This window comes from Rhizobium sp. BK212, from assembly GCF_014197475.1.
Classification (GTDB): Bacteria; Pseudomonadota; Alphaproteobacteria; order Rhizobiales; family Rhizobiaceae; genus Rhizobium; species Rhizobium anhuiense.
The window spans coordinates 1-57443 of the sequence record NZ_JACIFS010000010.1 but is presented as its reverse complement, the minus strand read 5'-3'; the positions used below and the strand labels follow the sequence as shown (position 1 = coordinate 57443).

Annotated in this window: 48 protein-coding genes, 1 pseudogene and 1 riboswitch (1 of these 50 running past the window's edge); of the genes and pseudogenes, 29 read left to right on the top strand and 20 right to left on the bottom strand. The window is 61.6% G+C overall.

Annotation, left to right across the window (positions count from 1 at the left end; genetic code table 11):
* Together FHT79_RS26145 and FHT79_RS26140 are read right to left on the bottom strand one after the other, a co-directional pair.
* Positions 1–1067, bottom strand: the 5' portion of a protein-coding gene (locus tag FHT79_RS26145; protein WP_183904469.1) for a TraB/GumN family protein. The gene continues 10 nt to the left of window position 1, outside the view; the window shows 1067 of its 1077 coding nt (coding positions 1–1067); the start codon lies at positions 1065–1067; the stop codon falls past the left edge of the window.
* A gap of 87 nt (positions 1068–1154) precedes the next feature.
* Entirely contained in the window at positions 1155–2090 is a 936-nt protein-coding gene (locus FHT79_RS26140) for a tyrosine recombinase XerC (RefSeq protein ID WP_047615569.1), read from the bottom strand.
* A 139-nt stretch (positions 2091–2229) separates the two neighbouring features.
* Between FHT79_RS26140 and FHT79_RS26135 the strand changes: the two genes are divergently transcribed.
* Both FHT79_RS26135 and FHT79_RS26130 read left to right on the top strand, forming a co-directional pair.
* Entirely contained in the window at positions 2230–3180 is a 951-nt protein-coding gene (locus FHT79_RS26135; protein ID WP_097543610.1) for a 1-acyl-sn-glycerol-3-phosphate acyltransferase, read from the top strand.
* Between the two features lie 14 nt (positions 3181–3194).
* A complete protein-coding gene (locus FHT79_RS26130) occupies positions 3195–3659 on the top strand; it encodes a GNAT family N-acetyltransferase (protein ID WP_183904468.1) in 465 nt (154 codons plus the stop codon).
* On the opposite strand, the gene FHT79_RS26125 is transcribed toward FHT79_RS26130, so the two are convergent.
* Genes FHT79_RS26125 through FHT79_RS26115 form a run of 3 tightly spaced genes read right to left on the bottom strand, consistent with a single transcriptional unit; the run spans position 3640 to position 7168 of the window.
* Complete coding sequence (locus tag FHT79_RS26125) at positions 3640–4572, bottom strand: dihydrodipicolinate synthase family protein (RefSeq protein WP_183904467.1); 933 nt, start codon at positions 4570–4572, stop codon at positions 3640–3642. The two genes, FHT79_RS26130 and FHT79_RS26125, sit on opposite strands and share 20 nt — an antisense overlap.
* Before the next feature lie 14 nt (positions 4573–4586).
* Positions 4587–5459 carry an amidohydrolase family protein gene (locus tag FHT79_RS26120; RefSeq protein WP_183904495.1) on the bottom strand — a complete coding sequence of 291 codons (873 nt, stop codon included), beginning with the start codon at positions 5457–5459 and terminating at the stop codon, positions 4587–4589.
* On the bottom strand, positions 5459–7168 hold the full coding sequence (locus FHT79_RS26115) for an IlvD/Edd family dehydratase (protein WP_183904466.1): 1710 nt from the start codon (positions 7166–7168) through the stop codon (positions 5459–5461). The genes FHT79_RS26120 and FHT79_RS26115 overlap by 1 nt, the downstream gene beginning before the upstream one ends.
* A gap of 243 nt (positions 7169–7411) precedes the next feature.
* Between FHT79_RS26115 and FHT79_RS26110 the strand changes: the two genes are divergently transcribed.
* A complete protein-coding gene (locus tag FHT79_RS26110) occupies positions 7412–8437 on the top strand; it encodes a Gfo/Idh/MocA family oxidoreductase (RefSeq protein WP_183904465.1) in 1026 nt (341 codons plus the stop codon).
* 30 nt (positions 8438–8467) lie between these two features.
* Positions 8468–9139 carry a GntR family transcriptional regulator gene (locus tag FHT79_RS26105; RefSeq protein WP_028755853.1) on the top strand — a complete coding sequence of 224 codons (672 nt, stop codon included), beginning with the start codon at positions 8468–8470 and terminating at the stop codon, positions 9137–9139.
* Positions 9140–9198: 59 nt separating this feature from the next.
* Here the strand turns inward: FHT79_RS26105 and FHT79_RS26100 are convergent, their stop codons facing one another.
* Positions 9199–10824: a beta-xylosidase gene (locus FHT79_RS26100; protein ID WP_183904464.1), complete on the bottom strand. Its 1626-nt coding sequence runs from the start codon at positions 10822–10824 to the stop codon at positions 9199–9201.
* A 349-nt stretch (positions 10825–11173) separates the two neighbouring features.
* Between FHT79_RS26100 and FHT79_RS26095 the strand changes: the two genes are divergently transcribed.
* The 13 genes from FHT79_RS26095 (at position 11174) to FHT79_RS26035 (ending at position 25098) form a co-directional block, all read left to right on the top strand.
* On the top strand, positions 11174–13075 hold the full coding sequence (locus tag FHT79_RS26095) for an ABC transporter substrate-binding protein (protein WP_183904463.1): 1902 nt from the start codon (positions 11174–11176) through the stop codon (positions 13073–13075).
* A 67-nt stretch (positions 13076–13142) separates the two neighbouring features.
* Positions 13143–14147, top strand: coding sequence for an ABC transporter permease (locus FHT79_RS26090; RefSeq protein ID WP_028755850.1), 1005 nt, complete (start codon positions 13143–13145; stop codon positions 14145–14147).
* Between the two features lie 6 nt (positions 14148–14153).
* Positions 14154–15011 (top strand): ABC transporter permease, encoded by an 858-nt coding sequence (locus FHT79_RS26085; protein WP_028755849.1) that lies wholly within the window; start codon positions 14154–14156, stop codon positions 15009–15011.
* 4 nt (positions 15012–15015) lie between these two features.
* Positions 15016–16050 carry an ABC transporter ATP-binding protein gene (locus tag FHT79_RS26080; protein WP_028755848.1) on the top strand — a complete coding sequence of 345 codons (1035 nt, stop codon included), beginning with the start codon at positions 15016–15018 and terminating at the stop codon, positions 16048–16050.
* Positions 16047–16937 (top strand): ATP-binding cassette domain-containing protein, encoded by an 891-nt coding sequence (locus FHT79_RS26075; RefSeq protein WP_183904462.1) that lies wholly within the window; start codon positions 16047–16049, stop codon positions 16935–16937. The genes FHT79_RS26080 and FHT79_RS26075 overlap by 4 nt, the downstream gene beginning before the upstream one ends.
* A 106-nt stretch (positions 16938–17043) precedes the next feature.
* Positions 17044–19260: a primosomal protein N' gene (locus FHT79_RS26070; RefSeq protein ID WP_132574272.1), complete on the top strand. Its 2217-nt coding sequence runs from the start codon at positions 17044–17046 to the stop codon at positions 19258–19260.
* Between the two features lie 78 nt (positions 19261–19338).
* Positions 19339–19728 (top strand): DUF4345 domain-containing protein, encoded by a 390-nt coding sequence (locus tag FHT79_RS26065; protein WP_132574270.1) that lies wholly within the window; start codon positions 19339–19341, stop codon positions 19726–19728.
* A 255-nt stretch (positions 19729–19983) separates the two neighbouring features.
* Positions 19984–20550 carry a F0F1 ATP synthase subunit delta gene (locus FHT79_RS26060; protein WP_132574538.1) on the top strand — a complete coding sequence of 189 codons (567 nt, stop codon included), beginning with the start codon at positions 19984–19986 and terminating at the stop codon, positions 20548–20550.
* On the top strand, positions 20550–22079 hold the full coding sequence (gene atpA / locus FHT79_RS26055) for a F0F1 ATP synthase subunit alpha (RefSeq protein WP_028755843.1): 1530 nt from the start codon (positions 20550–20552) through the stop codon (positions 22077–22079). The genes FHT79_RS26060 and atpA overlap by 1 nt, the downstream gene beginning before the upstream one ends.
* 28 nt (positions 22080–22107) lie before the next feature.
* Positions 22108–22992: a F0F1 ATP synthase subunit gamma gene (locus tag FHT79_RS26050; protein ID WP_028755842.1), complete on the top strand. Its 885-nt coding sequence runs from the start codon at positions 22108–22110 to the stop codon at positions 22990–22992.
* 23 nt (positions 22993–23015) lie between these two features.
* Entirely contained in the window at positions 23016–24452 is a 1437-nt protein-coding gene (gene atpD, locus FHT79_RS26045) for a F0F1 ATP synthase subunit beta (RefSeq protein WP_028755841.1), read from the top strand.
* Positions 24452–24691 (top strand): hypothetical protein, encoded by a 240-nt coding sequence (locus FHT79_RS26040; protein WP_183904461.1) that lies wholly within the window; start codon positions 24452–24454, stop codon positions 24689–24691. Before atpD ends, FHT79_RS26040 begins: the two co-directional genes overlap by 1 nt.
* Positions 24691–25098 (top strand): F0F1 ATP synthase subunit epsilon, encoded by a 408-nt coding sequence (locus FHT79_RS26035; RefSeq protein WP_132574266.1) that lies wholly within the window; start codon positions 24691–24693, stop codon positions 25096–25098. Before FHT79_RS26040 ends, FHT79_RS26035 begins: the two co-directional genes overlap by 1 nt.
* Before the next feature lie 145 nt (positions 25099–25243).
* On the opposite strand, the gene FHT79_RS26030 is transcribed toward FHT79_RS26035, so the two are convergent.
* The 7 genes from FHT79_RS26030 to FHT79_RS26000 all read right to left on the bottom strand — a co-directional run bounded on the left by FHT79_RS26030 (position 25244) and on the right by FHT79_RS26000 (position 31879).
* On the bottom strand, positions 25244–25981 hold the full coding sequence (locus FHT79_RS26030; protein ID WP_047615544.1) for a sugar transferase: 738 nt from the start codon (positions 25979–25981) through the stop codon (positions 25244–25246).
* A gap of 167 nt (positions 25982–26148) precedes the next feature.
* Positions 26149–27369 carry an acyltransferase gene (locus FHT79_RS26025; protein ID WP_183904460.1) on the bottom strand — a complete coding sequence of 407 codons (1221 nt, stop codon included), beginning with the start codon at positions 27367–27369 and terminating at the stop codon, positions 26149–26151.
* Positions 27370–27593: 224 nt separating this feature from the next.
* Positions 27594–28604 (bottom strand): ABC transporter substrate-binding protein, encoded by a 1011-nt coding sequence (locus tag FHT79_RS26020; protein ID WP_183904459.1) that lies wholly within the window; start codon positions 28602–28604, stop codon positions 27594–27596.
* A gap of 80 nt (positions 28605–28684) precedes the next feature.
* A complete protein-coding gene (locus tag FHT79_RS26015) occupies positions 28685–29485 on the bottom strand; it encodes an ABC transporter ATP-binding protein (RefSeq protein WP_028755835.1) in 801 nt (266 codons plus the stop codon).
* Positions 29482–30288: an ABC transporter permease gene (locus FHT79_RS26010; RefSeq protein ID WP_047615999.1), complete on the bottom strand. Its 807-nt coding sequence runs from the start codon at positions 30286–30288 to the stop codon at positions 29482–29484. The genes FHT79_RS26015 and FHT79_RS26010 overlap by 4 nt, the downstream gene beginning before the upstream one ends.
* 90 nt (positions 30289–30378) lie before the next feature.
* Entirely contained in the window at positions 30379–31011 is a 633-nt protein-coding gene (locus FHT79_RS26005; RefSeq protein ID WP_028755833.1) for a YkoF family thiamine/hydroxymethylpyrimidine-binding protein, read from the bottom strand.
* Positions 31002–31115, bottom strand: a riboswitch (TPP riboswitch). It overlaps the preceding gene by 10 nt.
* A 188-nt stretch (positions 31116–31303) precedes the next feature.
* The gene (locus FHT79_RS26000) at positions 31304–31879 is read right to left on the bottom strand and encodes an NAD(P)H-dependent oxidoreductase (RefSeq protein WP_028755832.1); all 576 of its coding nucleotides are present in this window, start codon (positions 31877–31879) and stop codon (positions 31304–31306) included.
* Between the two features lie 83 nt (positions 31880–31962).
* Between FHT79_RS26000 and soxR the strand changes: the two genes are divergently transcribed.
* From soxR to FHT79_RS25950, 10 genes are all read left to right on the top strand, one after another.
* Positions 31963–32427, top strand: a complete 465-nt coding sequence (gene soxR / locus FHT79_RS25995; protein WP_132574260.1) for a redox-sensitive transcriptional activator SoxR — start codon at positions 31963–31965, stop codon at positions 32425–32427.
* A gap of 79 nt (positions 32428–32506) precedes the next feature.
* Positions 32507–33331 (top strand): SDR family oxidoreductase, encoded by an 825-nt coding sequence (locus FHT79_RS25990; protein WP_183904458.1) that lies wholly within the window; start codon positions 32507–32509, stop codon positions 33329–33331.
* A gap of 102 nt (positions 33332–33433) precedes the next feature.
* Positions 33434–33775, top strand: a complete 342-nt coding sequence (locus FHT79_RS25985; RefSeq protein WP_028756030.1) for a metalloregulator ArsR/SmtB family transcription factor — start codon at positions 33434–33436, stop codon at positions 33773–33775.
* A 70-nt stretch (positions 33776–33845) separates the two neighbouring features.
* Positions 33846–34739: a LysR family transcriptional regulator gene (locus FHT79_RS25980; RefSeq protein ID WP_028756029.1), complete on the top strand. Its 894-nt coding sequence runs from the start codon at positions 33846–33848 to the stop codon at positions 34737–34739.
* Between the two features lie 134 nt (positions 34740–34873).
* On the top strand, positions 34874–35353 hold the full coding sequence (locus FHT79_RS25975; protein ID WP_097543618.1) for a formate dehydrogenase subunit gamma: 480 nt from the start codon (positions 34874–34876) through the stop codon (positions 35351–35353).
* Positions 35350–36906, top strand: coding sequence for an NADH-quinone oxidoreductase subunit NuoF (locus FHT79_RS25970; protein ID WP_132574256.1), 1557 nt, complete (start codon positions 35350–35352; stop codon positions 36904–36906). Before FHT79_RS25975 ends, FHT79_RS25970 begins: the two co-directional genes overlap by 4 nt.
* 57 nt (positions 36907–36963) lie before the next feature.
* Positions 36964–39843: a formate dehydrogenase subunit alpha gene (fdhF, locus tag FHT79_RS25965; protein ID WP_183904457.1), complete on the top strand. Its 2880-nt coding sequence runs from the start codon at positions 36964–36966 to the stop codon at positions 39841–39843.
* A 37-nt stretch (positions 39844–39880) separates the two neighbouring features.
* Positions 39881–40705, top strand: coding sequence for a formate dehydrogenase accessory sulfurtransferase FdhD (gene fdhD / locus FHT79_RS25960; RefSeq protein WP_183904456.1), 825 nt, complete (start codon positions 39881–39883; stop codon positions 40703–40705).
* Positions 40695–40931 (top strand): formate dehydrogenase subunit delta, encoded by a 237-nt coding sequence (locus FHT79_RS25955; RefSeq protein ID WP_028756024.1) that lies wholly within the window; start codon positions 40695–40697, stop codon positions 40929–40931. Before fdhD ends, FHT79_RS25955 begins: the two co-directional genes overlap by 11 nt.
* A gap of 214 nt (positions 40932–41145) precedes the next feature.
* Positions 41146–42801, top strand: coding sequence for an OFA family MFS transporter (locus tag FHT79_RS25950; RefSeq protein WP_183904455.1), 1656 nt, complete (start codon positions 41146–41148; stop codon positions 42799–42801).
* Between the two features lie 120 nt (positions 42802–42921).
* On the opposite strand, the gene FHT79_RS25945 is transcribed toward FHT79_RS25950, so the two are convergent.
* The 4 genes from FHT79_RS25945 to rocF form a co-directional block, all read right to left on the bottom strand.
* Positions 42922–44691: a PAS domain-containing methyl-accepting chemotaxis protein gene (locus FHT79_RS25945; protein ID WP_183904454.1), complete on the bottom strand. Its 1770-nt coding sequence runs from the start codon at positions 44689–44691 to the stop codon at positions 42922–42924.
* Positions 44692–44981: 290 nt separating this feature from the next.
* Complete coding sequence (locus FHT79_RS25940) at positions 44982–45458, bottom strand: chemotaxis protein CheW (protein ID WP_011427049.1); 477 nt, start codon at positions 45456–45458, stop codon at positions 44982–44984.
* A 197-nt stretch (positions 45459–45655) separates the two neighbouring features.
* Positions 45656–46855 (bottom strand): ornithine--oxo-acid transaminase, encoded by a 1200-nt coding sequence (rocD, locus tag FHT79_RS25935; protein ID WP_132574246.1) that lies wholly within the window; start codon positions 46853–46855, stop codon positions 45656–45658.
* 75 nt (positions 46856–46930) lie between these two features.
* Positions 46931–47866, bottom strand: a complete 936-nt coding sequence (gene rocF, locus FHT79_RS25930; protein WP_183904453.1) for an arginase — start codon at positions 47864–47866, stop codon at positions 46931–46933.
* 123 nt (positions 47867–47989) lie between these two features.
* Here rocF and FHT79_RS25925 point away from each other — a divergent pair, with 123 nt between their 5' ends.
* Entirely contained in the window at positions 47990–48427 is a 438-nt protein-coding gene (locus FHT79_RS25925) for an Lrp/AsnC family transcriptional regulator (protein ID WP_183904452.1), read from the top strand.
* 71 nt (positions 48428–48498) lie between these two features.
* Here the strand turns inward: FHT79_RS25925 and FHT79_RS25920 are convergent, their stop codons facing one another.
* The 3 genes from FHT79_RS25920 to FHT79_RS25910 all read right to left on the bottom strand — a co-directional run bounded on the left by FHT79_RS25920 (position 48499) and on the right by FHT79_RS25910 (position 57022).
* A complete protein-coding gene (locus FHT79_RS25920; protein WP_183904494.1) occupies positions 48499–54600 on the bottom strand; it encodes a translocation/assembly module TamB domain-containing protein in 6102 nt (2033 codons plus the stop codon).
* Positions 54601–54666: 66 nt separating this feature from the next.
* Positions 54667–56595 (bottom strand): autotransporter assembly complex family protein, encoded by a 1929-nt coding sequence (locus tag FHT79_RS25915; protein ID WP_183904451.1) that lies wholly within the window; start codon positions 56593–56595, stop codon positions 54667–54669.
* A gap of 169 nt (positions 56596–56764) precedes the next feature.
* Positions 56765–57022: a YMGG-like glycine zipper-containing protein gene (locus tag FHT79_RS25910; RefSeq protein ID WP_028756469.1), complete on the bottom strand. Its 258-nt coding sequence runs from the start codon at positions 57020–57022 to the stop codon at positions 56765–56767.
* Positions 57023–57294: 272 nt separating this feature from the next.
* On the opposite strand from FHT79_RS25910, the pseudogene FHT79_RS32240 reads away from it, so the two are divergent.
* Positions 57295–57443 (top strand): annotated as a pseudogene (locus tag FHT79_RS32240) (5-aminolevulinate synthase); the annotation flags it as partial.

Genomic DNA, 57443 nt, shown 5'->3' with positions numbered 1-57443 from the left:
GCGGTGACGGTAAAGCCTTGCTGGCGCAGCAGTTCGATGACGCCGTCCTTGCCGGGCAGGTGCAGGGCGCCGACGGCCATGAAGACGTTGCCGCCGTCGAGGATGGGAGCGGCGCGCTCGGCCATCACCTTGTTGCGGTCGAGGATAACGCGCTGCTCGAAGGCCGCATAATCGTTGGTTTCGCCTGTGTCTTCCGGTGTTACTGTTTTCAACATCGGCATCGTCAGGCCGATGTCGCCGGAGAGGTAGAGGTCGGTCATCGTCTCGACGACATCGCTCATCTTGTCGCCGAGTTCCAACGTCTCGATCAGCGACTTCAGATGGAATTCGATCGGCAGATCGGCCATGGCCTGGATCTGCTCGGCAAGGGTTTCCAGCCCCTTGACCTGTTTGCCTTGAGCAACGGCGTCGGTGGCGATCTTCTGGTCGAGGAACTGCACGCCTTTCGCCTTGCGGGCGATTTCGCAGGCCGGCAGGGCGACGGCGCTCGAAATCATCCAGGGCCGCATGCGGGAAACGGCACCGAGCGGAATGCCGCGCTGCTTCAGCCCGGCTTCAAGGCGCTTGTAATCTTCGGGAGAAAGCAGCTTGTCGATCGTCGTGCCATCGGTGAACATCGTCAATTCAGGCTTTGCGAGCAGGGCTGCGGTCGCCTTCCGCTCGTCGAGGATCTCGTCGGATTCGATGATGATCGTGCCGGCGGCGTCATGGGCGGCCTGGGCGCGGGGCGGCAGGGCCAGCACGCGCGGATCGGTGACATGCATGCTGCCGAGCAGCCACGAGGGGGCCAGTCCGGGCTTTTCGATCTTCCAGAAAATGCCCTTGCCATTCGGCGTGGCGTCGGCTTCCTTCAGCGCCTCGGCGTAGCGGGCGGGATCGTTCTGCTGCAGCTCGACCATCAGGTTGCGGCCGGTGCAGGCCGCCTCTTCGGCCGCCGCCGGCCTTGCAGCCAGGAAAGCGACAAACAGCGCGGCAAGAAGCAGCATGTGAAAGGCTGCAATCAGCCAGAGCAACAGATGGACCGGCACTGCGAGGTAAGACGTCCGGCGGCCGATTGATGTCGTCATGATGGGTGTTCCGTCACATGCTCTGGTGGCTTCATGCTCTACGCCCGGCTTGCGCATATTCCTTTAAGAGAATGCGTTAACGAAAAGTTACGCGCGCGGATGCGCCCGATCATACACCTCGAGCAGCCGCGACGCATCGACGCCGGTATAGACCTGCGTTGTGGAAAGACTGGCATGGCCGAGCAGTTCCTGAATGGTGCGCAGGTCGCCGCCGCCGGCAAGCAGGTGGGTGGCAAAGGAATGGCGCAATGCATGCGGTGTCGCCGTCTCCGGCAGGCCGAAGGCGCTGCGCATCTTCTGCATGGTCCGCTGAATGATCGCCGGCTGCAGCCTGCCGCCGCGGGCGCCACGAAACAGCGGTTCGCTACTTTCGAGGTGATATGGGCAGAGCGCGCGATATTTCTCGACCGCGTCGAAGACCACGGGCAGCAGCGGCACCAGCCGCGTCTTGTTGCCCTTGCCGGTGATGCGCAGTGTCGTCGCGCCCTTCTGCAGGTCGGCGGGAACGAGATCCAGCGCTTCGGAGATGCGCAGGCCGCAGCCGTAGAGCAGCGTCATCACAGCCGCATCGCGCGCGGCGATCCAGGGTTCGTCATGGAGCTGGGCTTCGTCGCTGACGACGGTGATCGCCTGGGTATCCGAGAGTGGCTTGGGCAATGATTTCGGCTGTTTCGGCGAGCGTATCGCGGCAGCACCGGCGGCATTGACCAGGCCCTTCTTTTCGAGATGGCGCAGCAGCGAGCGAAGGCCGGCGAGATTGCGGCCGAGCGATCGGGCGCCGGAACCCTGCTTGCGTCGGGCGGCCAGGAAGGCGCGGAAATCGGCGGGGCGCAATTCCCTGATATCGCCAAGCGTCGCCGGTCCGGCGAGGTGGCCGGTCAGAAAGGTCAGAAACTGGCGGGTGTCGCGTTCGTAAGCGTCCAGCGTGTGCTCGGAAAGACGGCGCTCGCGGGCGAGGTTTTCGAGCCATGCGGCCCGCTCCGCCATCAGGCGCGGATCGGCGATAACAAGCAGTTCGTTCACGTCGCGAGCCTTGAATTTGCCTTCAAGTCCGCCAATTTGAAGCAGGAACGGTTATGGAATTGCTAATGCCGGCCAAGCCTTTGTCATCCTTCGATCATATTGTACTGCGATAGCTTATACCCCATAGACAGGATCTTTCATGGCACGGCGCGATTCCATGACGGCTTTCGGACAGCTCGCGGAAGCGATCGCTCTCGTTTCACAGGGAAAGCCCGGTCATATCGTTGACACGCTGATTGCCGAACGCGGCCAGAGGATCGTCAAAAATCCACTCTGGCCGGTGATGCGACCGTTCCTCTACACGCTGCTGCGCTACAACAAGGCGCTCGAATTCGCCAATGCGGTTGCGAAAATGCCGGGCTTCCAGTCGTTCGAATATCTGAGCGACGTGCTGAAACTCGACATCGGCATCAGCCATGGCGAACGCATTCCGGAAACCGGCGGCTTCATCCTCGTCAGCAACCATCCGACCGGCATCGCCGACGGTGTTGCCGTGTTCGATCTCCTGAAAGCACGCCGGCCTGATATGATGTTCTTTGCCAATCGCGATGCCATCCGCGTCAATCCGCGCTTTGCCGAGATGATCATTCCCGTCGAATGGCGGGAGGAGCACAAGAGCAAGCTGAAGGCGCGCGAGACGCTGCAACTGACGAACCATGCGGTGAAGGAGGGCAAGGCGACCGTGCTCTTTCCCTCAGGCCGCATCGCCTATTGGGCGAACGGCCGGCTGAACGAACGCCCATGGAAGACCTCGGCCGTCGGACTGGCGCGCAAATACAATCTGCCGATCCTTCCCGTCCATATGACGGCGCGCAATTCCGGCCTGTTCTACTGGCTGGCGAAATGGTCGACCGAGCTTCGCGACATGACGGTGTTTCACGAGCTGCTGAACAAACGCGGCGATCGCTTCGATTTCGTGATCGGCAATCTCATCCCGGCCGAACATCTGGACGGCGACCTCACCGAGGTGACGAAAGCGCTGGAGAAACATACGGTGCGTGACATGGCGGTCGATGGTGATGCGACCTTCGCTCCGGTCGGCCTGCCGGATGCGGCAGTGCGCCGCGAGATTCCGGTCCCTGCAGCCTAGATTCGCGCACCACCATGACAATCGATATCCGCATGATCCGCGATCGATTGACGCAGCAGATCGCAGATCTCGAAAGCGAGGCCCGGCAGGAAGGTTATCGCCATATCACCCGCCTTATCGACGAATGGTCGGCCGGCGATGTCAGGTTCGAGGGTACCGGCGAAAGGCTGCTCGGCGCTTATGTCGATGCGGTGCTTGCCGGCGTCGGGGGCATGACCGTCGAAGCGGCCATGTCAGGGGCGTTGCGGATGCGGCGTTTCTATATCAGTCCCGCAATGCGCGGGCGCGGCATCGGCCGGATGCTTGCCCTGGCACTGCTCGACCATGCGCGGTCGTGCTGCTGCATCGTCACCGTTCATGCGGGAAACGATGGCGCGGCGAAATTCTGGGAGTCGCTCGGATTTCAGGCCAACGGGCAGTGCGGACACACACATCGTTTCGATCTGCATGGGTCGAGCTTCACGCCCCGATCTCGTTGAGGCGGATGGCCTGGCGCGCCAGCAGCCGCTCGACATCGGCAATATCGAGCGCCGACAGCCCGGCGCCCGGCTTGCGCAGGGCGGCTGACCTGATCACGCCGCGCTTGGCGAGCACGTATTTGCGCGAGGCAAGGCCGATGCCCTGCTGCTGTTCATAGCGGGCGAGCGGCAGATAGGCATCGAAGATCGCATGGGCGCGATCGGGATTTCCGGCCGCATAGGCCTCGACGACGCCGACCATCATCTCCGGATAACAAAAGCCGGTCATGGCGCCATCGGCGCCGCGGCCCATCTCTTCGGGCAGGAAAAGCCCGCCATTGCCGCAAAGGATGGATATGCGCCGCATGGCGCCCCTGTCGCTGGCAGCGCGAAGCGCTGATATTTTCGAAAGACCCGGCCAATCCTCGTGCTTGAGCATGACGCAATTCGGCACCTCGTTGACGATGCGCTCGATGACCTTGGGCGCGATCGTCACATTGGTGGTGAGCGGATAATCCTGCAGCACGAAGGGCGTATCGCCAAGGGTTTCGCCGACCGACTGGTAGAAGGCGAAAGCCTGATCGTCAGTCTTGACGGTCCAGGGCGGCGCGACCATGACGCCGGCAGCACCCGCCCCCATGACGGCTTCGGCGAGTTCGCGCATCGGCGCAAGTCCCGGCGCCGAGACGCCGACAACGACGGGAAGGCGCCCGTCAAGGCGCTTCAGCACCCGTTCGACCACGGCCCTCGATTCCTCGGCGGTCAATTTCGGGGCCTCGCCGAGCTGGCCAAGCGCCGTCAGCCCGGTGACGCCGGCGCCTTCGTAGAAATCGACCATGCTGTCGATGCTGGCGAGATCGAGAGAGCCATCATCGGTGAAGGGGGTTACGGCGATCACATAGACGCCCTTGGCATCTTCGGTCAGTCTGGCCATTCGTGGTCTCCCATTCAGCGGCCGAAGAACAGCACTTCGGCATTTCGAACAAAAATCTTTTCGGCAGCCGTGGGATCGTCGATGGCGGCCTGCATGGCCTCGATCAACTCGGCGTCATCGGGCATGCCATCCCATAATTCGGTGTGCGGCCAATCGCTGCCCCAGAGCAGCCTCTCCCCATGGCTCGCGGCAAGCGTGCGGGTGACCTCGGCGAAGCCTTGGTCGTTCGTCTCCTTCGTCAACCGATAGGGCGCGGTCACTTTGACATAGGCATCAGCCGCGTCCATCAGCGTTTTCAGCGCATCGACATGCCGTGGTCTCGTCTCTGTGGCAAGCGGAATGAAGCCGAGATGATCGACAACGATGGGCAGGCGGATGCCGGATAATGTTGCCGGAAGATCGGGAAGCTGTTCGGGATTGATCTGCAGTTGCAGCGACCAGCCGAAAGGCGCAATCCTTTCCGCCAGTGTCCTGGCGGTAGCCAAGGGAAGGCCGCCCTTGTTGCGTGTGTTGATCCGCACTCCGCGCACGCCGTGCCGGTGGAGCCGCTCGATCTCGGTCTCTCCAGTTTCGGGATCAATGACGACGATGCCGCGCAAACGGCCCGGAAAGGCGGCGAGCGCTTCCAGCAGCACGCTATTGTCGAGGCCATAGACGCTTGGCTGTACCAATACGCCCTTGGCGATGCCAAGGCTTTCTGAGAATTCGATCCAGTCGGCAATCGTCGCGATGTCAGGCGTATAGCTGCGCGGGGTGTTGAGCGGAGCGTCGGCGCGAAAGACGTGGAAATGCGTATCGACCGTGCCTTGCGGCAGTGCCGGCCGCGGCAAGCGCGCCAGTTGCCGGCGGGGCAGGCAAAGCGGGGCGTCTATATCAGCGGTACTCATCATGCGTTGAGCTCGTCGCTTTGCAGGAAATCGAAATCGGCGCCTTCGTCAGCCTGGAGCACGCGTTCCTGATAAAGTTTTGCATAGCCGCGCAACGGGGCAGGGGAGGGTCGGTCGATGATCTCCAGCATGCGGCGATCGAATTCCGCCTGGTCGATATCGATGTCGATGCGCCGGCCCTCGACATCGAGGCGAATGCGATCGCCGGTACGGACGATCGCCAGCGGGCCGCCATCGGCGGCTTCAGGCGCGATGTGGAGGATGATCGTACCGAAAGCCGTGCCGCTCATCCGGGCATCGGAAATCCGCACCATGTCCTTCACGCCCTGCCGGGCGAGTTTGCGGGGAATGGGTAGATAGCCGGCTTCCGGCATGCCGGGCGCGCCTTTCGGCCCGGCATTGCGCAGGACCAGAACATCGTCGGCCTTGACGTCGAGATCGTCGCTGTCGATGCGCAGCGTCATATCCTCGACGGAATCAAAAACGACGGCGCGGCCAATATGTTGGAGAAGATCCTTGGAGGCGGCGGATTGTTTGATGACGGCGCCGCGCGGCGCAAGATTGCCATGCAGGACGGCGATCGTGCCGATCGGCTTTAACGGTTTCTCGACGGTGCGGATGATCGTCTGGCCCGGCTCGTCGACGACGTTGTCGATAATCTCGCCGATCGTCCTGCCGTAGACAGTCGGGGCGCTGCCATCGATTTCATGACGCACCGCCTTCAACAGCGCCGGGACGCCGCCCGCCTCGTGAAACTGCTCCATATAATGCTGGCCGGACGGCTGCAAGTCGACGAGCAGGGGTATGCTCCGGCCCAGCCGGTCGAGTTCGGCCATGTCGAGGCGACGGCCGAGGCGGCCGGTGATTGCGGCAAGATGCACGACGGCATTGGTCGAGCCGCCCATCGCCTGCAACGCCACGAGGCCGTTGCGGATCGCCTGTGGCGTCAGGATCTCGCGCACCGTCGGGGCGGCCTCATCCACGGCGAGCCGTGCGGCGACACGGCCGGTCTCCTCGGCAAGGCGGACACGTTCGGATTCGACGGCGGGTGCCGAACCGGCGCGGGGAAGGCAGAGACCCATGACTTCGGTCAGGTTCGCCATGGTGCTCGCCGTGCCCATCACCGTGCAGGTGCCGATGGAGCTGGCCAGCTTGTTATTGACCTCGGTGATCTCGGCCTCGTCGATCTCTCCGGCGCGGAAGCGCCCCCAGAAACGGCGGCAATCCGTGCAGGCACCAAGCCGTTCGCCCCTGTGGTGGCCGACGGCCATCGGACCGGTCGGCAGGAAGATCGCCGGTATCTCGCTGCTGGCGGCCGCCATGATCTGGGCCGGCAAGGTCTTGTCGCAGCCACCAATCAGCACGACGGAATCCATCGGCTGGGCGCGGATCATCTCTTCCGTTTCCATCGCCATCAGATTGCGCAGATACATCGAGGTCGGCGAGGCAAAGCTCTCGTGGATCGAGATGGTCGGAAACACCATGGGCATCGCGCCTGCCAGCATAACGCCGCGTTTGGTGGCCTCGATGAGTTGCGGCACATTGCCGTGACAGGGATTGAAATCGCTGTAAGTATTGGCGATGCCGACGATGGGACGGTCGAGTGCATCGTCAGAATAGCCCATGGCCTTGATGAATGCCTTGCGCAGGAAAAGGGAGAATCCCTGATCGCCATAACTCGTCAGCTTGCGACGAAGACCGTTCGACAAACCTGTTCCTCCCTCGCCAACTTGACCATGGCCAATGTGCAGTCAGCGTAGTGGGATATGGAGGATTGTCAATAAATAAGATGGCGTCACCATATCGTATTTTTGGATATCTTCAGCGATATCCATAAATTTCCAAGGAAATATCGATCGATCGTCGCCTTATTTTGATGAGTCGATGATTGGCTTTTATGAAGAAGCCGGATAGATTATTGATAAAATGAACTTGAAGCAGAGGGAAGCGCCATGACGGGGACGAGACGGCGGCGTATCGGAATGGTCGGCGCCGGCTGGGTCAGCGCCTACCATCTATCGGCATGGAGGCGGCAATTGCATCGCGCCGAGGTCGTGGCGATCGCTGACCCGTCGCGGAGCGCGATCGAGGCCCGGCTGGCCGCCTTCGAGGTCGCGCGCAACTATGCGGGCGCTGAGGCGATGCTGGAAGCCGAGCAGCTCGATGCCGTCGATATCTGCGCGCCGCGGGAGTTTCACGCCGAACTGGTCCGGCTGGCGGCGGCAAAGGGGCTCGATATTATCTGCCAGAAGCCGCTCGCCTCTTCCTACGACGAGGCTGTTCACCTGCTGGCAGAGCTTTCCGGCAAGGGCAGGCTGATGATCCACGAGAACTGGCGGTTCCGCGCCTATTATCGGCGGCTGAAGGCATGGCTCGACGAAGGACTTGCAGGCGATGTCCGTCAGGCGCAGTTCGAATTCCTGTCCAGCGGCATGCTAGCGGATGCAGAGGGGCGAAGGCCGGCGCTGGTGCGCCAACCCTTCTTCCGGACGCAGGAGCGGCTGCTGGTCATGGAGGTCATGATTCATCATCTCGATACGCTGAGATATCTTCTGGGCGAGATGGAGGTGGTCGGTGCGCGGCTTGAGAGGAGCAATCGCGATATCGTCGCGGAGGATGTGGCATGCGTCGTCCTGCGCCGGCTGGGCGACGGCGTTCTTGTCACCGTCAACGCCAATCTCGCCGCGCATGGCGCTCCGCCGGTGCCGCGTGATCACTTACGCATCTTCGGAACGCGCGCCACGCTCGAACTCCAAGGCAATCTGCTCTTAGCGCAGGGTGCGGAGCAGCGCCGGGAGAGCTTCGATCTCGACGAGACCTACCAAGGCGCTTATGACGCGACCATTGCGCATTTCCTCGACAGTCTCGATGGAAAGGTCGCGATGGAAACATCGCCGGGCGATAACATGAAGACGCTTGCTCTTGTCGAGGATATCTATCGCTTGAGCCGGTTCGACCCGGAGCGCAATCCACGGTAACATGGCGCGCGCCCGTCAGAGGAGATGACATTGCAGACGCTCAACGAAAGCCGCGAAGACGGCATCGAGCATGATGATCTAAGCATTGCCCGCGCGCTGGAGGAGGACATTATTTTCGGCCGGCTTGCGCCCGGGACCCGCCTGACCGAAGACGCGCTTCTAGCCCGCTTTCACGTCACGCGCCATTTTGCCCGCCAGGCGATCGTGCAGCTCGAGACGATGGGTATCGTGGTTCGGGAGCGCAACAAAGGGGCGACCGTCCGCTCGCTGACTGCTCGCCAGGTTCAGGAAATCTACGATGTCCGTGAGTTGCTGCAACGGCAGGCTGCGCTGTGGATAAAGCTGCCGGCACCTGAAGCGTTGATCGAGGAACTGCTGGCGCTGCACGAGGAGCATGGCCGTCACGTCGAATCCGGTTATCTCAGAGGCGTGCACGAGGCCAACGACAAATTCCACCTGACGCTTTTCGGCGCCTGCGGCAATGCGCATCTCGTGCAATCAATCGAGCTTTATATGCGTCTCAGCCTGCCGGTGCGCGCCAATTCGATGTCGAGCAAGGAGTCGCTACGCATCTCGCATGAGCATCACCGGCTGATGATCGAGATGCTGCGCGGCACTGACAACTGGGTTCTCGCCCAGCTCTGTGTCGACCATCTGCAGCCCAGCAAGAAACGTTATCTCGCCTATGTCAGCGATCATTGACGCGGCTAGCCGTTTGAAGGGGAGCGCATCGTTCGATTGCGCTCCCTTCGCCTACCGGCTCACCAATCGAGGCGCAGCAGAGACACGCCTTGACGCGGTAGGGAGACCTTGAGGACGATCTTGCCGCCATCAACCTTAACCGATGCCTCGTCGATCTCGGCGAGCTTTCCCGACGCTTCCAGCCTGGCATAACCTTCGCCGGTCGGATTCTGCGGCTTGCCCATCGCCGTCCAGACGCCGAAGGCGTTGGAATGTTCCTCGTCCATTCTGAAATGCCTGAGTGACGCGGACTTGTCGCCCCAGCCGTCGAGATTGACCGAAATGTCTGCGGACGGCCCGGCTTCATCATCGTCGTGATAATGCCAGAGCAGAATGGAAACGCCCTTATCGTCGCGGGTCGCCACGACATTGACATCGGGCTTGCCGCGCACGCCGTGGTTCATGATATCCTCGATGCCGCGGCGATAATCGCTTTCCGATTCCAGCCACTCGCCGCCGAGTTTGCCGAGCATGCGGAAGCCATTGAGAACGGCCTTGTCGACGCCGTTGGTCGCAAGATCGCGGAAACCGTCGAAATAGGGCTGGTCGTCGAAGAGGAAGGCCCAGGTGACCGCCCCTTCGATATGGATGTTGGCGCGTCTTGCAAGCTCGTAGGTGCGGATCATACTCTCGACGATATAGACGCCGTAGAGCGGACCATTGCGATAGCCGTTCTGGGGATGGACGCGTGCGGAACAGGCCGCGCAGCCTTCCGGATCGGATTCGCCGACTACCACGGGCAGGTGCCGGAGTTCCGGAAATTCATTGATGATGGCAAGGTTTGTCTCGATGTCACGGAGCTGTTTGTGCAGGCCCATCCGAACGTGACCCTCATAGATCACCGGATTGCCCTTGGCGTGGAAAGCGAGGAAATCGATTGGCGACTTGTTCTCGACGACATGCTTGAGGAAGGCACGCAGGAAGGTCTGGGCCTTTTCGTTGGCAAAGGCGCCACAGGTATGCGGTCCGCCGACACGGGCATTCGGCAAGGCACGCTTCAGAGCCTTGGCGCTGACATCATACATTTCGCAGAATTGCGGGATGGTGCCGGTCCAGTAGTGACCGTCCGGCTCGTTCCAGACTTCCCACGGCCAGCTTGAAACGACGGCCTCGCCATATCTTTCGGCGAGATGGCGCGCCCATGCTTCGATCAGGTCGCTCCATTTCTTCAGGTCCTTCGGCGGAGCCGTCCAGCCGGTGGTGATCGTCGCGTATTTGTCGGCCGGCTCCCATTGGTGACGGTAAGGACCGTTGAAATCGGAGAGAGCTTCCGGTGTGAAGCCGATCTGAATCAGCGGAATGTTGCCGGCTTCGACATAGGTGTCGAAGATTTTGTCGATGATCGTCCAGTCGTAGACCGGATTGCCGTCAGCATCCTCGGTATAGGCATTGGTCGAACCCCATTTGAGGGCAGGCAGGCCGTCGCCGCTGGTCAGAAGATTGTGCGCGCGGATGCGGGGCGGCTCGGGGCTGAGTTCTGTGAGTTCCCTGAGCAGCTTCCTGCCGTGTGGGGAGTAAGTGTAATTCGGCTCGTCATAGCCGAACCAGTTCCACAAGGGTTCGTATTTGCCGGTCGGCCGGTTGGCGTGAACGGAGATCGTCACGTCATAAGGGCTGCTCATCGTGGTGTCCTCTTGAACGATCATGCCAAAGCCCCTCCCGAAAGCGGCCGACCTGTCTGGTGATGAAGTACGGCCTCTTGGGAGGGTGCCGCGCTCGCCGCAAAAGCTAAGCCAAATGCTCACTTTGTCAATAATATAAAAATATGCTTTATCATTGAGCGTCAAAAATGCCTGAAAATGCGCTATTTTTTATAGTCATCAAAATTATCGGTTGCCGTTTCTTGAAAAATTGTCGATAACTGTGGCGTGAGCTCGCCCGCCGTCGAGGAGTGCATGTGTCCCTGCGGCACGCGCAGGCAGGGGTTCGCTGGACGCATCGTCAATTGATTACGGGAAGCGCTCGCCGTGGCGAGTTGAGGAGGAGGAACATCCGATGAAGTTCCGTAGATATGCAGCCATCGCGCTAATGTCTCTTATGGCCCTTCCGGCATTTGCGCAGGATTTCATTGCCGGCATACCGCGCAATGAAACGCTGATTATCCAAGGCACGCCGCAGCAGAATGCCGACTGGTTCAACCTCTGGGCTCCTGGGGGCGGGGCGGCGGCAAACCTCAACGGCCTGCAGCAGCTGACCACCGATACGCTATGGTTCATCAATCCCGAAGGCGGCAAGGACGCCTGGCAGAACGCCCTTGCCAGCGAGCCCCCGAGCTACAACGCCGATTTCACCGAGATGACGGTGAAGCTGCGCAAGGGCATCTTCTGGAGCGACGGTGTCGAATTCACCAGCGACGATGTGGTCTATACCGTGCAGACGCAGATCGATCATCCCGGCATGGCCTGGAGCGCGCCCTTCACAGTCAATGTCGCGAGCATGGAAAATCCGGATCCGCAAACGGTCGTCTTCCATCTGAAGAAACCGAACTCGCGCTTCCACACGCTTTTCACCGTGCGCTGGAATGCCGCCTGGATCATGCCGAAGCATGTCTTCGAGAAGGCTGCAGATCCGCTGTCGTTCAACAACAACCCGCCGGTCTCGCTCGGGCCCTATCAGCTGCAAAGCTATGACAAGGGCGGCAACTGGACGATCTGGAGGCTGCGCGACGACTGGCAGCGCACGTCGATCGGCCTGGCTGCGAAACAGCCGCCCGAGGTCAAATATGTCGTCTATCGCGCCGCCGGCAATCCGGAAGCCCGCGTTATCGAACAGCGCAACCACAATCTCGATGTCATCAACGACATGGCGCCCGAGGGCATGTTCTCGATCATGCGTGACAGCAAGAGTACGGCCTCGTGGCTGAAGGGTTTCCCTTTCGCGCATCCGGATCCGACGCTGCCTTCCGTTCTCTTCAATACGAAGAAGGCGCCCTTCGACAATAAGGATGTTCGCTGGGCTCTCGCGCTGCTGATCGATATCCGCGAAGTGGCGCTCGGCTCCTATCGCGGTGCGGCCAATATCGCAGCCCTAGCCACGCCGCCGACGGGTTCTGCCCCTGACGACTATTACGCACCGATGCAAGACTGGCTGACGAATTTCGAGCTCGACACCGGTTCCCGCAAGATCAAGCCTTACGATCCGAACATCTCGGCGCAGATCGCCAATATGGTGCGCAGCCAATGGGCCGATCAGATCCCGACGGATCCGGCCAAACTACAGCGTACATTCGGCTTCGGCTGGTGGAAGAAGGACGTTCAGGCCGCCACCGAGCTGTTGCAGAAGGCAGGCTTCAAGAAGAGCGGTCGCCAGTGGGTAAAGCCTGACGGAACGCCCTTTACGATCCGTCTGCAGGTGGAAGGCGATGCCATTCCGACACTGGCCCGCGCCGGCACGGTGATTGCCCAGCAATGGACGCAGGCGGGCATCGCGACCAAGGTCGATGTCGCCGGTCCAACCAACGGTCAACGTCTCAGCACAGGCGATTTCGAGACGGCGATCTACTGGAGCATCGAGACCTGGGGCGGTCATCCCGATCTCTCCTTCTTCCTCGACAGCTATCATTCGGAGTTCATCAAGCCGCTCGGGCAGATCCAGCCGCCGCGCAATCTGCAGCGTTGGCAGGATCCGCGTCTCGACCTGCTCATCGAGAAGAACCGATCGATCGCGTTCGATTCGCCGGATGTCGCCAAGCTCGGTCAGGACTTCCTGAAGCTCGCCGTCGAGGAAATGCCGATGATCCCGCTGATGGCCTACAACAAGTTCGCGCCGCTCGATACGACCTATTGGACCAATTATCCAAGCGCGGACAATCCCTATTCGGCCTCGGGTCCGAACTGGTCGAACATCCGCTACATGGTGGTCGGGCTGAAGGCCAACCCGGATGCGCCGAAGCCTTGATCGGGGCACCATAAGGGAGACAGCCGGCCGCCGGCTGTTTCCGTTCTGCTATTGAAGGGTCGATGTCATGAATGGCTTTCTGATCTATGCGGCAAAACGTTTTCTGCAATTTCTCTTCGTGGTCTTCACCGGCATCACGCTGGCCTTCCTGATCGCGCATTTTTCGCCGGTCGATCCGATCGAGCAGACCGTGTCGCTGCTGACGAGCTTCGGCTCCACCGATCCGCAGGCCGTCGAGATCCTTCGCGAATCGCTGCGTGAACTCTACGGCACCGGCGGGCCGCTGCTGGACCAGTACGTCACCTTCTGGGGCCGCGTCCTGACCGGCGATTTCGGTCCGTCGCTCTCTTCCTTCCCGACCCCCGTCATGACCGTGATCGGCCGGGCTCTTCCCTGGACGGTCGGGCTTCTGACGCTCGCAACGATCATTTCCTGGATCATCGGCAATTTCCTCGGCGCGCTTGCCGGTTATTTCCACAGCAGTAGGTTGCTGAAGGTCGCCGGTGTCGTCATCATGGCACTACAGCCGATCCCGACCTACATCATCGGCCTCAGCCTGGTGATCCTCTTCGGTTTCATCTGGCCTATCCTGCCGATCAGCGACGGTGCACAGGTCAATCTCCCGCCCGGCTTCAACTGGGCCTTCATCAGCTCGGTGATCGAGCATGGCATCTTGCCGGCCCTGACCCTCGTGCTCGTCGGCATCGGCGGCTGGTTCATCTCGATGCGCTCGCTCGTATCCAACATCGTCACCGACGATCATGTCGTTTACGCTGAACTCGGCGGCGTGCGCTCGCGCAGCATCTTTTCACAATATGTCGCGCGCAACGCCATGCTGCCGCAGGTCACCGGCCTGGCGCTCAGTCTCGGCAACGTCTTCGGCGGCGCCGTCATCGTCGAGTTCGTCTTCAATTATCCCGGGATCGGCAAGCTTTTGATCTCCGGCATTTATTCCGGCGATTATAGCCTCGTGCTCGGCGTCACCACAATCGCCATCATCGCCGTCGCCGCCGCGGTTTTCGTGATCGACATCATCTATCCGCTGATCGATCCGCGCGTGAAACTGGGATAATCCGTGATGTTCAAAGTCCTCAGAGACCTGCTGCGCTACAACAAGGAGTTCCTGCTCGGAACCGTCCTGATCTGCCTCATCCTGGCGTTGATCGTGGCATCGTTCTTCTCGCCCTATGACGAGAACGCCATCTATGTCGTCGCGCCCGACATGCCGCCTTCGGCCGAATTCTGGCTCGGCACCACCTCGCGCGGCCAGGAGGTTTTCTGGCAGATCGCCGCCTCGATGCGCAACACGCTGTTCTTCGGCATCATCGTCGCTTTCGTCAGCCGCATCATCGCCATCGCCGTGGGGCTGATCTCGGGCTATATCGGCGGCCGGACAGACCAGATCATCATGGCGGTCAACGATACGCTCGGCGCCCTGCCGAATATTCCGATCCTGCTGCTTCTGGTTTTCGTGCTTCGCGACCAGATGACGTGGTTCATGCTGGCGATCACCGCAGCGCTGCTTGGATGGACGCATGACAGCCGTCTGATCCGCTCCGTCGCCCTGTCTCTCCGCCACCGGGAATTCACCCGCCACGCGGTCTTCTCGGGCATGCGCACACGGCAGATCCTCATCCGCGAGCATCTGCCCTATGTGATGCCGATCGTCTTCTTCACGACGATGAACAACCTGATCTGGGCGATCGGCCTCGAGGTGACGCTCTCGGTGCTTGGGTTTTCCGACATCAATCGGCCAACGATCGGCGGCATGATCTACTGGGCCAATGCGCATTCCGCAATGGTATCGGGCATATGGTGGTGGGTCGCCTTCCCGATGCTCTTCGTCGTCATCCTGTTCCTCGGCCTGTTCATGCTCGCCATGTCGGTGAACGAATATATCGACCCGCGTTCGCGCCTGGCCCGGATGGGAGCTTGAGGAGATGCAGAATCTGATGAGAAGGCGGCCGTTGACCCTTGCCGAAAACGCCATGGACGCCCTGACGATCGATGGGCTGAAATGCTACTACGTCAATGATTATTTCGGCGTGCGGCGGGAGATCCGCGCCGTCGACGATATCAGCCTGACCATCCGCAAAAACGAGATCTACGGCATTGCCGGCGAATCCTCGAGCGGCAAGACATCGCTGATCAAGACTTTGGCCGGCGCCATCCGCCCGCCGATGCGCGTCGTCGGCGGAACGGTGAAATTCAATTTTGCCGACGGGCCTATCGATGTCTATGCCGAACCGGACAAGATGAAGGCGGCACGCTGGCGCCACCTTTCCTACATCATGCAGGGCTCGATGAACGTGCTGAACCCGGTCAGAAGGGTCAAACACGCCTTCACCGATTTCGCCTCCCGCCATATGAACCTCGATCCCGCTGCCTTCCACGCCCGTGTCGAAGCACATCTTGCCCGGCTGCATCTCGATCCCCATGTGCTCGATGCCTTTCCGCACCAGCTTTCGGGCGGCATGCGCCAGCGTCTGACGATCGCCCTTGCAACTGTCTGCGAGCCGGAATTCATCATCGCCGACGAGCCGACGACGGCGCTCGACGTGCTCGTCCAGCAGGACGTGCTGGCGCTGATCAAGGAAGTGCAGATGCGCATGCAGTCCTCGGTTATCTTCGTGACGCACGATATGTCCGTGCATGCCGCCATCACCGACCGGTTGGCCATCATGTATGCGGGCCGGCTGGCGGAGGAGGGGCCGACGCAGGCGATCTTTGACAATCCCCAGCATCCCTATACCGTCCATCTGATCGGCAGCCTGCCGCGCATCGGCGACGTCTCGACGCGAAAGAGCCTTAAAGGCAAGCCGCCGGCGCTTTCGGATCCGCCTTCGGGATGCCGGTTCCATCCACGCTGTCCGATTGCGATCGACAAATGCGCCCGTGAAGTGCCGGCCATGCTGCCGAGCGCCACAGGCGGGCGGGTCGCATGCTTCCGCGCCGGGGAGTACCAGATCCAATGAGCAGCCATTTCCTCCTCGAACTCGACCATGTGACCAAGCTCTTTCCGATCGGCGGTTTCTTCTCGCGCGAAAAGATGAAGGCGGTGAACGATGTCAGCTTCGCCCTTGCCGCCGACAAGCCCGAGATATTCACGATCGTCGGTGAATCCGGTTCCGGCAAATCGACGCTGGCAAAGATGATCCTCGGTAATGAAAAGGCCGATCGGGGCAGCATCCGCTTCGACGGCGCTGATGTGAAGTCGGTGCATTCCCGCAGGGACCGCGAAGCTTTCATGGCAAGGGTCCAGCCGGTCTTCCAAAATCCGTTCGAGGCCTTCAACCCGCTGACCCGGATCGACGAGTATCTGCTGGCCACCGCCCATCGCTTCAAGGGCGCGAAGAGCCGCGCCGAGAAAGAGGCGCTTGCCGACGTTGCCCTTCAGCGCGTCGGCCTTTCGATGGCGGAGATAAAAGGTCGTTTCTCGCATGAGCTTTCAGGCGGTCAGTTGCAGCGCATTGCCGTCGCCCGCGCCCTGATACCGGAGCCGAAGCTGATCGTCGCCGATGAGCCCGTCTCGATGGTGGACGCATCGCTTCGCATGTCGATCGTCAATCTCTTCCGCGATCTGCGCGACTCTCTCAACGTCTCGATCGTCTACATCACCCATGATCTTGCGACCGCCTATTACATTTCCGATCGCGTGGTGATCATGCGCAAGGGTGTGGTGGTGGAGAGCGGAGATGCCAGGGACGTGCTGGAACATCCGAAACACGCCTATTCGATCGCCTTGAAGAACGCGGTGCTACCGCCCAATCCTCGCGACGCGTCGGCGATCATCCGCCTGCGGCAGCGCAACGGCGAGACAAATGAAGCCTATTCCGGCGATGGCGACCGCTTGGCCAGATGAAGCTGGCGCTCTGAGCTTCGGTCGTCAAATCGTCGCGACGCCCCGGAACCCATCGCTCTGTCTTTGCGGTTCCAATTCCATCGATTTGCGGGCATGGTCTCGCCCGATGAGCACAGATTCGTCCGATCTCTTTGGCGCGCTTTTCGAGGCACCGCCCGCGAACCGAACGGTTCCGGTGCTGGTGCCGATGCCGGCGCCAAAGCCCTATTCCTATTCGGTGCCGGATGGCATGGCGGTCGAGCCCGGCTCGGTCGTGCAGGTGCCGCTCGGCCCGCGGCAGGTGATCGGCGTCGTCTGGGACGGCGGCGAGGACGGCGTCGATCCGAAGAAGCTTCGGCCGATCAGCCATGTCTTCGATTGCCCGCCGCTTTCCAAAGAGATGCGGGATTTCATCGATTGGGTGGCCACCTATACGCTCTCGCCGCCCGGCCTCGTCGCGCGCATGGCGCTGCGGGCGCCGAACGCCTTCGAGCCGGAACCGATGGTGGAGGGGTTGAAGTTCGTCGGCGGCGACCCGGGGCGGATGACGCCGGCGCGCGCGCGGGTGCTCGACACGGCCTCCGACGGCTTTTCCTGGACGCGCAGCGGCCTGGCGCATGCGGCGGGCGTTTCGACGAGCGTCGTCGATGGGCTGATCACGCTCGGCATCTTCGAGACGATATTTTTGCCGCCGCCGCCGGTGGTGGCGATGCCGGATCCGGATTTTGCCGCAGCCCGTCTCGAAGGACCCCAGAAGCAGGCGGCCGAGGAGATCGTTTCCGACGTCCGCAAGGGCGAGTTTTCGGTGTCGCTGATCGACGGGGTGACCGGCTCCGGCAAGACGGAGGTCTATTTCGAGGCGATTGCCGAGACGCTGAAACGCGGCAAGCAGGTGCTGATCCTGCTGCCGGAGATCGCGCTGACGGCAAGTTTCATGGAGCGCTTCCAGGATCGTTTCGGGGCAAAGCCGGCCGAATGGCATTCCGATCTGGCGCCGCGCATGCGCGAAAAGGTCTGGCGCCAGGCGGTGACCGGCGAAGTGCGCGTGGTGGCGGGCGCCCGCTCGGCGCTCTTCCTGCCCTTCGAGGATCTCGGCCTGATCATCGTCGACGAGGAACACGATCCCGCCTACAAGCAGGAGGATCGCGTCTTCTACAATGCCCGCGACATGGCCGTCGTGCGCGGCCGCATCGGTGATTTTCCCGTCATTCTGGTGTCGGCGACGCCGTCGGTCGAAAGCCAGGTCAACGGGCAGAGCGGCCGCTACAGCACCGTTCACCTGCCGACGCGTTTCGGCGATGCGGCGCTGCCGGACCTGCATCTCATCGATATGCGCCGGCATGCGCCGGAACGGGGCGGCTTCCTGTCGCCGGTGCTGATCCGGGCGATCGGCAAGACGGTGGAGAAGCGCGAACAGGCACTGCTCTTTCTCAACCGGCGCGGTTATGCGCCGCTGACGCTCTGCCGGGTCTGCGGTCACCGGTTCCAGTGCCCGCAATGTTCGAGCTGGCTGGTGGAGCATCGCTTCCGCAAACAGCTGCAATGCCATCAATGCGGCCATGCCGAGCGCACGCCGGAAGCGTGCCCGGAATGCGGTACGCTCGACCATCTCGTCGCCTGCGGGCCGGGAGTCGAGCGCATCGCCGAGGAGGTGGAGCGGCATTTCCCGGAGGCGCGGACGATCGTTCTCTCCTCGGATATCATGGGCGGGGTGAAGCGGCTACGGCTGGAGCTGGATGCGATCGCCAAGGGCGAGGCCGATATCGTCATCGGCACCCAGCTCGTCGCCAAGGGGCATAATTTTCCGCTGATGACACTGGTCGGCATCGTCGATGCCGATCTCGGCCTTGCCAATGGCGACCCGCGCGCGGCCGAGCGCACCTTCCAGCTTTTGTCGCAGGTGACCGGCCGGGCCGGGCGCACCGGCCTCAAGAGCCATGGGTTGCTGCAGACCTATCAGCCGCAGCATCCGGTCATGCAGGCGATCGTATCAGGTGATTCCGAGGCTTTCTACGAGCGCGAGATCACCGAACGCGAACGCGCCGTATTGCCGCCCTTCGGCAGGCTCGCCTCGATCATCGTTTCGGCCGAAACCCGCCACGACGCCGAAAATCATGCGCGCGGCATGCGCAATGCCGCGCCGCAAGTGTCAGGCATCTCGGTCCTCGGCCCGGCCGAAGCGCCGCTCGCGCTGGTGCGCGGCCGCCACCGCTTCCGCCTGCTGGTGCACGGGCGGCGGAACTCCGACATGCAGGGGTTCCTGCGGGCGATGCTGTCGCAAGCGCCCAAGGAGCGCGGATCGGTGCAGGTGCAGCTGGATATCGATCCGCAGAGTTTTCTCTAAAACAGAACGCCGGCATTTCCTCCCTTTTCGGCGCATGCCATAAGACACTGATTCATCCGGGTGATTTGGGGCTGACGCATGGAGTTTTATTTTCCGACCGAGCTTGGCGAGCGGCTTGCCTTCTGCTCCGCCGCATTCACGGCGCTCGCCGGCTTCATCATGATGTTCGCGCCCGGCTATGCTTTCCGGCTTCTCGGCCTGCAGGCGCAGGAAGGGCGGCCGGAAGGCTTCGGCGAAGGACGCTCGATGGGCGGCTTCTATCTCGGCTTCGGACTGTCGGCGATCATGCTCGCCCAGGACTGGATCTACATGGCGCTCGGTGCCTCCTTCGCCATGGCTGCCTTTGCCCGGATCATCTCGATCCTGTCCGATAAGGGGAGTAATGTCGTCAACTATTTACTCCTGGTTGTGCAGATCGCTTTGGCCGCGTTACCACTGCTCTACGTTTTCGGCTTCGTCCAGACGTAACTCTTGCTGCCGGCAGACGGCTTCCGTGGCCTGCTTTCAGGCCATTGCGCAATTTTGCGGACAGAAATTCATGTGAAAGGCGTATTCGGGCATTACGCGTGTTGCGAGTCCGAACATCCTATGTTAGACGGACCCCGAATTTCGGAAGAAGCAAGAGGCTTCTCTTGTGATTTCTGGGGGAAATCAAAACGAATTCAAGATCATAGGTTCGGCGCCCGCCGAGAGCCGGATTTTGGGTTGAAATCAGGGAAATTTGTGCCAGTGGCAGACACGTCCCAGCTTACTTCTGGCGTTGCCGAGCGCTATGCCTCGTCGCTTTTCGAACTGGCGCTCGAGCAGGGCGCCGTGGACAGCGTAACCGCAGATCTTGACCGTTTCCAGGCGATGCTGGATGAGAGCGCCGATCTGAAGCGCTTCGTCGTCAGCCCGGTTTTCTCCGCCGACGACCAGCTGAAGGCGATCGGCGCCATCAGCGAGAAGGCTGGCATCAGCGGTTTCTTCGCCAATTTCCTGAAGGTCGTGGCGCGCAATCGCCGCCTGTTCGCCCTGCCGGGCATGATCAAGGCCTTCCGCATCATCGCCGCGAACCATCGCGGTGAAATCTCTGCCGAGGTCACCTCGGCGCATGCGCTTTCACAAGCGCAGGAAACCGAATTGAAGGTGGCACTCAAGAGCGTTACCGGCAAAGACGTGACGATTGCCGTCACGGTTGATCCGTCAATTCTTGGTGGTCTGATCGTGAAGGTCGGGTCCCGTCAGATTGATACGTCTCTTCGTACCAAACTCTCTACCCTTAAGCTCGCATTGAAAGAGGTTGGCTGATGGATATCCGCGCCGCGGAAATTTCCGCAATTCTCAAAGACCAGATTAAAAATTTCGGCAAAGAGGCAGAAGTCTCGGAAGTCGGCCAGGTTCTCTCCGTCGGTGACGGTATCGCTCGTGTCTATGGTCTGGACAATGTCCAGGCCGGTGAAATGGTCGAGTTCCCGGGCGGCATCCGCGGCATGGCGCTGAACCTTGAAGCCGACAATGTCGGCGTCGTCATCTTCGGCGCCGACCGCGACATCAAGGAAGGTGACACCGTCAAGCGAACTGGCGCCATCGTCGACGTTCCGATCGGCCCTGAGCTGCTCGGCCGCGTGGTCGACGCGCTCGGTAATCCGATCGACGGCAAGGGCCCGATCAACGCGACGCGCCGTTCGCGCGTCGACATCAAGGCTCCCGGCATCATTCCGCGCAAGTCGGTTCACGAGCCGATGTCGACCGGCCTCAAGGCCATCGACGCGCTGATCCCGGTCGGCCGCGGTCAGCGCGAGCTTGTTATCGGTGACCGCCAGACCGGCAAGACCGCGATCCTTCTCGATGCCTTCCTCAACCAGAAGGCTATTCACGACAACGGTCCGGAAGGCGAGAAGCTTTATTGCGTCTACGTCGCTGTCGGCCAGAAGCGTTCGACCGTCGCGCAGTTCGTCAAGGTGCTCGAAGAGCGCGGCGCGCTCAAGTACTCGATCATCGTCGCCGCCACCGCGTCCGATCCGGCGCCGATGCAGTTCCTGGCTCCGTTTGCCGGTTGCGCCATGGGCGAATACTTCCGTGACAACGGCATGCATGCGCTGATCGGCTACGACGACCTGTCCAAGCAGGCCGTGTCCTACCGCCAGATGTCGCTGCTGCTGCGCCGCCCGCCGGGCCGCGAAGCCTATCCGGGCGACGTTTTCTACCTGCACTCGCGCCTGCTCGAGCGCGCTGCGAAGATGAACGACGACAAGGGCGCCGGTTCGCTGACCGCTCTGCCGGTTATCGAAACGCAGGGCAACGACGTATCGGCCTTCATTCCGACCAACGTGATCTCGATCACCGACGGTCAGATCTTCCTTGAAACCGACCTGTTCTACCAGGGTATCCGCCCGGCCGTGAACGTCGGTCTGTCGGTTTCCCGCGTCGGCTCTGCGGCACAGATCAAGGCGATGAAGCAGGTAGCCGGCTCGATCAAGGGCGAACTCGCCCAGTATCGCGAAATGGCCGCCTTCGCCCAGTTCGGTTCGGACCTCGACGCTGCGACGCAGCGCCTGCTGAACCGCGGCGCACGCCTGACCGAACTCCTGAAGCAGCCGCAGTTCTCGCCGCTGAAGACGGAAGAGCAGGTCGCTGTGATCTTTGCAGGCGTCAACGGCTATCTCGACAAGCTGCCGGTCGCTTCGGTCGGCAAGTTCGAGCAGGGCTTCCTCTCATATCTGCGTTCGGAAGGCTCCGCCATCCTCGACGCGATCCGCACGGAAAAGGCAATCAGCGACGATACCAGGGGCAAGCTTACCGCTGCTCTCGATAGCTTCGCAAAGTCTTTCTCGTAATCGGGCCCTAAGTTAGGACGGATAACGGATGCCTTCACTTAAGGATCTGAAAAACCGGATCGCCTCCGTCAAGGCGACGCAGAAGATCACCAAGGCGATGAAAATGGTCGCCGCGGCGAAGCTTCGGCGCGCGCAGGAGGCGGCCGAGGCCGCTCGGCCATATTCGGAGCGCATGGGTGCAGTTCTGGCGAATATCGCCAAGGCTGTCACCGACGCCGATGGCGCGCCGGCGCTGATGACCGGCACCGGCAAGGACCAGGTTCATCTGCTGGTGGTGTGCACGGCCGAACGCGGTCTTTGCGGCGGTTTCAACTCGCAGATTGCGCGCTTCGCGCGCGAACATGTGCGCAAGCTGGTTGCCGAGGGCAAGACGGTGAAAATCTTCACCGTCGGCAAGAAGGGTTACGACATCCTTCGCCGCGAATTCGCTTCGCTGATCATCGAGCGCAAGGAATTGCGGGACGTCAAGCGGGTCGGCTTCGAGAATGCGGATCAGATCGGTAAACGCCTTATCGAGATGTATGCTGCCGGCGAATTCGACGTCTGCACGCTGTTTTATTCCGAGTTCAAGTCGGTGATCAGCCAGATTCCGACGGCGCAGCAGCTCATCCCGGCTTCAACGGGAGCTGTGCAGGCCGAAGATGCCGCCCATGCAGGCGCTGTCTACGAATACGAGCCGGATCCGGCATCGATCCTTGAAGATCTGATCCCGCGCAACATCTCCGTCCAGGTCTTCCGCGCGCTTCTTGAGAACGTCGCGGGTGAAATGGGCGCCAAGATGAGCGCGATGGACAATGCGACGCGTAATGCCGGTGAGATGATCAATAAGCTGACGCTGAGCTACAACCGCCAGCGTCAGGCGCAGATCACCAAGGAACTCATTGAAATCATTTCGGGCGCGGAAGCGCTCTGAGGCTAGGAAAAGAGGGTCAGAAAATGGCTGAGGCAGCTACCCCCAAGATCGGCTCTGTCGGCAGAGTCACCCAGGTTATCGGCGCCGTCGTCGACGTTGCTTTCGAAGGCGAACTGCCGAAGATCCTGAACGCGCTGGAAACCAGCAACAACGGCAACCGCCTGGTTCTCGAAGTTGCGCAGCACCTTGGCGAAAACGTCGTCCGTACCATCGCGATGGATTCGAGCGACGGTCTCGTGCGCGGCCAGGAAGTCGCCGATACCGGCGCTCCGATCATGGTTCCGGTTGGCAACGAGACGCTCGGCCGCATCATGAACGTCATCGGCGAGCCGGTCGACGAAGCCGGTCCGCTGGTCACCGCTCACAAGCGCGCCATCCACCAGGATGCGCCGTCCTATGTCGAGCAGTCGACGGAATCGCAGATTCTCGTCACTGGCATCAAGGTCGTTGACCTTCTCGCTCCCTATGCACGCGGCGGCAAGATCGGCCTCTTCGGCGGCGCTGGCGTCGGCAAGACCGTTTTGATCATGGAACTGATCAACAACGTCGCCAAGGCGCATGGTGGTTATTCGGTTTTTGCGGGCGTCGGTGAACGCACCCGCGAAGGCAACGACCTCTACCACGAAATGATCGAATCGAACGTCAACAAGCATGGCGGCGGCGAAGGTTCGAAGGCCGCGCTGGTTTACGGCCAGATGAACGAGCCGCCGGGCGCCCGCGCCCGCGTCGCCCTGACCGGCCTGACGGTCGCTGAACATTTCCGCGACCAGGGCCAGGACGTTCTGTTCTTCGTCGACAACATCTTCCGCTTCACGCAGGCAGGTTCCGAAGTGTCGGCTCTGCTCGGCCGCATTCCGTCGGCCGTCGGCTATCAGCCGACGCTCGCAACCGACATGGGCCAGATGCAGGAGCGCATCACCACGACGACGACCGGCTCGATTACCTCGGTCCAGGCCATTTACGTCCCGGCCGACGACTTGACCGACCCGGCTCCGGCAACCTCGTTCGCGCACCTTGACGCAACGACGGTTCTGTCGCGCTCGATCGCCGAAAAGGGCATCTATCCGGCCGTCGATCCGCTCGACTCCACCTCGCGCATGCTCGACCCGCTGGTCGTCGGCGAAGAGCATTACGAAGTCGCCCGCAAGGTCCAGTCGACGCTGCAGCGTTACAAGGCCCTGCAGGACATCATCGCGATCCTTGGCATGGACGAACTGTCCGAAGAGGACAAGATCGCGGTTGCCCGGGCCCGCAAGATCGAGCGTTTCCTGTCGCAGCCGTTCTTCGTCGCCGAAGTCTTCACCGGCTCGCCGGGCAAGCTCGTTGCTCTCGAAGATACGATCAAGGGCTTCAAGGGCCTCGTTAACGGCGAATATGATCACCTGCCGGAATCTGCCTTCTATATGGTCGGATCGATGGAAGAAGCGGTCGAAAAGGCCAAGAAGCTCACAGCTGCTTAATGAGCGACGAGCTAGACGAGATATTCTGCTGCGACTCCCTGAAAGGGGTCGTGGTGGATCTTCCGGAACCAGCCGCGCCGACTATCTATCGCGCCGATAACGGCGTGCTGATGATGGTGGTGGGTCTGGTCCAGAGTGAGGAAGGCCTCGGTTATCTCGACCAAGCGATAATGCACTGCCCGTTCTGCGGGACTAAATTGCAAGATGCGAAAGCCATAGCCGAGAAGGTAAGTCACTGATGGCTGACAATTTCAACTTTGAGCTCGTTTCGCCGGAGCGTCTGCTGTTGTCGGAGATGGTGACCGAGGTCGTCATTCCCGCGACTGAAGGCGAGATGACGGTCATGGCGAATCATGCGCCGACGATGACGACGATCAAGCCGGGTGTCGTGAGCGTGCGTTCGGCCTCCGGCAAGAAGCAGGACTATGTGGTGTTCGGCGGTTTTGCCGATATCCTGCCGACCGGCTGCACTCTGCTCGCCGAATCCGCGGTTCCGGTTGAGGAGCTGCACAAGGACGAGCTGACCCGCCGCATCGAGGCCGCTCGCAAGGAACTCGAAGATACCGAGCTGCACGAGCACAAATCGAAGCTCGAACATTTCATCATGGAACTGACGCATCTGAGCGGCATCGTCCAACAGGATTGATCGCCATCGACTGCGACGATCAAAGGCGGCTGCAACAGCCGCCTTTTTTGTGCCTGTTCAGCTGTCGGGATAGGGCGGGCGGCTTGAAATGAAGAAGCGGCCCGGTGGGGCCGCTTTGCCGATTTACCGAGTGGCCGGCTTCGGCTCAGAAGCCGGTGCCGCCGCGCAGCTCGATGGCAATTGTCTTGAACAATATCTTCAAGTCGAGCAGCAGGCTGAAATTCCTGACATAATAGATATCGCAGGCAATGCGGGCGCGGGCTTCCAGCCGTCGCGCCGTCGGGCCGCGCCAGCCGCGCGTCTGCGCAAGACCGGTGATGCCGGGGCGCATGATGTGGCGGTGATGATAGTCCGGCACCAGTTCTTCGTAGAGCCGGCCGGCTGCCCGCATATTGATGGCATGGCAGCGCGGGCCGACCAGCGACATGTCGCCCCTGAGGACATTGAAGAGCTGGGGCAGCTCGTCGATATTAGTCTTGCGGAGCACCGCGCCGATGCCGGTCACTCGGCTGTCACCCTTGACGGTCTGTTGAACGCCGCTGGGATCACAAGCTTCCGCGCGCATCGATCGGAATTTGAAGATCGTGATCTTCCGGCCGTTCAGCCCCCAGCGGATTTGGCGGAAAAACACCGGACCGCCATCATCGAGTTTGATGAAAAGAGCGATTGCCAGAAAAATCGGCGCCAGCACGACGAGGGCGCTGAGTGAGGCGACGATGTCGATCAACCGCTTCACGCTCAGTCGCACAGCCATTTTTCTTTCGACAGGGGAAAAGCTATCCGGCTGGCGAATATTGGAGTTCGCGATAACCAGGGTCTTGGTTTTGTCCTGACGCTGAGACGGATCGAAGCGTGAATTCGTCTTCGAAGTAAAAGCATTCATTACGCAAGGTCCACAAGTTTAGATGCGATACTGAACAGCAAGGAGACAGATACATGGTCACGTATCGTTTGTCATCGGTATAAATAAGAATTCCGTAACCCTAAAGACACCAAAAATGGGAGTATTTCGCGTTAACCTTAATGCCTGTAGTTGCGCTATCCGGAAACTTATACTTTGAAAGGAGTAGCCCGATTGGATTGGCGAGCTGTCAGCCGGTTTCCGAAATCGATCGCCGGTTTCTCCAGCAGATGGTAGCTGAGGCTTGCTACCAGAAGGATAAGCGCTGCCGCCAGTCCGCAAGACTGCAGCCAGCCGGCCACAACATTTTCCGAGGAAGCGCCGAACGAGCCCGGGTCGTGCTTCTGGATCAATAGCAGGATGATCTCCTGCCAGATATAGATGCCGAAGGAGATCTTCGCGACGTAGCGGACAGGCGCGTTGTCGAGCAGCCTGCCCAACAGTTGCGAATGGCTGAGCGAAACGAGGGCCGCCCCGACCGCCAGCGGGAAGACCGGAAAGCCATAGGGGATTTCGAGCCAGCCGTAACCCTCGGCGGAGCCGCCGGGCGAAATCACGAGGCGGTAGCCGGCAATGGCGAGAGCGAGAAGCGCTGCGGCATCGAACCAGGAAGAGCGTCTTCGTGGGAGCATGGTCTCGAGGCCGGCGGCGAGCGCACCGAGCGCGAAGACGGCGAAGAAGCCGATCGGATTATATCTCGGCATCCATTCCTTCGCCCCACCCTGCAGGCCGTACTGCCAACCGCGTCCGATGTCGTCGAGCGGAAACAGGGTGAGGATCAGCAGATGGGCCAGGAGTACGCCTGTGATGACGCATAGCCAGGCGAAGCGCGCAAGCAGCGGGCGTTGTCTCAGGATGAGCAAACGAAACAGCAGGAGAAAGCCGACCGGCAGGAGCACATAGCTGGTGACCTCGAAGGGAATGGACCAGAGCGGCCCGTCGGCTTCGACAGGAAAGAAGGTGCGCCAGTGCCACTGGCTCATGAACAGCAGCCCGGAGACATAGCGGAGCGCAAGCTCCGGTGTCAGCGGCAGGGCAAGCAGCGTCAGGCTGAGGGCGAAGCTGATGGTGGCGGCAACCCAGAAGCCCGGAGCGATGCGCGCTGCCCTGCGGATCGTGTAATGCCGCAGGCTCGGCAGGTTGCTGCCCGTGTCGAGCGCGCGCCAGAAGGGATGGGCAAGAAGAAAGCCGCTGAGCACAAAGAACACGGCAACGCCGAAATTGCCGAAGCGGAGGATATGTGCGGTCGGTCCGAGTTCGTCGGGGATTCTGCGCATATCCAGCCGCAGCGCGAAGTGGTGGGCAAGCACCAGCAGACAGGCCGTCGCGCGCAGAAAGTCCGCTCCGGCCAGTCTCTCCTGTTGTCGCATCCTATCCCCCGCCTTGCCTAGCGCATCGGCCCGAAAATCGGAATCGATTTTCGGAAAGCACGATGCGTAAATTCTAAGTGTTAGAGCGTCCTTTGCGCATCCGAAAGGAGGCGCGGCGCTCTAAAGCATGATGCCGAAAAGTGTGAGCGGTTTTCGCACGACATCAAGCTCCGGGTCTCGGACTTTGCAGCGGAAAGCCGCGACGGGCAAGGCAGGCGTTGGGCTCAGTCGAGAAGTTCGTTGGTATAATAGGTGGAAAAGTCCGGCTTCTCCTTGAGTGCGGCGCCATTGGCGTCGACGAGAATCCTATTCTCGAGCAGGAAGCCGCCGAGGGCTTCGGCCTTTGCCGGATCGAGCTTACCGATCACGCCGGCCTCGGATTTCAGGAAGTGCCCCTCGATCAATGCCTTCTGAGACGCCTTTACCAGTTCCGTATTCATCAGTGCGCCATTGCTTCCAGAGATCAGCAGATCGCAGGCTTCGTCGGGATGGTCGACGGAATAGGCATAACCCTGGCGCGTGGCCTGGATGAAGGCGCGGGCGTGTTCCCCGTTTGCCGAGAGATAGGCGTCGCTGGAGACGATGACCGTCGTCTGCTCGTCGGGAATGCCATAATCGGAATAGTGGAAGCGGCCGATCTTCCGGTTTTCCAGTTCGGCGGCGATGCCTTCCCAGGTGTAGATCTCCAGCGTGAAATCGATCGAGCCATTGTCCAGCGCCTCGTAAGCGGAGGTGCCGAGGGTGACGGTCTTGACGTCGCCCTTGCCGCCGTCATTGCGGATCATTGCGGAGATCAGCGCGCTCTCCCAGGTGCCGCCAAAGCCGCCATAGGTCTTGCCGTCGAGGTCTTTCGGGCTCTTGATGTCGTCGCGTCCGCCCTTGAAGATCAGGCGTGCGGTTTCTGTCTGGACGACGCCGTAGACCATCTTCACGTCACCGCCGCCGGCGCGCTGCGTGAGGGTCTCGATCTCACTGCTGATGCCGAAATCGGCAACGCCGTTCGACACCAGTGTTCCGGCGCTGGTATCGGTGAAGGGAAGGATCTCGACATCGAGTCCGGCATCGGCGTAGAAGCCCTTCGCCTTGGCGACATAGATGCCGATATGGTTGGTGTTGGGCGTCCAGTCGAGCGCGATGCGAACCTTTGCGGGCGCCGATTGGGCGAAGGCGGTGCGGCCGGCGAGGCTTGCCGCGATGGCGGCGAAAATCGTCTGGCGGCGGGTGAGAAGCAGCATGGTGACCTCCTCAGGTCTCTAGAGCATGATGCCGAAAAGTGTCGGCGGTTTCGGACGACATCATGCTCTAACTCTTTAAATTAGAACAGGGATTCAGACTTTGGGCCGACCGGCCTAAAATCATCCTGTTCTTGCGGATGAAGCAGGGTTTGCAGGATTTCGGTTTCGATCGCCTGGGCCGCCGGCGAGCCGAGGTCGGCGATGCTTCTCGGACGGGGCAGGGGAACGCGGAATTCGCGGATGATACGCGCCGGACGGGCCGAAAGCACGTAGATCCGGTCGGAGAGGAACACGGCCTCGCGAACGTCATGGGTGATCAGTAGCGCCGTCCAGCGGTGCTCGGTCCACATGCCCTGCAGCCATTCCTGGATCTGCGTCCGCGTCAGCGCGTCGAGCGCGCCGAAGGGCTCGTCGAGCAGCAGCATGTCTTGCGTCTGGACGACGGTGCGCAGCAGTGCGGCGCGCTGGCGCATGCCGCCGGATAGTTCGGAAGGATAGTGGTGTTCGAAGCCGGAAAGGCCAAAGCTCTCGAACAAAGGCGCGACGGCGGCGCGGGCCGCGCGGCGGCTCATGCCTTTCACCTCGAGGCCGAGTGCCGCATTGTCGATGATCCGGCGCCAGGGCATCAGCGCATCGCGCTGCGGCATGAAGGCGAAGGAATGCGGTGCCTGTTCCAGCGGCACGCCGTTAAAAAGCATGGTGCCGGAATCGGGTCGAAGCGCCTGTGTCAGCAGCCGCAGCACCGTCGATTTTCCGGAGCCGGACGGTCCGACGATCGAAACGAACTCGCCGTCTGCGACGGTGAGCGAAATGTCGCCCAGCACCTTCATGCCGTCGAAGGACTTCGAGATACTACCGAGTTCAACCATTGTATCGCTCATCGGCGCCGCTCCCCGGTTGGCTGCCAGGGCATGACGAGGCGCTGGATCAACAGCGTCAGCCCGAAGAGGCCGAGCGTGAGCACGGCGCTGACGACGACGGCGGCGAGCACGAGATCGGGACGGAAATTGTTCTTGGCGTTGAGGATATAGATGCCGAGGCCGCGGGCGGCGCCGGCATATTCGGCAAAAATCGCGCCAACGACGGCATAGGTGATCGAGATTCTGAGGCCGGCGAAGAAATAGGGCAGCGAGGAGGGAAGCCGGGCCAGGCAGAAAATCCGCCAGCGACTCGCCTTCATCGAATTCAGCAATTCGGCGATGTCGCGGTCGGTCGATTCATAGCCCTGCAGCAGGGCGACGAGCAGCGGAAAGAAGGTGACGAGCGCCACCAGCAACACTTTCGGCAGCAGGCCGAAGCCGAACCAGAGGACGACGAGGGGCGCGATCGCCACCAGCGGCAGGGTCTGGCTGGCGATGAAGATCGGCAGCAATGCCCGGCGCATGAAGGGCACGAAATCCATGAGGATGGAGGCTGCGAAGGCGAAAGCAAGCGACAGCGCGAAACCTCCAAGCGTCGCGCCGAGCGTCGGCCAGGTGTTTGATATCAGCGCCTCGCGGTTCAGCCAGCCCTGGATGACGATGCGCGACGGCGCCGGCAGGATGGAGGGCTTGATCCCGGAAAGATCGACATAGAGTTCCCATGCCGCCAAAAAGGCGCAGCCGGCGAGCAGGGCAGGTATGCCCCGGTAGAGAGCGGCGCGGAGCGCGGCAAGGCGCGAACCCAGTGGTGGTAGCGGTGTCATCGGCGTTCGATTTCAGGCTTTCGTCGGGCACTGCATAATTCCTTAAATCGGAATCGATTTAAGGATAAAATTATGCAGCAATTTAAAGTGTTACAGCGTCCTTTGCGCGTCTGAAAAGACGCGCGGCGCTGTATTGGCTGACACCGTGATATCGAGGGTCACATGCCCCTCGGGGTCGCCGAAGCGATAGAAGGCCTCACGAATGGTTGCGAAGACGGCGCCGGCATCGCCAGAAAGCCTGGTGCAGAAATTCTTGGCGCGGTCGAAGGTGCCGGAGCGTTTGAGAAAGTCGATGCAGCCATAGATCTCGTCCATATGGGTGCCGGTTCCCATGACGTAGAGCGAGAATTGGGCAGCGGTCGGCTGTCCGGTCTCGGCGGTGATTTCAACGGCGGCAAGGGCGGCCGCTATACGGTCAGCAAGCGGCTCTGCCTGGCCGGAGGAGGGGTTGACGCCGCAGATGGCCTCGTCGGGCTCACCGGGGCAGCCGCGTGAGACGGCGGCGGACAGGACGCAATGTTCGCCGGTCTTCGCGGCTGTGACGAAAAGATCGTGCATGGCGGCGAAAAGAATGTCAGGCGGGCCGACCAGCAGCGTAGAGATGTCATCGGTCTCGATGCGCAGCCGGTCGCGATAGGGATCGAGCGCCTTGACGGCATCGAGAATGATGCCGACGAAATCGCCGGACATCGGATAGAGTGACACTTGTGCGCCTGAAAACATCTGAACCTCGCTCCGCTGGCATTACCCAGATCAGCTTTGAAGGGTCCAGAGGCTTGCACCTCACATCTCAGCCCCGGCAATACGGAGCTCCCCCGTTAATGGCGCGGAAACTATCACCGGGGTTTTCTCCCCGCAACTGCAAAGTTGCGAACCCGTCCATGCGATCGGGATGAGCCTGCCATGCCCGGTATCGGCTGATATGCCTTACTGTTGAGAACACCCGGACGGAGGTCCTGCCCGGGTGTCCCTCGAGGTTCCGTACCTGCCGGGAACGGAACCGGAGCTTGCTGACTCAGGCGGCGATGTCGGCATAGGGGCAATCGCTGCGGGCAGTGACGAGCGCCCGTGTCCACCATTCCAGCCTTGCCATCATCCGGTCGAGCAGACGCATCGCGTCGGTGGGATTGTCGAGCCGTCCCTCGGTGTCGAAGCGGTTCCAAGGTGCTGTAAAGCTCACCGAATCGCGGATCGTGACCGCGTGGAGTTCGGCAAAGACGAGGCGCAGCTGTTCGACGGCGCGCAGGCCGCCCGATATGCCGCCATAGGAAACGAAGGCGACAGGTTTGCCCTGCCAGGGCTCGAAGAAGAAATCGATGATCGACTTCAGGGAGGCCGTGAAGCTGTGATTGTATTCCGGGGTGACGATGATGAAGGCGTCGGCCATGCCAAGCCGCCCGGCGAGCCTGTCGATTTCGGGGTGTGCCATGTCACGGCTTACCGGCAGCGCGAAATCGAGCGGGTCGATGATGTCGATATCAAATTGCGGGAAGCGGACGAGCTCCTGCGTCAGCCATTTGACCACCCGGTCGCAGATGCGGCCCTCTCTCGTGCTGCCATAGATGACCGCCAGCCTGGTGGGTGTTTTCATGCGTTGCTCCTTGTCGCGATTGGACTTTACGATTATCGAAGCACGGGTTATAAAACCTCAACTAATATTGAGGTCAAGAGCCGATGGATACGATTCCTGCAACGCCGCTCGGCAGACTTCTGACGGTTGGCGAAGTGGCGGAGCGCAGCGGCCTTGCCGTCTCGGCGCTGCATTTCTACGAGACCAAGGGGCTGATCTCGAGCATCCGGTCCCGCGGCAACCAGCGGCGATACGGCCGTGACGTGCTGCGCCGGCTTGGCATCATCAAGGTGGCGCAGCGTGTCGGCATTCCGCTTTCGGAAATCCAGGCGGCGTTCGAGTCGCTGCCGCAAGGACGCACGCCCACCGTCGCCGACTGGCAGGTGCTGTCGGCGCGCTGGAAGGATGATCTCGACACGCGAATCAGGCGGCTGAGCCTGCTGCGCGACCGTCTGACCGGCTGCATCGGCTGCGGCTGCCTGTCGATCGAAAGCTGTCCGTTGCGCAATCCCTGCGATCGGCTCGGCAAAGAGGGGTCGGGTGCGCGGCTTCTGGAGACCGAAAGCTAGAGGCCTTCCCCAGAGGGGGACTTGGCCGGGTCTCCCGGGAAAGATCGGTACCTGCCTTTCTTTCGGTCGGCGCGCTCATATGTTAAGGGCGAGTGACGCAACCGGCGGCACTGTCCGCGAGGAGGACGGCTTCGTGTTTCATCCCAGACTGTTCGAAAATCGCAATGTCGTCGTGACCGGCGCCGGCCGCGGCATCGGCCTCGAAGTGGCCCGGCAGTTCCTGGACTGCGGCGCAAAAGTGATCGTCCATACCGGGCGCAAGCCGGGACGCGAGCTGCCGGATTTCCTGCTGACGGCTGAATCCGAAAGACGGGCGCTGCTGCTGCACGCCGATTTCTCGGCGGCCGGTGGGGCGGCGCAATTTGCCGAAGACGTTCTCGCCTTCTTCGACAGTGTGCATGTGCTGGTGAACAATGCCGGCACCATGCTTGGCCGGTTTCCCGCTGCCACGCTCACCGACGCAGAATATGAGGCGATCGTGCGGCTCAACCAGACATCGGTGGTGGCGCTGACACGTGCGCTGCTGCCGGCATTAAAGGCGGCTGAAGGCGCCGCCGTCGTCAACACGGTTTCGATTTCGGCGCTGACCGGCGGCAGCCCCGGTTCCTCGATCTATTCGGCCTCGAAAGCGTTCGTTGCGACCTATTCCAAGGCGCTTGCCCGTGAGCTCGCACCGGATGGAATCCGGGTCAATTGCGTGTCACCGGGAACGATCGAGACGGATTTCCATGAGCGCTATTCCTCCCGCGAAAAGCTGGAGCAGACAAGAAAATCCATCCCCCTGCAAAGGCTCGGCACGGCGGAGGATTGCGCTCCCGCCTATCTGTTCCTGGCGGCTCCCTCCCTCTCGGGCTACATCACCGGCCAGGTGATAGAGATCAATGGCGGTCAGCTTATCTGCTGATTTGCTTGGACCTTTTTTGGCATTTCGTCATTTTGGCCAATTCGCTTGTGCGAATATGCTATTGTACTGATCTACCTCATCGCCTCCCTTCCGAGATACCGCATGCCGTTGCCCAAACCCAAGCCGGGGATGACCGGCCAGGAATTGCACACACTCGCTGCAAAAGCCCATGAAGCGAGCGACCTGCTGAAAGCGCTGGCGCACCAGACCCGACTTCTCATCCTCTGCATATTGGCGAATGAGGAGCGGACGGTCAGTGAAATCGAACATATTCTGGGCATACAGCAGGCAATGGTCTCGCAGCAGCTGGCGCGCTTGAGGCTCGAAGGCCTGGTCAATACGCGCCGTCAGGGCAGGCTGGTCTATTACAGCATCGGCAATGTCAGCGTGCTCGCCTTCCTCGAATCGCTGTTCGAGCTTTTTCCGATTGCAGAAAACTGTTAGCGACCGCCCTTGCGGAGCACGGCTGCTATGTCGAAGATAGGCCCGGACGCGAAATGGCGCGGGAGGCCGGATGATCGACAAGCTGGAATTTTTCATCGCGCTTGCCAATGAAAAGCATTTCGGCCGCGCAGCGGAGGAGTGCGGTATCTCGCAGCCAACGCTTTCGGCGGCCATCCGGCAGCTCGAGGATCAACTCGGCGTCATGCTGGTACAGCGCGGTTCAAGGTTCCAGGGGCTGACGCCGGAGGGGCAGCGCGTGCTCGAATGGGCCCGGCGCATCGTCGGCGACGCCCGCACCATGCGCGAGGAGATGCGCGCCGCACGCCGCGGCCTTTCCGGCCATATTCGTCTTGCCGCCATTCCGACCGCGCTCGCCATGCTTTCGCGCATCACCACGCCCTTCCAGGAACGGCATCCCGGCGTGACCTTCTCGATCGTCTCGCGCAATTCGCTGCAGGTGCTGAGCATGCTCGAGAATCTCGAAATCGATGCCGGCATCACCTATCTCGAAAACGAGCCGCTCGGCCGCGTCACGACCGTTCCCCTCTATGCCGAGCGTTATCATCTGATCACGGCAGCCGGCAGCCCACTGTCGGATCGCGACAACGTGACCTGGCGAGAGGTCGGCGATCTTCGGCTTTGTCTATTGACCGCCGACATGCAGAACCGCCGCATCATCAACCGGCACTTGACCGAAGCGGGCGCCACCGTGCATCCGACACTCGAATCCAACTCGATGATCGTGCTGTTCTCGCATGTCAGAACCGGACGCTGGGCGAGCATCATGCCGCGCAACGTCGCCAAATCCTTTGGATTTCCAGTGGAAATCCGCATGATCCCGATCGTCGAGCCGGAGGCGCATCATCTGGTCGGCCTCGTTGCCCCTTATCGCGAGCCTTTCACGCCGCTTGTCTCGGCCCTGCTGCACGAGGCGAGAGTGCTCGTACAAGACGAGGAACTCTGATAGAAAAAAACTATCGTGCAACGTGATAGCTTTATTGATCGCCGGCTGCTTCCCTGAGATGCTGCTTGCGGAATGGCATTCGGCCGGGGGAGCCCGCCATTCCGCAACGAGCGAGCCGCCGGGAGGGCTGCCTTATGACCATTCATATCGCCGAAGGCGATATTGCAGCGCGCACACGTGCCATCGTCGCCGATCTTCGCTTTCTCGAAGGGCCGCTGCTTCCCATTCTGCACGAGGTCCAGCAAGAATTCGGCTATGTGCCGCAGGAGGCCATGCCCGTCATCGCGGAGGAACTGAACCTCTCCCGCGCCGAGGTGCATGGCGTGGTGACCTTCTATCACGATTATCGTGACCATCCCGCCGGCCGGCATGTGCTGAAGCTCTGTCGCGCCGAAGCCTGTCAGTCGATGGGCGGCGATGGCCTGGCTGAGCGCGTCAAGATGCTGCTCGGTATCGATTTTCATCAGACGACGCTCGATGGCGGCGTGACGCTGGAGCCGGTCTACTGTCTCGGGCTCTGCGCCTGCGCGCCGGCGGCGATGCTCGACGGCGAGGTCTATGGCCGGATCGACGATCAGATGGCGGCGGAACTCGTTGCGGAGGCACGCCGATGACGGTCAGGATATATGTTCCGCGCGATGCCGCAGCGCTGGCGCTCGGGGCCGAAAAGGTGGCAAAGGCGATTGCCCAGGAGATCGCCGCCCGCGGCCTCGATGCCGAGATCGTGCGCAACGGCTCGCGCGGAATGTTCTGGCTGGAGCCGCTAGTTGAGGTCGAGCTTGACGGCAAGCGCATCGGCTACGGCCCGGTAAAGGCCGGGGATGTGGCTGTTCTGTTCGATGCCGGGATGATGAACGGCGGCGAGCATCGGCTCTGTCTCGGGGAGGTTGAAGACCTCCCGTTCCTCAAGGAACAAACCCGCCTGACCTTTGCCCGCTGCGGCATTACCGATCCGCTTTCGCTTGCGGATTACGAGGCGCATGGCGGCCTTGCCGGTCTTCGACGCGCCGTTTCGATGACATCAGCCGATATCGTCAAGGAAGTCACCGATTCCGGCCTGCGTGGACGCGGCGGTGCCGGCTTTCCCACCGGCATCAAGTGGAAGACCGTTCTCGATGCTGCCGGCGACCGCAAATATATCGTCTGCAATGCCGATGAGGGCGACAGCGGCACCTTTGCCGACCGGATGATCATGGAGGGCGATCCCTTCGTGCTGATCGAGGGCATGGCGATATCAGGGCTCGCCACCGGCGCGACCAAGGGCTTCGTCTATACGCGTTCGGAATATCCGCACGCGATCGCGGTAATGACCGAAGCCGTCGGCATCGCCCGGCAGGCCGGCATTCTCGGATCATCGGTGCTCGGCTCCGGCCGTGCCTTCGATATCGAGGTGCGCACCGGCGCCGGCGCCTATGTCTGCGGCGAGGAGACGGCCCTGCTCAACAGTCTCGAAGGCAAGCGCGGCATCGTGCGTGCCAAGCCGCCGCTGCCGGCGCATAAGGGGCTGTTTAACTGTCCGACCGTCATCAACAACGTGATCTCTCTGGCTTCGGTGCCGGTCATCCTGGAAAAGGGTGCCGCCTTCTACCGCGATTTCGGCATGGGCCGTTCACGCGGCACCATCCCGCTGCAGGTTGCCGGCAATGTCAGATATGGCGGTCTCTTTGAGACGGCCTTCGGCCTTTCGCTCGGAGATATCGTCGACAGGATCGGCGGCGGGACGGCGACGGGACGGCCGGTCAAGGCCGTGCAGGTCGGCGGGCCGCTCGGTGCCTATTTCCCGCGGGCGCTGTTCGACACGCCTTTCGATTACGAAGCCTTCGCCGCCAGGGACGGGCTCATCGGCCATGCCGGCATCGTCGTCTTCGACGACACGGCCGACATGCTGAAGCAGGCGCGTTTCGCCATGGAATTCTGCGCCGTCGAAAGCTGCGGTAAGTGCACGCCCTGCCGCATCGGCTCGACACGCGGCGTGGAGACGGCCGACAAGATCGCTCAGGGCATCGAGCCGGAGAAGAACCGGGTGCTGCTTGCCGATCTCTGCAACACGATGAAGTTCGGCTCGCTCTGCGCGCTGGGCGGTTTCACGCCTTATCCGGTGATGAGCGCCATGACGCATTTCCCGGAGGATTTTTCGCCGGCACCTCTGGTGGAGGCGGCGGAATGACGAATTGTTCATGGAACGCCTGCGCTGACCTCACCATCTCAAGCAAGGAGACCGACCATGTCTCTCATCCATGAAATCGACTACGGCACTCCGGCTTCGACATCCGAGACCATGGTGACGCTCACCATTGATGGACAGCGGATCAGCGTGCCGGAGGGCACCTCCATCATGCGCGCCTCGATGGAGGCCGGCATCAAGGTGCCAAAGCTCTGCGCCACCGATATGGTCGATGCTTTCGGCTCCTGCCGGCTCTGCCTCGTCGAGATCGAGGGCCGCAACGGCACGCCTTCCTCGTGCACGACGCCGGTGGCGGCAAACATGGTGGTGCACACGCAGACGGGGCGGCTGAAGGATATCCGCCGCGGCGTGATGGAACTCTATATTTCCGACCATCCGCTCGACTGTCTCACCTGCGCGGCCAACGGCGATTGCGAATTGCAGGACATGGCGGGCGCCGTCGGCCTGCGCGACGTGCGCTACGGCTACGAGGGCGATAATCACGTCAAGGCGCGCAACAACGGCGGCATCAATCTGAAATGGATGCCGAAGGACGAGTCCAATCCCTATTTCACCTATGACCCCTCCAAATGCATCGTCTGTTCGCGCTGTGTGCGCGCCTGCGAGGAAGTGCAGGGCACCTTCGCGCTGACGATCGAAGGACGCGGTTTCGGTTCGCGCGTTTCCCCCGGCATGCACGAGCATTTCATCGAATCCGAATGCGTCTCCTGCGGCGCCTGCGTCCAGGCCTGCCCGACGGCGACGCTGACGGAGAAGTCGGTGATAGAGATCGGCCAGCCGGAACATTCGGCGGTCACCACCTGCGCCTATTGCGGCGTCGGCTGTTCCTTCAAGGCGGAGATGCGCGGCGAGGAACTGGTGCGCATGGTGCCGTGGAAAGACGGCCAGGCCAATCGCGGCCATTCCTGCGTCAAGGGACGTTTCGCTTACGGCTATTCCACCCATAAGGACCGCATCCTCAACCCGATGATCCGCGAAAAGGTCAGCGATCCCTGGCGGGAGGTGAGCTGGGACGAGGCCTTCGCGCATGTGGCGCTGGAGTTCTGCCGCATCCAGTATCAATACGGCCGCGAGGCGATCGGCGGCATCACCTCCTCACGCTGCACCAATGAGGAAACCTATCTGGTGCAGAAGCTGATCCGCGCCGGTTTCGGCAACAACAATGTCGATACCTGCGCCCGCGTCTGCCATTCGCCGACCGGCTATGGTCTCGGCCAGACATTCGGCACGTCGGCAGGCACGCAGAATTTCGACAGTGTCGAGCATTCGGATGTCGTCGTCGTCATCGGCGCCAATCCCACGGACGGGCATCCTGTGTTCGGCTCACGGTTGAAGAAGCGGCTGCGCCAGGGCGCCAAACTCATTGTCATCGATCCGCGCCGCACCGATATCGTCCGCTCGCCGCATGTCGAGGCCTCCTATCACCTGCCGCTGAAGCCCGGCACCAATGTCGCAGTCATGACGGCGCTCGCGCATGTGATCGTCACCGAAGGACTCTACGACGAGAGCTTCATCCGCGAGCGCTGCGACTGGTCGGAGTTCGAGGACTGGGCAGCCTTCGTCGCCGAACCGCACCACAGTCCCGAAGAGACCGAGATCTTCACCGGCGTGCCGGCGGCGGACCTGCGTGGTGCGGCAAGGCTCTATGCCAAGGGCGGTAATGGGGCGATCTATTACGGCCTGGGCGTCACCGAACACAGCCAGGGCTCGACCACGGTCATTGCGATCGCCAACCTGGCGATGGCGACCGGCAATATTGGCCGTCCTGGTGTCGGCGTGAACCCGCTGCGCGGCCAGAACAACGTGCAGGGCTCCTGCGACATGGGCTCCTTCCCGCACGAATTGCCGGGCTACCGGCACATTTCCGACGATGCGACGCGCGATATCTTCGAGAAACTCTGGGGCGTGAAGCTCAACAACGAGCCGGGCCTGCGCATTCCGAATATGCTGGATGCGGCAGTCGACGGTTCCTTCAAGGGCATCTATATCCAGGGCGAGGACATTCTTCAGTCCGATCCCGATACCAAACACGTCGCCGCCGGGCTTGCGGCGATGGAATGCGTCGTCGTCCAGGATCTGTTCCTCAACGAGACCGCGAATTACGCCCATGTCTTCCTGCCGGGCTCGACCTTCCTCGAAAAGGACGGCACCTTCACCAATGCGGAGCGGCGTATCAACCGCGTGCGCAAGGTCATGTCGCCGCGCAACGGCTATGGCGACTGGGAAGTGACTCAGAAGCTTGCCCAGGCGATGGGGCTCGACTGGAATTACACCCATCCATCGGAAATCATGGACGAGATCGCCGCGACGACGCCGAGTTTCGCGATGGTCTCCTACGACTATCTCGATAAAATGGGCTCGGTGCAGTGGCCCTGCAACGAAAAGAACCCGCTCGGCTCGCCGATCATGCATGTCAACGGCTTCGTGCGCGGCAAGGGCAAGTTCATCCGCACCGAATATGTGCCGACCGACGAGCGCACCGGCCCGCGCTTCCCGCTGCTCCTGACGACCGGCCGCATCCTTAGCCAGTACAATGTCGGGGCGCAGACGCGGCGGACCGAGAATGTCGTCTGGCATGCGGAAGACCGGCTGGAAATCCATCCGCACGATGCCGAGCAGCGCGGCGTTCGCGACGGCGACTGGGTGAAGCTCGGCAGCCGCTCCGGCGACACGACGCTCCGGGCGTTGATCACCGATCGCGTCGCGCCCGGTGTGGTCTATACGACCTTCCATCATCCCAATACGCAGGTGAACGTCATCACCACCGATTTCTCCGACTGGGCGACCAACTGCCCGGAATACAAGGTGACGGCGGTGCAGGTCTCGCCTTCCAACGGGCCAAGTGAATGGCAGCTCGAATATGACGAGCAGGCGCGGCAATCGCGCCGCATCGCCGGCAATCTCGAGGCAGCGGAGTGACGATGCGGGGGTGGCCCTGTCAGGAGGAACGCGCGTCATGACCTTCACCGTCACTGCCCGTGCTCTCGAAACCGCTCGCCGCAACGGCATCGTGCAGACCGGTTCGCGCATCGTCCCGGAAGAAGTGCCGATCGCCTTTTCCTATGGCGGCAGTTCGCATGCGGTGATGATGGCAACGCCGGCGGATCTCGAGGATTTCGCCGTCGGGTTCAGCCTGACCGAGGGGATCATTGCCGGGCCGGCGGAGATATCAGCCATCGAAGTCGTCGAGGGTGAGCAGGGCATCGATGTGCAGGTAAGCCTTGTCGATGACGTCGCCGATCTGCTGCGGGCACGCCGCCGCAGCATGGCGGGGCCGGTCGGTTGCGGGCTCTGCGGCATCGAATCGATCGAACAGGCAGTGCGGCCGGTGCCTGATGTCTCGCCATCACCGCTGGCGCTGTCGCATGCGGATATCGTCCGCGCCGTTTCGCTTCTGAACGAGGCACAGCCGCTGCATCGTGAGACGCGGGCGGTGCATGGCGCCGGCTTTTATTGTCAAGGCGGGGGACTGATTGCCGTGCGCGAAGATGTCGGCCGGCACAATGCACTGGACAAGCTCTGCGGCGCCGTCATCCGCGCCGGCGAAAAAGGCGGGGACGGCGCGGTCGTCGTCACCAGCCGGCTTTCTGTCGAAATGGTGCAGAAGGCGGCGATCCTCGGCAGCCCGGTGCTCATCGCCATTTCGGCGCCGACGGCTCTGGCCATCCGCACGGCCGAAGCGGCCGGCATGACGCTCGTCGCGCTGGTGCGCGGCGAGGATTTCGAGATTTTCACCCACCCGCACCGTATCTCGCCTGGAAGCATTGCCGATGTCGCATGATACCAAGACCAAGCTCGTCTATATGGCAAATCAAATCGCTACCTTCTTCAAGAGCCAGCCGGAAAGCGAAGCCGCGCAGGGGGTCGCCACCCATATCAATAAATTCTGGGATCCGCGCATGCGGCGGCAATTGTTCGAAATTCTGGAGAATGAGGAGAACGGCCTGGATGCGCTGGTGCTGCAGGCCGCGCCTCTGATCCGAAAGCCGGAGCCTGCGACACACTAAAGCGCGTTCCTCGCGCTTTAGGTCTTTATTTCAAACCTTTTGCTTTTACGCAATTTCGGACGGAAAACCGTTTCCCACTTTTCCTGGAATTGCTCTCGGTCCGATTAGCCAGGATCGGTCCATGCGGGAGGGAAGGCAGGAGCAGCCTGCCTGCGCATGTGTCGGTGATAACAAGTCTGAATCAAGCCAGGTCTGAATCAAGGAGGAGTTGTTCATGACTGCAGCCGAAACACGTACAGACGGGGTGGCGGGCTCGGGCCTGCTCGATCGTGAAAGGATCGTTGCACGGCCTGGGTTCAATCGGTGGCTGGTGCCGCCGGCAGCACTCGCCATCCACCTCTGCATCGGCATGGCCTATGGTTTCAGCGTGTTCTGGCTGCCGCTTTCCAAGTCGCTCGGGATCACCGCCTCGACGGCCTGCCCGGATCTGACACTCGCCTCGGCGCTGTTCACCACCACCTGCGACTGGCGTGTTGCCGACCTCGGCTGGATTTATACGCTATTCTTCGTCCTCCTTGGTTCGTCCGCCGCCATCTGGGGCGGCTGGCTCGAGCGCGCCGGCCCGCGCAAGGCGGGCGTCGTTTCCGCCTGCTGCTGGTGCGGCGGTATCATTCTTGCCGCTATCGGCGTCATCACCCATCAGCTCTGGATGATGTGGCTTGGCGCCGGCGTCATCGGCGGCATCGGTCTCGGTCTCGGCTACATCTCGCCGGTCTCGACGCTGATCAAATGGTTTCCCGACCGGCGCGGCATGGCGACCGGCATGGCGATCATGGGCTTCGGCGGTGGCGCGATGATCGGCGCGCCGCTTGCCAACCTGCTGATGAATGCATTCAAGACCGACAGTTCGGTCGGTGTCTGGCAAACCTTCATCGTCATGGCGGCGATCTATTTCGTCTTCATGATGGGCGGCGCCTTCGGCTATCGCATCCCGCCGGCCGGCTGGCGTCCTGACGGCTGGACGCCGCCTGCGGCCAAGAGCACGATGATCACCACCAAACATGTGCACCTGCGCGATGCCCACAAGACCAAACAGTTCTGGCTGATCTGGGCCGTGCTCTGCCTCAACGTTTCGGCCGGTATCGGTGTTCTCGGCATGGCTTCGCCGATGCTGCAGGAAATCTTCGCCGGCTCGCTGATCGGCCTGCCGGATGTCGGTTTCGCCCAGCTGGACGCCGGCCAGAAGGCATCGATCGCCACGATCGCCGCCGGTTTTGCCGGCCTGCTGTCGCTCTTCAATATCGGCGGACGGTTCTTCTGGGCGTCGCTGTCCGACAGGATCGGCCGCAAGAATACCTATTATTGCTTCTTCATCCTCGGCATCGTGCTCTATGCGCTGGCGCCGACCTTTGCGGGCATGGGCAACAAGGCGCTGTTCGTTCTCGCCTTCGGCATCATCCTGTCGATGTATGGCGGCGGCTTCGCGACGATCCCGGCCTATCTTGCCGATATTTTCGGTACGCAGTTCGTCGGCGCCATCCACGGCCGGCTGCTGACGGCCTGGGCAACGGCCGGCATCGTCGGTCCCGTCGTCGTCAACTATATCCGCGAAGCGCAGATCGCCGCCGGCGTGGCACCCGGTCCAACCCTCTATACCGGCACCATGTATATCCTCGCCGGCATGCTGGCGCTCGGCCTCATCGCCAATTCGCTGATCAGGCCGCTTTCGGACAAATGGTTCATGTCGGACGACGAGGTTGCTGCGCTGCAGGCGAAGTCTGCGGCGGTCAATGCCGGCCCGACCGGTTCCTTTGGCATCGGCACAGGCGGGTTGGACGCCAAGGCGATGCTTGCCTGGGCCGTCGTCGGCATTCCGCTGCTCTGGGGTGTCTGGGTGACGCTGAGGGCGACGTTCGCGCTGTTCGGATGAGCCGTCACAGCGCGTCGCACGGGCTTCATGCGACGCGCTTCATCTTCGTCTACCGCCTCAGTCTGATCAGAGTGCCGCCTGGTGGCGGCACGATAGGATGGCGATCTGCGGCGGCTGGGATCAGAATTCTTCCCAGCTCTGGGCGGTCGCAGCGGTGCCGTGCGCCTTTGCGACGCGTGAAATAAGGTGCAGCGCCGGTGAACCCGCTTGCCTCGCCTCATGTCTCACCTCCGGCCGGCCGGCGGCCTGGGTCTGGCCCGGCAGACGGAATCGTGTCAGCAGGACGCGCAGCGTTTCGGCTTCCTTGGCAAGGCTATGGCTGGCGGCGGTGCTCTCTTCGACCATGGCGGCATTCTGCTGGGTTGCCTGATCGAGCGTATTGACCGCGTGGTTGATTTCCTTGAGGCCGGTTGCCTGCTCCCTGGAGGCCTCGACGATGGCGACGACGTTGCCGTCGATATCGCCGACCTGTGCGACGATCTCCTCCAGCGCCTTGCCTGTCTGGCCGACGAGGCCGACGCCGTTCCTGACATGCTCGCCGGACGTGTTGATCAGCGCCTTGATCTCCTTGGCGGCTTTGGCGGAGCGCTGAGCGAGCTCCCGGACTTCCTGAGCCACCACGGCGAAGCCCTTGCCGGCTTCGCCGGCGCGGGCCGCCTCGACGCCGGCATTCAATGCCAGGAGGTTGGTCTGGAAGGCGATATCGTCGATGACGCCGATGATGTTGGTGATCTCGCGCGAGGACTGTTCGATCTGGCCCATGGCGGCAACGGCATTGCGGACCACTGTACCGGATTGCTCGGCGCCCTGTTTGGTCATGGCGACGAGGCGGCCGGCCTCATCGGCGCGGCGGCTGGAATCGTTGACCGTGGTGGTGATTTCCTCCAGCGCGGCGGCGGTTTCTTCGATCGATGCGGCTTGCTGTTCCGTCCGTTTGGAGAAGGAATCGGCCGATGCGCCGATCTCGCGTGAGCCGATGGCGATCGCACCGGCATTCTCGCCGATTGTCTTCATCGTCTCGGCAAGGACTTTGATCGTCGTGTTGAAATCGTGGCGCAATTGCTCCATCGAGGGGACGAAGGGCGTGTCGACCGTCCTTGTCAGATCACCTTCGGATAGGTGACGCAGCGCGCCGCCGAGCGAAGAAATCGCGCTCATGCGTTGGGTGACGTCGGTGGCGAACTTCACCACCTTGTAGACCTTGCCGTCGGCATCGACGATCGGGTTATAAGCTGCCTGGATCCAGATTTCGCGACCGCCCTTGCCGAAACGGACGAATTCGTTGGCGATGAATTCGCCACTGGCCAGACGCCGCCAGAAGCTTTTGTAATCCTCTGTGCCGACATAGGCCGGATCGCAGAATATGCTGTGATGCTTGCCGCTGATCTCGGCCAGGGAATAGCCCATGGCGTTGCAGAAATTCTCGTTCGCGGTCAGGATCTCGCCCATCGGGTTGAATTCGATCACCGCCTGCGAACGCGAGATCGCCTGCAGCTTGCCGGAATCCTCGACCGCCTGCTTCTTGGCGGCCGTGATGTCGGCCGCAAATTTCACCACCTTGAATGGCTTTCCGCCCTTGAAAACAGGATTGTACGAAGCCTGGATCCATATCTCGCGGTTGCCCTTGGCAAGACGCTCGTAGGCGCCGGCATCATATTCGCCGCGCCCGAGCCGCGCCCAGAAGGCGCGATAGTCAGGAGTTGCCGTATAGGCCGGCTCGCAGAACATGCTGTGATGCTTGCCGACGATCTCGCTCAGGCGATAACCAAGCGCATTGCAGAAATTCTCGTTCGCCGTGAGGATATTTCCATTGAGATCGAATTCGATGATCGCCTGCGATTTGGAAATGGCATTGAGAATATATTTCGAGTCGGAAGATAGACCAAACATCCTTGCCCCTCTGAAATGCGCGTTCTGCTGCTTCGGCTGATAAGACGAAGCGTGTCGGACGAAGAATGCCGGTGATGGAATGACAGCCGTATCGTCTGTCATTCCTCCGAGATTTGCGGAAAACGTATCATCCTTGTGTGTCGTATGATGATAGGACGTGGTTAATATCTCGTATAAAAGAAATAACTAATATTGAGCCGTGCGGAAAAGTCTTGCGGTACATAATAAAAAACCGCCCGGATGGGCGGTTTTTCAAATGCGAATTGTCTAGATACGAATGCCTAGCCCGATCAGGCCGCCAGATCATCGGTCTCGTTTTCCTTGAACATCTTGGAGAGGTTCAGGAAGCAGATCATGCCATTTTCTGAAGCGATGATGCCTTCGCAATAGGCGCGGTCGAAGGAGGCGGTCACCTCAGGCACCGGCTGGACCTGGCTGGACGAGATGGTGAGAATGTCCGAGACGCGGTCGACGAGCATGCCGATGACCATGCTGTGAACTTCGGCGACGACAATGGCGCTGCGCTCGTTGGCGACGGTGCTCTTCATGCCGAGCTTGTAGGCAAGATCGATGATCGGGATCACCGAGCCGCGCAGGTTCATGACGCCGATGACATCGGCCGGGGCGTGCGGGATCGGCGTCGACGGCGCCCAGCCGCGGATTTCGCGGATGGTCGTGGTCTTGACGCAGAATTCCTGATCATGCAGGCGGAAGGCAATGATCTCGAGCGTATCGCCGCTGAAGCTAGTGGAATTGATCGTGGCCATTAGAATTCTTCCCAACTGTCGTAAGCCAAAGCAGAAGCGGGTGCGCCACCATTGGCGCTGACGAGCCTTGCCTTCACACCACGCGATGGCTTTGCGCTCGGCGAAGCATCGTTACGGTTACGACGACATTAGCGAAAGAGTGTTGCCCAAATCTAAATCGGGAGGGGGGTTGCGAAGGTTTTCAGCCCCGATTTACTTCAGCCTATGGTCTTTTCGATCTGCGAGACCGCCCAATCCACCTGCTCCCTTGTTATGACCAATGGCGGAGCGAGACGAATCGTATGGTCGTGGGTGTCCTTGGCGAGCAGGCCGCGCTCCTTCAGCGCATGGCAATATTGCCTCGCGCCGCCGGCTTCGGGTTCCAGTTCGATGGCCATCATCAGACCGCGGCCGCGCACGTCCCTGACGATGTTCGAGCGGATCGACCTGAGGCCATCGAGGAAATAATCGCCCATGACCGCAGCGTTCTCGATCATGCCCTCTTCCGTCAACACCTTCAGTGCGGTGCGTGCCACCGCGCAGGCGAGCGGATTGCCGCCGAAGGTCGAGCCGTGCTGGCCGGGCTTCAGCACGCCGAGGACTTCGGAATTCGAAAGCACTGCTGACACGGGGTAGAAGCCGCCGGAGAGCGCCTTGCCGATCAGCGTCACGTCGGCCTCGATGCCTTCGTGTTCCTCAGCCAGCAGCTTGCCGGTGCGGCCGAGGCCGGTCTGGATCTCGTCGAGGATGAGGGTGACGTTGTTATCCGTGCAGAGTTCACGAATGCGGGTGAAATAACCCGCCGGCGGGATGATGACGCCGGCTTCCCCCTGGATCGGCTCGATCAGGGCGGCTACCGTATTGGCATTGATTGCCGCGGCAAAAGCCTCGGCATCGCCGAAGGGAATGGTGCGGAAGCCCGGCGTGTAGGGGCCGAAGCCGGTGCGGGCCTCGGGATCTGTGGAGAAGCTGATGATGCTCAGCGTCCGGCCGTGGAAATTATCGGCGCAGACGATGATCTCCGCCTTGCCCTCCGGCACGCCCTTGACCTCGTATCCCCATTTGCGCACCGCCTTGATGGCGGTCTCCACGGCTTCGGCGCCGGAATTCATCGGCAGGATCTTGTGTGAGCCGGTGAGAGCGGCGAGCTCTTCGTAGAGATAGGCGAGCTGGTCGTTGCGGAAGGCGCGGGAGGTGAGCGTCAGTCTGCCCGCCTGCTCGACCATGGCGGCAAGGATCTTCGGATGACAATGGCCCTGATTGACGGCGGAATAGGCCGAGAGGCAATCGAGATAACGGTTGCCGTCGGTATCCCAGACATAAACACCTTCGCCACGTGTCAATACCACGTCGAGCGGCTTGTAATTGTTGGCGCCGAGCCGCTGTTCGGTGGCGATCAGTTTTTCCGAAGTGTTCATGGCCGTTCTCCCTTAGTCTTTGGTTTTCCGCATGTCGTGATCGCAAAACTGCCGCACAGTTTTGCGCGGCATGCTCTATGCCGCGCGTGTCGGACGATCGAAGATGCGGCGGCCGAAGAGGCTTGCCGTCAGTTCCACCAGGATGCGGGCGCTCTTGCCGCGATCGTCGAGAAACGGATTGAGTTCGACGAGATCGAGCGACGAGACGAGGCCGCTATCCGAAAGCATTTCCATCACCAGATGCGCCTCGCGAAAGGTCGCGCCGCCCGGGACCGTCGTGCCGACGCCAGGGGCAATCTCGGGATCGAGGAAATCGAGGTCGAGGCTGACATGCAGCAGGCCGTTCGCCTTGGTCACGACGTCGAGGATCTCACGCATGATGGCGCCGATGCCCTGCTCGTCGATCGCGCGCATGTCGAAGACGTTGACGCCATGTTCGTGGATTTCTTCGCGCTCACGCGCATCGACCGAACGAATGCCGACCTGGAAGACATTCCTTGGATCGACGAACGGACGGTCCTTCGGCAGGATCTCGGCGAATTCGGCCTCGCCGCAGAAGAAGGCGACGGGCATGCCGTGAATATTGCCGGAGGGCGAGGTGGCCGGAGAATTGAAGTCGGCATGGGCATCGAGCCAGAGGACGAAGAGCGGGCGGCCTTTGCTGGCGGCATAACGGGCCATGCCGGAGACGCTGCCCATGGAAAGGCTGTGGTCGCCGCCGAGAATGAGCGGGAAACGGCCGGCGGCGGCGACGTCATGGACGCTGCTTTCGAGCGCGCGGGTGAAGGCGCCAACGATCCTCAGATTGTGGGCTTTCGGATGGTTCGGCAGATCCATCGCCGGCACGATCCTGAGATCGCCGATATCGGCGACGTCATGGCCAAGCTCGATCAACGTCTGATCGACGCCGGCAATGCGCAAGGCGGCAGGCCCCATGGCAGCGCCTCTGCGGCCGGAGCCTTCTTCCAGCGGCGCGCCGATGAGGGTGACGGATCGCGATTGGGCATTCATCTCTAGGGCTCCGTGTTCAGGCCTGTTTCGACCGATAGTGAGATAAAGGGCTGACGGCAAAAAGATGGAAAATTGTCAGAAATGGATTATGATTGCGCAGAATGATAAACCTATTTTGACAAAGTGATCAGCGTGGATGATCTCGACACCGAACTTCTCAGTGCCCTTCGCCACAATGCCCGGATTTCCGTCTCCTCGCTTGCAGCGATGACGGGTGCATCGCGGGCAACGGTCGCTGCCCGGATCGACCGGCTGGTCGCCAGCGGCACCATCGTCGGCTTCACCGTCCGCACCGGTCACGAGACGCGGTCCGCCGGCGTGCGCGCCATCGTCATGATCGAGGTGCTCGGCAAGCTCGCCGACAGGGTGGCCGATCAGCTGCGGGGCCTGCCACAGGTGCGCGCACTTCACAGCACCAACGGCAAATGGGATTTCGTCGCCGAACTCGAGGATCGGGATCTTCCCTCCTTCGACGAGACACTGCGCCGCATCCGACTGATCAACGGCATCAATTCGACCGAGACCAACATTCTTCTCAAGACGAGCAAGACCGGGTTCTAAGCCGGCTTAGAGCTCGCGCGTGCCGTCATTCCAAAACTGCCGCGCAGCAGCTTCAGGCGAGATGTGATGCATCAGTATTCCCGTTCATAGACGATGCCAGCTTCGCCTTCACCATTGCCGCCTGCTCCGCCGCGCAGCTTGACGCCGCGGCCGACATCGAGGTTGATCACCGCCTTGGCGCCGGCCGAACCGCCCTGCTGCAATTCGAAATAGGTGCGGTCGTTGAGATAGCGGCCGACGCTGACGCTCGTCTGGCCCTTGGAATCGGTGCTGACGTCAAAGTCGTCAACGCCGAGCTGGTTGCGCAGGCCTTCGAAAAGCGAGGTGGAGCGGTTGCCGGCCAACTGGCTGACGGCGTCGGCGAGCTGGGCGATCTGCACCGCCGAGAGCTTCGACATCGACTGGCCGAAAATCAGCTGCGCCAGGACCTCGTCCTGCGGCAGCTGGGGCGAGGAAGAAAAGGTGATGGCGGGGTCGGTGGCGAGGCCGGCGACGTCGACGGTCAGCGTCGTGGTACCGGAGGTCGAGGTCGCTTCCATATCGAGCGCCGGCGTCAGGTCGCCGGCAAAGGTGATCCGGCTCTTGTCGGAGAAATCCAGGCGGCGGTTGAGAATGGTCAGGCGGCCGCGGCGCATGGTGAAACCGCCGGTGACGACCGGTGCCGCCGCCGTCCCGCGAATGGTCACGCGGCCGCCGAGCTCGGCATCGATGCCGCGGCCGCGCACGAAGATATGCGATGGCGCGTCGATTTCGAGATCCAGCGTCATCACGGAGGATTTCTCGCCGGGTTTGCGCTCGCCGTCATCGCGCAGCTGCGCCAGCACCGCCCGCGGCGCGTTCTTATGCCGGATGTCGATTTCTCTGAGCGAGGTCGGCAATTTTTCCGGGACGGTGATCGAGGTCTTGTCCAGCCGAAGCTTGCCGCTCAGCGTCGCGTTTGCAATCGGCCCGCGTAGGCCGAGCGTGCCATTGACGGTCGACACGACAAGGGTTCCATCGACATAGACCGCTTTATCGAGCTTAATCGAAATGTCGGCGGGAAAGCCGCCGGCCGGCTGAATGCCGATCGTGCCGCTGGCCGAAATCGTGCCGCCGCTGCCAAGGCTGCCGTTGAGGCGCGATATTACGGCCTGGCTGCCATTGAAGGTCACCGTTGCCGCAAGGTTGTTGACAGCCAGATTGCGCCGGACATCGACGAGCTTTGCGCCATTGGTCGAGACAGTGCCGTTGATGACGGGTGCTGCGGCCGTTCCGCCGATCTGGAGATTGACGGTGGCGACGCCGTCGGCGACGAGACCCTGCTGCGCAAGCGGGGCGCCGAGCACAGCGAAAGGAAGATTGCCGTTGAAGCGCATGTCGATGGCGCGATTGCCTGTGATCGCAACACTGCCGCCACCCTTCAGCGACATGCCGGCGTCACCGGCAAGGCTGGTCTCGACCGTCAGCTTGTTTCCGGCAAGTTTGCCGGATGCGTCGATGCTGAAGGGCGAAAGGCCGGCTCCTTTTGTCTGGCTCGTCGCTGCGTTCTTCCAGTTGACCTTGAAGTCGACGGAGGGCGAAGACAGCGCGCCGGTGGCCTTGACGGTCGCCGAGACCGCGCCCTCGGCTGCAAGGCCGGGAACAAAGCCGTTGGCGATGCCAGCCGGAAGATTGCTGGTGTCTGCCGTGACGTCGAGCGAGCGGATCGATGTGCCTTCGATGGCGAGATTGCCGGTGGCTTTCAGCGCAATGCCGCCGCTGCCGGTGAGGGCGGCATTGAAATCCAGCCTGTCACCGGCGTATTTTCCCGTCGCCGCCAGCGCAAGGCGGGAAATGCCGGCAGCCTTGGTGTGGCTGGTCGCGGCATCTTTCCAGTCGAGCTTGAAATCGACGATCGGATTTGTCGGCGTTCCCGACGTCACGGCATTTGCCGAGAGCGTGCCTTCGGCACCAAGATCGGGAACGAAGGCATTTGCGATACTTGCCGGCAGCGCCGGGATATCGGCATTGATCGATAGGTCCCGGATGGCCGTTCCCGCGATGGTGACGCCGCCCTTTGCCTTGGCCAGCACGCCGTCCTTGCCGGCGAGGTTGGCGTCGAAATCGACCCGGTCATTGGCGAATTTGCCGGATGCCGCAGCACTCAGTCCCGACAGGCCGCTGCTCCTGGTTTGGGCGGTGGCGGCATTCTTCCAGTCGAGCTTGAAATCGACGGCCGGTTTCGGCAGTGCTCCGGAGGCGGATGCCGTTCCCGAGACCGTGCCTTCGGCGGCTAGACCGGGGACGAAGCCGTTGGCGAGACCTGCAGGCAGGTTGGCAAGATCGGCCTTGACGTCGATGTTACGAACTGATGTGCCCGATATCGCGATATTGCCGGCGGCCTTGAGCGAGAGGCCGTCCTTGCCGGCGAGATTGGCATCGAAATCGAGGCGATCGTCGGCGAAGCGTCCGGATGTGGACAGCGCGAGGCCTGAGAGATGAGCGCTTCGGGTCTGACTGGTCGCAGCATCCGTCCAGTCGAGCTTGAAGTCGGCCTTCGGTGCGGCGGGTGTCCCGGCGGCGGACACAGTGCCGGAGATCGTTCCGCCGGCGGCCAGATCGGGAACGAAGGCATTTGCGAGACTGGCCGGAAGCTTGGCGACCTCGGCATCGACCTTGATGCTGTCGATCTCCGTACCGGCGAGTGCGACATTACCCATGGCCGTCAGTGAGAGGCCTTGATCGCCGCGGGCTGCCGCGTTGAAATCCAGCTTGTTTTCGGCAAATTTTCCCGACGCGGTCACGCCGAGCGCTGCAAGGCCGGCACGTTTCGTGTGGCTCGTCGCCGCGTCTTTCCAGTTGAGATCGAAATCGGCACTCGGGGCGGAAAGCGGGCCGCTGGCTGAGACCTTTCCCGAGATCGCCCCTTCGGCGGCGAGATCGGTGACGAAACCGTTTGCGATATTCGCCGGGACATTCGTCAGCGTGGCGTCGACTTTGACGTTGCCGATCGTCGTGCCGGCGATGGCGACATTGCCTGATGTTTTCAGCGAGAGGCTGTTGGCGCCCGATATCGCCGTGTCGAAATCGAGCCTGCTGTCGGCAAGTTTACCGGATGCCTTGACGGTCAGATCCACAAGGCCGGCGCGCTTCGTGTGGCTCGTCGCAGCACTTTTCCAATCGAGATCGACATTGGCGGTTGGAGCAGCGAAGGAGCCCGACGCCGTCAATTTTCCTGTGATCGTGCCTTCGGCGGCGAGATCGGGAACGAAACCATTGGCGATGCGGGCCGGCAGGTTGAGGATATCGGCGTCGACATCAAGCACCGGTGCCTTCGGGTCGGCGAGCGAGACATTGCCGGCGGCCTTGAGCGAGAGGCCGTCACCACTGCCGACGGTCGTGTCGAAATCGAGCTTGTTGTCGGCGAATTTGCCGCCGGCTGCAATACCGAGCGGCGCCAGGCCAGCGCCCTTGGTCTGGCCCGTCGTCGCATCCTTCCAGTCGAGCTTGAAGTCGGCGACGGGTGCTGCCGGCGTTCCCGTCACGGCAATCCTTCCGGAGATCGTGCCGCCGGCTGATAGATTGGGCACGAAACCGTTGGCGAGCGCTGCCGGCAGTTCGTGGATGTCGGCATCGAGCTTCAGCGTTTCGCCGGCGGAGCCGGTGACGGTGACCGAGCCGGTTCCGGTCTTCAACGTCAGTCCGTTCAGGCTGGCGGCCCCGCTAGCGATTGTAACCTGCGTTGGTGCGGCAAGCTCGATCGGGATATTGCGGGGGCTTGCCGAGAACCGATCGAGGTTCAGGTGCATCGTGCCGCCCGCCGCCTCGATATTGCCGGTCGCCAGTACGGGATTGCCGTCATAGGCGGTATTGAGATCGAAATCTGTATGGTCGTGTTGCTTGGTGAACCCAAGCGAAAGGCCGGCAAGCTTGTTCGTTCCGGCACTCACCTCCTCGGCCTTGACCGTACCGCTTGCGGCCAGGGCGCTGAGATCGCTGACCGTGACATCGATATCCGGCTTGACGATCGCAAGCGTATCACGGCGGATCGAGCCGCCTGTTGCGAGCAGCTTGAGCGCAATCCTGCCACCATCGCTGTTGACGCCGAGCGACCCTTTGAGGTCGCCTTCGGCCTTCTGCCCGCCGAGTGCGGCGAGCAGGCCGAGATTGGGAAAATCGAAGGTCAGGGCGCCTGTCGGCTCCAACGAGGGCGAGAACTCCACATTGCCGGTCAGCCGGTTGCCGCCGATATCGGCGGTCAGCGCCGGAATGCTCGTCTTGCCGTCCTGCGAACTGATGTCGCCGTTGATGCTGATCGGCTGGCCGTCGATCGTGCCGGTGGCGGCGATCTTGCCCTGCGGCGCCTTGGGGTCAGCGAGACCGGACAGGTCGATATTGAGGTTGCCGAGCTTGCGATCGGCCATGTCAAGGCTTGTGGCCTTGAGATTGGCCGTCACCGAGACTGCCGGGAGCTCACCTCCTATTCTCAACGCATAACCCGCCCCGCCGCTGGCGCCGGGGATGAGCTTGCCGACGTCAGGCAGCCGGCCGGAGAGATCGGCATTCAACATCTGGCCATCAAGCGCGACGTTGCCGGCCGCTTCCAGCGTTCCGGACTTCAAGACGAGATTGGACAGCGCGAATTTCGACGGGATGGTGCCGACCACCTGGCTTTCGAGCGAGATCAGTCCGTCGAACCTGGCTGTTGCCGCGGCCGGCAGGGCTGCCGGTTCGACGGTGAGTTTGAGGTTGCCGGTCAAGGCCTGGTCTGCCAGCCGATAGGAGCCGTTGAGGCTGCCGTTGATATTGGCGCTTTCGACGGTGGTGCCGTTGAAGCCGATGCCCGAGGGCGTGATCTGCAGCGGCGAGGCGATCGTGACCGGTCCTTGGACAGCGCGATTGAGGTTCGGCTCGGCAAAGCTCATGTCACCGGCAACGAGGCGCAGCTGGATGCTGCCAGAACGCGCGGCGAGATTGAAGGCGTCGCTCTTGGCTGTCAGTTTGACGTTGCCAATATCGGCCTGGGGCAGGGTTGCGGTGTCGAGCGAGCCGCTGACGTTGAGCCGGGCCGCCTGCGCATCGCCTGTCAGCGCGAGGTTGAGACCTGATATCAGGAAGCGCGCTTCGCCTTCGGCGAGCGGCCAGCGGAAATCGACAGGCCCCGAGGTGCCGAGCAGATTGGCGTTCAGGCTGTTGTTGCCGGCCGGATCGAGGGTGCCCGAGGCAGCGATGACGACGCTGCCGGTGGCGATATTGCCGGTCTGGATATCGATCTTGCCGTGGTTGTCGAAGGTGGTGGCAAGATCAATATTGGTCTGGCCGGCAAAAAGCGGCCGGAATGCCGATGGCAGCAGCGAGCTCAGGTCGCCGCCGCCCTTGAGGTCGAGGTGATGCAGTCCGTCTGCCGAGATCTGATGCCGGGCCTCGATTGCGGCGCGTTGCTGCCCGTCGAGGGCGGCCTGCACTTTGCCTTTCCAATCGGATATCGGCCCCTGGCCGTCGAGATCGATGTTGACCGCCGGGCTGTCCGGCAGGCCGAGAAAGCCCGCCAGCAGCCCGCCCTTCGGCTCGGAAAGCTGTGCCTTTAGCCGCAGCCGGTTTTCGGCCGGCGCATAGGCGATGTCGGCGGCAAGCCGCGCATCGGGGACCGCGTGACGGCTGACATTGACGATAGCCTCGCCGCCATCGCCGTTCGCCGAAAGGCTGCCTTCGGCGGCGAGCGCAAAGGCGCGCCCGGCAATGGGTGCGGCGAGTTTGATATCGGGCAGCGCGACGCGGTCGATATCGATCTTGATCGGCAGGCTGAATCCGCCGGAGGTTTCAGTTCGGGGCCGCGAGGGCAGGGTGCGCACCGGCTTTCGCAGCACGTCGATCGCTTCGATCTCGAAGCGTTTGGCGTGGAAGGTTCCGGTCAGCAGCGCCAGCGGATTCCAGTCGATTGCGATGCCATGAATTTCCGCAAAGACGCCCCGGGTGTCGGAGAGGGAGATCTCGGCAGCGCGAAGTCCGCCGGTCAGAAGACCCTGCGGTTCACGCACTTCGATCGTCATGTCGCGGTTGGAAAGCGTCGAGGCTATCCTTTCGGTGACGACGCGGGCGCCAAAACTGGTGAAGCCGAAGATCGCAAGGGCTGCGACAGCGAGAATCAAAGTGGCGCCCAGCGCATAGCCGGTGAGCCGCAGGATCCAGTTGACGATTTTTGCCAGCGTTTGCATCGGCGCGGACACTACCCCGTTTTCATGACGGCTCGCAGATCGGAAAACACGAGCGGATCGGCAATTCTAGAAGGATTGGCCGATGCCGGCGTAGATTCCGTAATCTGTGCCATCTTCGTACTTGTTCAGCGGCATGGCAAAATCAAGCCGCAGCGGGCCGAAAGGCGTTGCATATCGTATTCCGGCGCCGGCGCCGGCGCGGATATCGGAAAAACCCGGAAAGGTGCTGTCCGATACGGTACCGACATCGATGAAGGGCACGATGCCGATCGTATCGGTGATCTTGATGCGGGCCTCCAGCGAACCGGTCACATAGGAGCGGCCGCCGGTGGCATCGCCATTGTCGTTATAGGGCGAGATTTCCTGATAGCTGTATCCACGGACCGAGCCGCCGCCGCCGGCAAAGAAGCGCTGCGTGGCGGGAATGTCGCCGATGCTGTCGCCACCGATCAGGACGCCGGCGGCTACCTTGCCGGCCAGCACCAAGCCGTCGTCCTGGCCGAACGGCAGATAACCGGAGATCGAGCCTTGGAATGCCGCATAGGGCGTGGCGTTGAAGATTTCGTAGCCGGGCTTTGCCGAGAAGGTCGCGCGATAGCCCTCCGTCGGGTTGAACTTGTCGTCGCGTGCGTCGCGATCATATTGGATCGGCAGGGTGAAGGTCAGATAGTCGTTCTCGCCGAATGCGTCGTCGTCGCGCTCCCAGCTGAGCTCGCCGCTCGCCGAGACAGTGTCCTGGTCGGTCAACTCGTAGGACAGGCCGAGCGAGGCGGTGACGAGCGTCGCATTATAGGCATCCGGATTTTCGGTCTTGGCGACGATGCCGGCCTTCAGGGTGGCGGCGGGGAAGAAGGCGCCCGGTTTGGTGAAGAGGATGCCGGCGGAATAGTCGAGGCTGCCGACATCCGTCGTTTCGCCAAGCCGAGAGACCGCTCCCTCGATCCTCAGCGTTTCGGCTTCGCCGAACAGGTTGCGGTGGCCCCAATAGCCCTGAATGCCGAAGCCGTCGGTGGTGGAATATTGCGCGCCGACGCCGAAATAGCGCCTCTTGCCTTCGGAAACCTCGATCGTCATCGGCAGGGTGCCATCCGGCGCCAGCGCATCGCCCTGGTGAATGGTGACGCTCGAAAAGACGCCGAGGGCGCGAAGGCGCTCGCCGGCTTTCTTCAACGCTTCCGGGGAATAGGCTTCGCCCTTGTTCAGCCGGGAATAACGCTGGATGAAAGCCGGCTTGACGGTCTTTTCGCCGGTGACGCCGACATCGCCGATCGGGGCGACCGGACCACCTTCGGCGGCAAGGACGATATCGACGGTATCGCTTTTGTGGTCGGCGACCACCTTGCGTTCGGTCAGTTTGGCGAAGGGACGGCCTTCGCTCTTCAACTGTTCGACGATCTTGTCGCCGGCTCTGATGATGGCGAGCGAGCCGGCCTCGGCGCCCGGGGCGAGATCGTAATCGGCGGGATTATGGTTTGCGGCATCGCCGCCGAACTGGACCTCCCTGACCTTGAAAACCGGGCCAGGAGCAATGTCGACGGTGACGGGGATCGGCCCGGACCGGTCGAATGTCGGATTGGGCGGCAGGTCGTCGATGTTTCTGCCGTCGATGGTGATCGTTACCAGGCCGCCATAGCGGGCCTTTTCATACAAGGTGGCGATCAGCCGCTCACGGTCGTCGCGCGCCTTGACGACGATGCCGAGATCGCCGGACACCGGCAGTTTCTGGTCACTGAGGAGGCGGGAACTGTTTTCCAGCGCTTCTTTCAGGTCGGGATCGACGGTATCGGCTCTGAGGTCGACGTGGTAGCGCACCGGATCGGGCACCTGTTCACCTTCGTCTTCTTCCTTGCCGAAAATGGTGATGCCGAAAAGCTTGAAGGCATAAGCGTCGCCGATCAGGACCGGTGAGAACGCAGCTGCCGCTGCGACCACCATCATGGTGCCTGTTCGCCGATACGCAGTACCTGTTTTCGGGCCTGTCCCTCTGATCCGCATCCGCCGCTTTTGGTTATGCCTACAATGAAGCTTCGTTGCCCAGCCGTGAACAGCTTAGCGGCAAAATCGCGCGACGTGTACCATTTTAAATTGCCAACGCGCTAATTTAGCACAAAAAATCCCGGACATGTGTCCGGGATTTTCCGAATTTGACGCTTTCCAAGCGCTTTCAGCGCGGGCAGCTATCGATGTAGCGGCGGCCGTAGCGGTCGCGATAGTAGCACTGGCCGGGCTGTTCGGCGACACTGCCGATCAGGGCGCCGGACACGCCGCCGATGGCGGCGCCGACTGCCGCACCACGGACATCGCCGGTGACGACGCCGCCGATCACGGCACCGGATGCAGCGCCGATGCCGGCGCCCTGCTGTGTCGGCGTGCAGCTTGCGATCGACAGGCCGATCAATGCGAGTATGACAGCTTTCTTCATCTTTTCTCTCCGAGGTTGTTGCCCAACGGGCAAAGGCCGTCCCTTCTATTTTTTCGTCACGCTAGACCGAAAACTATGTCGGAAGAAAGGGTTGTCCATCCGATGTGCTGATTTTTTTGCGATGCGGCCGTCGTCACCTTTCGCTTGGTTGGCAAGCTCCGCTGCATTCTGCCGCATCAATTCCATTGATCTCGGCTCGCATATTTTTTATCTGGAATCATTCAAAAATCTGGGCCTTTTGCCGCAGTTGATGTTAAAGCAAAGGGTAAGCATTGACGCGCGGACGTCCGGTCATCAAGAACGTCCGCGTGATACTGGAGCATATGATGGATTTCGAAGCGTTTTTCAAAAACGAGCTGGACGGGCTTCATGCCGAGGGCCGTTACCGCGTTTTTGCCGATCTCGAACGTCACCGCGGCAA

What these genes read in the sequence shown, in the direction of transcription:
- FHT79_RS26135 (WP_097543610.1), top strand. Translation starts at nt 2,230, where the DNA reads ATGGCACGGCGCGATTCCATGACGGCTTTCGGACAGCTCGCGGAAGCG.
- FHT79_RS26130 (WP_183904468.1), top strand. Translation starts at nt 3,195, where the DNA reads ATGACAATCGATATCCGCATGATCCGCGATCGATTGACGCAGCAGATC.
- FHT79_RS26125 (WP_183904467.1), bottom strand. Translation starts at nt 4,572, where the DNA reads ATGGCCAGACTGACCGAAGATGCCAAGGGCGTCTATGTGATCGCCGTA.
- FHT79_RS26120 (WP_183904495.1), bottom strand. Translation starts at nt 5,459, where the DNA reads ATGAGTACCGCTGATATAGACGCCCCGCTTTGCCTGCCCCGCCGGCAA.
- FHT79_RS26110 (WP_183904465.1), top strand. Translation starts at nt 7,412, where the DNA reads ATGACGGGGACGAGACGGCGGCGTATCGGAATGGTCGGCGCCGGCTGG.
- FHT79_RS26100 (WP_183904464.1), bottom strand. Translation starts at nt 10,824, where the DNA reads ATGATCGTTCAAGAGGACACCACGATGAGCAGCCCTTATGACGTGACG.
- FHT79_RS26095 (WP_183904463.1), top strand. Translation starts at nt 11,174, where the DNA reads ATGAAGTTCCGTAGATATGCAGCCATCGCGCTAATGTCTCTTATGGCC.
- FHT79_RS26090 (WP_028755850.1), top strand. Translation starts at nt 13,143, where the DNA reads ATGAATGGCTTTCTGATCTATGCGGCAAAACGTTTTCTGCAATTTCTC.
- FHT79_RS26085 (WP_028755849.1), top strand. Translation starts at nt 14,154, where the DNA reads ATGTTCAAAGTCCTCAGAGACCTGCTGCGCTACAACAAGGAGTTCCTG.
- FHT79_RS26080 (WP_028755848.1), top strand. Translation starts at nt 15,016, where the DNA reads ATGCAGAATCTGATGAGAAGGCGGCCGTTGACCCTTGCCGAAAACGCC.
- FHT79_RS26075 (WP_183904462.1), top strand. Translation starts at nt 16,047, where the DNA reads ATGAGCAGCCATTTCCTCCTCGAACTCGACCATGTGACCAAGCTCTTT.
- FHT79_RS26070 (WP_132574272.1), top strand. Translation starts at nt 17,044, where the DNA reads ATGAGCACAGATTCGTCCGATCTCTTTGGCGCGCTTTTCGAGGCACCG.
- FHT79_RS26065 (WP_132574270.1), top strand. Translation starts at nt 19,339, where the DNA reads ATGGAGTTTTATTTTCCGACCGAGCTTGGCGAGCGGCTTGCCTTCTGC.
- atpA (WP_028755843.1), top strand. Translation starts at nt 20,550, where the DNA reads ATGGATATCCGCGCCGCGGAAATTTCCGCAATTCTCAAAGACCAGATT.
- FHT79_RS26050 (WP_028755842.1), top strand. Translation starts at nt 22,108, where the DNA reads ATGCCTTCACTTAAGGATCTGAAAAACCGGATCGCCTCCGTCAAGGCG.
- atpD (WP_028755841.1), top strand. Translation starts at nt 23,016, where the DNA reads ATGGCTGAGGCAGCTACCCCCAAGATCGGCTCTGTCGGCAGAGTCACC.
- FHT79_RS26040 (WP_183904461.1), top strand. Translation starts at nt 24,452, where the DNA reads ATGAGCGACGAGCTAGACGAGATATTCTGCTGCGACTCCCTGAAAGGG.
- FHT79_RS26035 (WP_132574266.1), top strand. Translation starts at nt 24,691, where the DNA reads ATGGCTGACAATTTCAACTTTGAGCTCGTTTCGCCGGAGCGTCTGCTG.
- FHT79_RS26030 (WP_047615544.1), bottom strand. Translation starts at nt 25,981, where the DNA reads ATGAATGCTTTTACTTCGAAGACGAATTCACGCTTCGATCCGTCTCAG.
- FHT79_RS26025 (WP_183904460.1), bottom strand. Translation starts at nt 27,369, where the DNA reads ATGCGACAACAGGAGAGACTGGCCGGAGCGGACTTTCTGCGCGCGACG.
- FHT79_RS26020 (WP_183904459.1), bottom strand. Translation starts at nt 28,604, where the DNA reads ATGCTGCTTCTCACCCGCCGCCAGACGATTTTCGCCGCCATCGCGGCA.
- FHT79_RS26015 (WP_028755835.1), bottom strand. Translation starts at nt 29,485, where the DNA reads ATGAGCGATACAATGGTTGAACTCGGTAGTATCTCGAAGTCCTTCGAC.
- FHT79_RS26010 (WP_047615999.1), bottom strand. Translation starts at nt 30,288, where the DNA reads ATGACACCGCTACCACCACTGGGTTCGCGCCTTGCCGCGCTCCGCGCC.
- FHT79_RS26005 (WP_028755833.1), bottom strand. Translation starts at nt 31,011, where the DNA reads ATGTTTTCAGGCGCACAAGTGTCACTCTATCCGATGTCCGGCGATTTC.
- FHT79_RS26000 (WP_028755832.1), bottom strand. Translation starts at nt 31,879, where the DNA reads ATGAAAACACCCACCAGGCTGGCGGTCATCTATGGCAGCACGAGAGAG.
- soxR (WP_132574260.1), top strand. Translation starts at nt 31,963, where the DNA reads ATGGATACGATTCCTGCAACGCCGCTCGGCAGACTTCTGACGGTTGGC.
- FHT79_RS25990 (WP_183904458.1), top strand. Translation starts at nt 32,507, where the DNA reads ATGTTAAGGGCGAGTGACGCAACCGGCGGCACTGTCCGCGAGGAGGAC.
- FHT79_RS25985 (WP_028756030.1), top strand. Translation starts at nt 33,434, where the DNA reads ATGCCGTTGCCCAAACCCAAGCCGGGGATGACCGGCCAGGAATTGCAC.
- FHT79_RS25980 (WP_028756029.1), top strand. Translation starts at nt 33,846, where the DNA reads ATGATCGACAAGCTGGAATTTTTCATCGCGCTTGCCAATGAAAAGCAT.
- FHT79_RS25975 (WP_097543618.1), top strand. Translation starts at nt 34,874, where the DNA reads ATGACCATTCATATCGCCGAAGGCGATATTGCAGCGCGCACACGTGCC.
- FHT79_RS25970 (WP_132574256.1), top strand. Translation starts at nt 35,350, where the DNA reads ATGACGGTCAGGATATATGTTCCGCGCGATGCCGCAGCGCTGGCGCTC.
- fdhF (WP_183904457.1), top strand. Translation starts at nt 36,964, where the DNA reads ATGTCTCTCATCCATGAAATCGACTACGGCACTCCGGCTTCGACATCC.
- fdhD (WP_183904456.1), top strand. Translation starts at nt 39,881, where the DNA reads ATGACCTTCACCGTCACTGCCCGTGCTCTCGAAACCGCTCGCCGCAAC.
- FHT79_RS25955 (WP_028756024.1), top strand. Translation starts at nt 40,695, where the DNA reads ATGTCGCATGATACCAAGACCAAGCTCGTCTATATGGCAAATCAAATC.
- FHT79_RS25950 (WP_183904455.1), top strand. Translation starts at nt 41,146, where the DNA reads ATGACTGCAGCCGAAACACGTACAGACGGGGTGGCGGGCTCGGGCCTG.
- FHT79_RS25945 (WP_183904454.1), bottom strand. Translation starts at nt 44,691, where the DNA reads ATGTTTGGTCTATCTTCCGACTCGAAATATATTCTCAATGCCATTTCC.
- FHT79_RS25940 (WP_011427049.1), bottom strand. Translation starts at nt 45,458, where the DNA reads ATGGCCACGATCAATTCCACTAGCTTCAGCGGCGATACGCTCGAGATC.
- rocD (WP_132574246.1), bottom strand. Translation starts at nt 46,855, where the DNA reads ATGAACACTTCGGAAAAACTGATCGCCACCGAACAGCGGCTCGGCGCC.
- rocF (WP_183904453.1), bottom strand. Translation starts at nt 47,866, where the DNA reads ATGAATGCCCAATCGCGATCCGTCACCCTCATCGGCGCGCCGCTGGAA.
- FHT79_RS25920 (WP_183904494.1), bottom strand. Translation starts at nt 54,600, where the DNA reads ATGCAAACGCTGGCAAAAATCGTCAACTGGATCCTGCGGCTCACCGGC.
- FHT79_RS25915 (WP_183904451.1), bottom strand. Translation starts at nt 56,595, where the DNA reads ATGCGGATCAGAGGGACAGGCCCGAAAACAGGTACTGCGTATCGGCGA.
- FHT79_RS25910 (WP_028756469.1), bottom strand. Translation starts at nt 57,022, where the DNA reads ATGAAGAAAGCTGTCATACTCGCATTGATCGGCCTGTCGATCGCAAGC.